Source organism: Microbacterium pseudoresistens (genome assembly GCF_013409745.1).
Classification (GTDB): domain Bacteria; phylum Actinomycetota; class Actinomycetes; order Actinomycetales; family Microbacteriaceae; genus Microbacterium; species Microbacterium pseudoresistens.
Window position 1 is genome coordinate 1 of the sequence record NZ_JACCBH010000001.1, and the last position, 56,702, is coordinate 56,702.

At 70.2% G+C, this 56,702-nt stretch carries 53 protein-coding genes and 2 tRNA genes (1 of these 55 running past the window's edge); 16 read left to right on the plus strand and 39 right to left on the minus strand.

Translation table 11 applies throughout. From position 1 onward, the window contains the following. Positions 1–20: 20 nt before the first annotated feature. From BKA02_RS00005 to BKA02_RS00030, 6 genes are all read right to left on the minus strand, one after another. The gene (locus BKA02_RS00005) at positions 21–830 is read right to left on the minus strand and encodes an SseB family protein (RefSeq protein ID WP_179430100.1); all 810 of its coding nucleotides are present in this window, start codon (positions 828–830) and stop codon (positions 21–23) included. Then, the gene (gene priA, locus BKA02_RS00010; RefSeq protein ID WP_179430102.1) at positions 814–1,560 is read right to left on the minus strand and encodes a bifunctional 1-(5-phosphoribosyl)-5-((5-phosphoribosylamino)methylideneamino)imidazole-4-carboxamide isomerase/phosphoribosylanthranilate isomerase PriA; all 747 of its coding nucleotides are present in this window, start codon (positions 1,558–1,560) and stop codon (positions 814–816) included. Before priA ends, BKA02_RS00005 begins: the two co-directional genes overlap by 17 nt. An 88-nt stretch (positions 1,561–1,648) precedes the next feature. Further along, positions 1,649–2,284 (minus strand): imidazole glycerol phosphate synthase subunit HisH, encoded by a 636-nt coding sequence (gene hisH, locus BKA02_RS00015; protein ID WP_179430104.1) that lies wholly within the window; start codon positions 2,282–2,284, stop codon positions 1,649–1,651. Continuing rightward, entirely contained in the window at positions 2,281–2,883 is a 603-nt protein-coding gene (gene hisB, locus BKA02_RS00020) for an imidazoleglycerol-phosphate dehydratase HisB (protein WP_218844374.1), read from the minus strand. The genes hisH and hisB overlap by 4 nt, the downstream gene beginning before the upstream one ends. After that, positions 2,880–3,983 carry a histidinol-phosphate transaminase gene (locus BKA02_RS00025; RefSeq protein ID WP_179430106.1) on the minus strand — a complete coding sequence of 368 codons (1,104 nt, stop codon included), beginning with the start codon at positions 3,981–3,983 and terminating at the stop codon, positions 2,880–2,882. The genes hisB and BKA02_RS00025 overlap by 4 nt, the downstream gene beginning before the upstream one ends. 22 nt (positions 3,984–4,005) lie before the next feature. Next, positions 4,006–4,410, minus strand: coding sequence for a LysM peptidoglycan-binding domain-containing protein (locus BKA02_RS00030; RefSeq protein ID WP_179430108.1), 405 nt, complete (start codon positions 4,408–4,410; stop codon positions 4,006–4,008). Between the two features lie 291 nt (positions 4,411–4,701). On the opposite strand from BKA02_RS00030, the gene lexA reads away from it, so the two are divergent. Beyond that, positions 4,702–5,388 (plus strand): transcriptional repressor LexA, encoded by a 687-nt coding sequence (lexA, locus tag BKA02_RS00035; protein ID WP_179430111.1) that lies wholly within the window; start codon positions 4,702–4,704, stop codon positions 5,386–5,388. Between the two features lie 84 nt (positions 5,389–5,472). Here the strand turns inward: lexA and metE are convergent, their stop codons facing one another. Continuing rightward, complete coding sequence (gene metE / locus BKA02_RS00040; RefSeq protein WP_179430113.1) at positions 5,473–7,794, minus strand: 5-methyltetrahydropteroyltriglutamate--homocysteine S-methyltransferase; 2,322 nt, start codon at positions 7,792–7,794, stop codon at positions 5,473–5,475. Positions 7,795–7,863: 69 nt separating this feature from the next. Then, complete coding sequence (locus tag BKA02_RS00045; protein WP_179430115.1) at positions 7,864–8,829, minus strand: methylenetetrahydrofolate reductase; 966 nt, start codon at positions 8,827–8,829, stop codon at positions 7,864–7,866. Between the two features lie 195 nt (positions 8,830–9,024). Here BKA02_RS00045 and BKA02_RS00050 point away from each other — a divergent pair, with 195 nt between their 5' ends. After that, positions 9,025–10,932: a S9 family peptidase gene (locus BKA02_RS00050; RefSeq protein ID WP_179430116.1), complete on the plus strand. Its 1,908-nt coding sequence runs from the start codon at positions 9,025–9,027 to the stop codon at positions 10,930–10,932. Positions 10,933–10,955: 23 nt separating this feature from the next. Here the strand turns inward: BKA02_RS00050 and smpB are convergent, their stop codons facing one another. From smpB to prfB, 5 genes are all read right to left on the minus strand, one after another. After that, positions 10,956–11,432: an SsrA-binding protein SmpB gene (smpB, locus tag BKA02_RS00055; RefSeq protein ID WP_179430119.1), complete on the minus strand. Its 477-nt coding sequence runs from the start codon at positions 11,430–11,432 to the stop codon at positions 10,956–10,958. A 96-nt stretch (positions 11,433–11,528) separates the two neighbouring features. Next, on the minus strand, positions 11,529–12,443 hold the full coding sequence (gene ftsX / locus BKA02_RS00060; RefSeq protein WP_179430121.1) for a permease-like cell division protein FtsX: 915 nt from the start codon (positions 12,441–12,443) through the stop codon (positions 11,529–11,531). Beyond that, positions 12,440–13,432, minus strand: coding sequence for a cell division ATP-binding protein FtsE (ftsE, locus tag BKA02_RS00065; protein WP_179430123.1), 993 nt, complete (start codon positions 13,430–13,432; stop codon positions 12,440–12,442). The genes ftsX and ftsE overlap by 4 nt, the downstream gene beginning before the upstream one ends. A gap of 117 nt (positions 13,433–13,549) precedes the next feature. Next, entirely contained in the window at positions 13,550–14,182 is a 633-nt protein-coding gene (locus tag BKA02_RS00070; RefSeq protein WP_179430125.1) for a C40 family peptidase, read from the minus strand. 65 nt (positions 14,183–14,247) lie between these two features. Further along, the gene (gene prfB, locus BKA02_RS00075; RefSeq protein WP_179430127.1) at positions 14,248–15,360 is read right to left on the minus strand and encodes a peptide chain release factor 2; all 1,113 of its coding nucleotides are present in this window, start codon (positions 15,358–15,360) and stop codon (positions 14,248–14,250) included. Between the two features lie 109 nt (positions 15,361–15,469). Here prfB and BKA02_RS00080 point away from each other — a divergent pair, with 109 nt between their 5' ends. Further along, entirely contained in the window at positions 15,470–16,717 is a 1,248-nt protein-coding gene (locus BKA02_RS00080) for an MFS transporter (RefSeq protein WP_179435059.1), read from the plus strand. Between the two features lie 36 nt (positions 16,718–16,753). Here BKA02_RS00080 and BKA02_RS00085 read toward each other — a convergent pair whose 3' ends face one another. Genes BKA02_RS00085 through BKA02_RS00120 form a run of 8 tightly spaced genes read right to left on the minus strand, consistent with a single transcriptional unit; the run spans position 16,754 to position 21,709 of the window. Next, positions 16,754–17,170: an SseB family protein gene (locus BKA02_RS00085; RefSeq protein WP_179430129.1), complete on the minus strand. Its 417-nt coding sequence runs from the start codon at positions 17,168–17,170 to the stop codon at positions 16,754–16,756. A 55-nt stretch (positions 17,171–17,225) separates the two neighbouring features. Beyond that, positions 17,226–17,630 carry a pilus assembly protein TadG-related protein gene (locus tag BKA02_RS00090; RefSeq protein WP_179430131.1) on the minus strand — a complete coding sequence of 135 codons (405 nt, stop codon included), beginning with the start codon at positions 17,628–17,630 and terminating at the stop codon, positions 17,226–17,228. Continuing rightward, the gene (locus tag BKA02_RS00095; RefSeq protein WP_179430133.1) at positions 17,627–18,115 is read right to left on the minus strand and encodes a TadE family protein; all 489 of its coding nucleotides are present in this window, start codon (positions 18,113–18,115) and stop codon (positions 17,627–17,629) included. The genes BKA02_RS00090 and BKA02_RS00095 overlap by 4 nt, the downstream gene beginning before the upstream one ends. Next, the gene (locus BKA02_RS00100; protein WP_246285940.1) at positions 18,105–18,518 is read right to left on the minus strand and encodes a TadE/TadG family type IV pilus assembly protein; all 414 of its coding nucleotides are present in this window, start codon (positions 18,516–18,518) and stop codon (positions 18,105–18,107) included. The genes BKA02_RS00095 and BKA02_RS00100 overlap by 11 nt, the downstream gene beginning before the upstream one ends. Next, a complete protein-coding gene (locus tag BKA02_RS00105; RefSeq protein ID WP_246285941.1) occupies positions 18,519–18,737 on the minus strand; it encodes a hypothetical protein in 219 nt (72 codons plus the stop codon). Positions 18,738–18,786: 49 nt separating this feature from the next. Beyond that, positions 18,787–19,713, minus strand: a complete 927-nt coding sequence (locus tag BKA02_RS00110; protein WP_179430135.1) for a type II secretion system F family protein — start codon at positions 19,711–19,713, stop codon at positions 18,787–18,789. Continuing rightward, positions 19,710–20,561 (minus strand): type II secretion system F family protein, encoded by an 852-nt coding sequence (locus BKA02_RS00115; RefSeq protein WP_179430137.1) that lies wholly within the window; start codon positions 20,559–20,561, stop codon positions 19,710–19,712. The genes BKA02_RS00110 and BKA02_RS00115 overlap by 4 nt, the downstream gene beginning before the upstream one ends. Continuing rightward, positions 20,558–21,709, minus strand: coding sequence for an ATPase, T2SS/T4P/T4SS family (locus tag BKA02_RS00120; RefSeq protein WP_179430139.1), 1,152 nt, complete (start codon positions 21,707–21,709; stop codon positions 20,558–20,560). Before BKA02_RS00120 ends, BKA02_RS00115 begins: the two co-directional genes overlap by 4 nt. A gap of 123 nt (positions 21,710–21,832) precedes the next feature. On the opposite strand from BKA02_RS00120, the gene BKA02_RS00125 reads away from it, so the two are divergent. Both BKA02_RS00125 and BKA02_RS00130 read left to right on the plus strand, forming a co-directional pair. Next, positions 21,833–21,914 (plus strand) — tRNA-Leu (locus BKA02_RS00125). A 111-nt stretch (positions 21,915–22,025) separates the two neighbouring features. After that, on the plus strand, positions 22,026–22,790 hold the full coding sequence (locus BKA02_RS00130; protein ID WP_179430141.1) for a VTT domain-containing protein: 765 nt from the start codon (positions 22,026–22,028) through the stop codon (positions 22,788–22,790). Between the two features lie 3 nt (positions 22,791–22,793). Here BKA02_RS00130 and ku read toward each other — a convergent pair whose 3' ends face one another. Continuing rightward, positions 22,794–23,654, minus strand: coding sequence for a non-homologous end joining protein Ku (gene ku, locus BKA02_RS00135; RefSeq protein WP_179430143.1), 861 nt, complete (start codon positions 23,652–23,654; stop codon positions 22,794–22,796). Positions 23,655–23,743: 89 nt separating this feature from the next. On the opposite strand from ku, the gene ligD reads away from it, so the two are divergent. Continuing rightward, entirely contained in the window at positions 23,744–25,720 is a 1,977-nt protein-coding gene (ligD, locus tag BKA02_RS00140) for a non-homologous end-joining DNA ligase (RefSeq protein ID WP_179430145.1), read from the plus strand. Positions 25,721–25,737: 17 nt separating this feature from the next. Here the strand turns inward: ligD and BKA02_RS00145 are convergent, their stop codons facing one another. The 4 genes from BKA02_RS00145 to murI form a co-directional block, all read right to left on the minus strand. After that, positions 25,738–26,661 (minus strand): cation diffusion facilitator family transporter, encoded by a 924-nt coding sequence (locus BKA02_RS00145; RefSeq protein WP_179430147.1) that lies wholly within the window; start codon positions 26,659–26,661, stop codon positions 25,738–25,740. 102 nt (positions 26,662–26,763) lie between these two features. Continuing rightward, on the minus strand, positions 26,764–27,378 hold the full coding sequence (rdgB, locus tag BKA02_RS00150; RefSeq protein WP_179430149.1) for an RdgB/HAM1 family non-canonical purine NTP pyrophosphatase: 615 nt from the start codon (positions 27,376–27,378) through the stop codon (positions 26,764–26,766). A 3-nt stretch (positions 27,379–27,381) separates the two neighbouring features. Further along, positions 27,382–28,122, minus strand: a complete 741-nt coding sequence (gene rph, locus BKA02_RS00155) for a ribonuclease PH (protein WP_179430151.1) — start codon at positions 28,120–28,122, stop codon at positions 27,382–27,384. Between the two features lie 47 nt (positions 28,123–28,169). Next, positions 28,170–29,009 (minus strand): glutamate racemase, encoded by an 840-nt coding sequence (gene murI, locus BKA02_RS00160; protein ID WP_179430153.1) that lies wholly within the window; start codon positions 29,007–29,009, stop codon positions 28,170–28,172. Between the two features lie 65 nt (positions 29,010–29,074). Here murI and BKA02_RS00165 point away from each other — a divergent pair, with 65 nt between their 5' ends. Beyond that, the gene (locus BKA02_RS00165; protein WP_179430155.1) at positions 29,075–30,400 is read left to right on the plus strand and encodes a nicotinate phosphoribosyltransferase; all 1,326 of its coding nucleotides are present in this window, start codon (positions 29,075–29,077) and stop codon (positions 30,398–30,400) included. A 31-nt stretch (positions 30,401–30,431) separates the two neighbouring features. On the opposite strand, the gene BKA02_RS00170 is transcribed toward BKA02_RS00165, so the two are convergent. From BKA02_RS00170 to BKA02_RS00180, 3 genes are read right to left on the minus strand one after another with little or no spacing between them, the layout of a single operon-like run. After that, a complete protein-coding gene (locus BKA02_RS00170; protein WP_179430157.1) occupies positions 30,432–30,698 on the minus strand; it encodes a DUF3039 domain-containing protein in 267 nt (88 codons plus the stop codon). A 42-nt stretch (positions 30,699–30,740) separates the two neighbouring features. Continuing rightward, positions 30,741–32,282: a hypothetical protein gene (locus BKA02_RS00175; protein WP_218844376.1), complete on the minus strand. Its 1,542-nt coding sequence runs from the start codon at positions 32,280–32,282 to the stop codon at positions 30,741–30,743. A 5-nt stretch (positions 32,283–32,287) separates the two neighbouring features. Then, positions 32,288–33,223, minus strand: coding sequence for an ABC transporter ATP-binding protein (locus BKA02_RS00180; RefSeq protein WP_343045303.1), 936 nt, complete (start codon positions 33,221–33,223; stop codon positions 32,288–32,290). Between the two features lie 25 nt (positions 33,224–33,248). Between BKA02_RS00180 and BKA02_RS00185 the strand changes: the two genes are divergently transcribed. The 4 genes from BKA02_RS00185 to BKA02_RS00200 all read left to right on the plus strand — a co-directional run bounded on the left by BKA02_RS00185 (position 33,249) and on the right by BKA02_RS00200 (position 36,386). Beyond that, positions 33,249–34,001 carry a hypothetical protein gene (locus tag BKA02_RS00185; RefSeq protein ID WP_179430161.1) on the plus strand — a complete coding sequence of 251 codons (753 nt, stop codon included), beginning with the start codon at positions 33,249–33,251 and terminating at the stop codon, positions 33,999–34,001. Between the two features lie 200 nt (positions 34,002–34,201). Continuing rightward, positions 34,202–34,894 (plus strand): NTP transferase domain-containing protein, encoded by a 693-nt coding sequence (locus tag BKA02_RS00190; protein WP_179430163.1) that lies wholly within the window; start codon positions 34,202–34,204, stop codon positions 34,892–34,894. A gap of 101 nt (positions 34,895–34,995) precedes the next feature. Further along, a complete protein-coding gene (locus tag BKA02_RS00195) occupies positions 34,996–35,985 on the plus strand; it encodes a hypothetical protein (RefSeq protein WP_246285942.1) in 990 nt (329 codons plus the stop codon). 104 nt (positions 35,986–36,089) lie between these two features. Then, positions 36,090–36,386, plus strand: coding sequence for a hypothetical protein (locus BKA02_RS00200; RefSeq protein WP_179430165.1), 297 nt, complete (start codon positions 36,090–36,092; stop codon positions 36,384–36,386). Between the two features lie 14 nt (positions 36,387–36,400). Here the strand turns inward: BKA02_RS00200 and BKA02_RS00205 are convergent, their stop codons facing one another. Next, a complete protein-coding gene (locus tag BKA02_RS00205) occupies positions 36,401–37,699 on the minus strand; it encodes a CDP-glycerol glycerophosphotransferase family protein (protein WP_179430167.1) in 1,299 nt (432 codons plus the stop codon). Positions 37,700–37,743: 44 nt separating this feature from the next. On the opposite strand from BKA02_RS00205, the gene BKA02_RS00210 reads away from it, so the two are divergent. Next, positions 37,744–38,826 (plus strand): glycosyltransferase family 2 protein, encoded by a 1,083-nt coding sequence (locus BKA02_RS00210; RefSeq protein WP_179430169.1) that lies wholly within the window; start codon positions 37,744–37,746, stop codon positions 38,824–38,826. A 38-nt stretch (positions 38,827–38,864) separates the two neighbouring features. Here BKA02_RS00210 and BKA02_RS00215 read toward each other — a convergent pair whose 3' ends face one another. The 3 genes from BKA02_RS00215 to BKA02_RS00225 form a co-directional block, all read right to left on the minus strand. After that, a complete protein-coding gene (locus BKA02_RS00215; protein ID WP_179430171.1) occupies positions 38,865–40,301 on the minus strand; it encodes a CDP-glycerol glycerophosphotransferase family protein in 1,437 nt (478 codons plus the stop codon). Next, entirely contained in the window at positions 40,298–41,548 is a 1,251-nt protein-coding gene (locus BKA02_RS00220; RefSeq protein WP_179430173.1) for a CDP-glycerol glycerophosphotransferase family protein, read from the minus strand. The genes BKA02_RS00215 and BKA02_RS00220 overlap by 4 nt, the downstream gene beginning before the upstream one ends. Positions 41,549–41,629: 81 nt before the next feature. Further along, entirely contained in the window at positions 41,630–43,132 is a 1,503-nt protein-coding gene (locus BKA02_RS00225; protein ID WP_179430175.1) for a S1C family serine protease, read from the minus strand. Between the two features lie 97 nt (positions 43,133–43,229). Here BKA02_RS00225 and BKA02_RS00230 point away from each other — a divergent pair, with 97 nt between their 5' ends. Both BKA02_RS00230 and BKA02_RS00235 read left to right on the plus strand, forming a co-directional pair. Beyond that, the gene (locus tag BKA02_RS00230; protein ID WP_179430177.1) at positions 43,230–44,432 is read left to right on the plus strand and encodes an aminotransferase class I/II-fold pyridoxal phosphate-dependent enzyme; all 1,203 of its coding nucleotides are present in this window, start codon (positions 43,230–43,232) and stop codon (positions 44,430–44,432) included. 46 nt (positions 44,433–44,478) lie between these two features. After that, positions 44,479–45,294: an aldo/keto reductase gene (locus BKA02_RS00235; protein ID WP_179430179.1), complete on the plus strand. Its 816-nt coding sequence runs from the start codon at positions 44,479–44,481 to the stop codon at positions 45,292–45,294. A gap of 25 nt (positions 45,295–45,319) precedes the next feature. Here the strand turns inward: BKA02_RS00235 and BKA02_RS00240 are convergent, their stop codons facing one another. From BKA02_RS00240 to BKA02_RS00255, 4 genes are all read right to left on the minus strand, one after another. Beyond that, the gene (locus BKA02_RS00240) at positions 45,320–46,117 is read right to left on the minus strand and encodes a carbon-nitrogen hydrolase family protein (RefSeq protein ID WP_179430181.1); all 798 of its coding nucleotides are present in this window, start codon (positions 46,115–46,117) and stop codon (positions 45,320–45,322) included. A gap of 92 nt (positions 46,118–46,209) precedes the next feature. Next, a tRNA-Met gene (locus BKA02_RS00245) sits at positions 46,210–46,286 on the minus strand. Positions 46,287–46,378: 92 nt separating this feature from the next. Then, positions 46,379–49,282: a UPF0182 family protein gene (locus BKA02_RS00250; protein WP_179430183.1), complete on the minus strand. Its 2,904-nt coding sequence runs from the start codon at positions 49,280–49,282 to the stop codon at positions 46,379–46,381. A gap of 65 nt (positions 49,283–49,347) precedes the next feature. Continuing rightward, entirely contained in the window at positions 49,348–50,433 is a 1,086-nt protein-coding gene (locus BKA02_RS00255; protein ID WP_179435067.1) for a YlbL family protein, read from the minus strand. A 162-nt stretch (positions 50,434–50,595) separates the two neighbouring features. On the opposite strand from BKA02_RS00255, the gene BKA02_RS00260 reads away from it, so the two are divergent. Then, positions 50,596–52,029 (plus strand): zinc-dependent metalloprotease, encoded by a 1,434-nt coding sequence (locus tag BKA02_RS00260; protein ID WP_179430185.1) that lies wholly within the window; start codon positions 50,596–50,598, stop codon positions 52,027–52,029. A gap of 808 nt (positions 52,030–52,837) precedes the next feature. Here the strand turns inward: BKA02_RS00260 and BKA02_RS00265 are convergent. Continuing rightward, positions 52,838–54,544, minus strand: a complete 1,707-nt coding sequence (locus BKA02_RS00265; protein ID WP_179430187.1) for a UvrD-helicase domain-containing protein — start codon at positions 54,542–54,544, stop codon at positions 52,838–52,840. Next, complete coding sequence (gene nudC, locus BKA02_RS00270) at positions 54,541–55,452, minus strand: NAD(+) diphosphatase (RefSeq protein WP_179430189.1); 912 nt, start codon at positions 55,450–55,452, stop codon at positions 54,541–54,543. The genes BKA02_RS00265 and nudC overlap by 4 nt, the downstream gene beginning before the upstream one ends. A gap of 79 nt (positions 55,453–55,531) precedes the next feature. Between nudC and BKA02_RS00275 the strand changes: the two genes are divergently transcribed. Further along, positions 55,532–56,702, plus strand: the 5' portion of a protein-coding gene (locus BKA02_RS00275; protein ID WP_179430191.1) for a phosphotransferase. It continues 212 nt past the right edge of the window; the window shows 1,171 of its 1,383 coding nt (coding positions 1–1,171); the start codon lies at positions 55,532–55,534; the stop codon falls past the right edge of the window.

Below are 56,702 nucleotides of genomic sequence, written 5' to 3' on the forward strand. Positions count from 1 at the left end.
AGCACACCTCTCCGCCCTTCTCAGCCCTCTTCGCTGCGGCGCAGCCGCACGGTGAGGGAGTCGGCGAGCACGGCGATGCGGTCATCCGCCGCCCACCGCTGCGCGAGGCGGTTCAGCACGGCATCGAGCGTCTCTCGTTCGAGTCCATCGACGAGCTCGAGGGTCACGATCAGCTCCGGTCCGCGCAGTCGCGCATCCGGATCGCCCGCCGCGACGGCCACGTCGATCACGGACAGTTCGTGTGCGACGCTCTCCTGAAGGGCCGTGAAGACCTCGGGGGAAACGGAGCTCGGCTCCCACGGCACCCCCTGCGCGATCGCCCACACAGCGGGACGACGGATCACGAACTCGGTGTCCGAGGTCGGATCCAGCACGATGAGGTCGATGTCGTCGGCCGAGGCCGACAAGGCGGTGCGCACCGCCTCGACGGGGATCGGCCGGGCCTGCGCATCCCATCGGCGCATGCTCTCGACCGAGGTGAACACCGGCTGCACACGACGCCCGTCGGGAGCGGCGACCGTCACGATCGACAGCTCCTGGGTCTTATCGACGGCGAGACCGCTCGGCGCCACGCCCTCCTCGCCCTTCTCGGCGACGAGCGGCACGAGCACGCGGGCGGCACGGAACGCGTCGATCACCTCGACCTGCGAGCCCGACCCGGCACGGAACCGGATCAGCGCATCCAGGAGGGCGGGATCGGCCGACCCGTCATCGGCGGCGTGCGCATTGGGCTCGAAGCTGCGCCCCTCCCATGGCAGACCGGCCGAGTCGGCGCGGTTACCGTTCGCGGGCGGGTGCTCGCAGGCGTGGGGGTCAGGCTCCGGCGACATCCAGCGCCTCGGCCAGCGTGAAGGCGCCGGAGTACAGCGCCTTGCCGACGATCGCACCCTCCACCCCGAGCGGCACGAGCTCGCGGAGCGCGGCGATGTCGTCCAGCGAGGCGATCCCGCCGGAGGCGATGACCGGCTTGGGTGTACGCCGCGCCATCTCGCGCAGCAGGTCGAGGTTCGGTCCGCGCAGAGTCCCGTCCTTGGTGACGTCGGTCACCACGTAGCGGCTGCAGCCGGCGTCTTCGAGGCGCTCCAGCACCTCCCAGAGGTCGCCGCCCTCCTCGGTCCAACCGCGGGCGGCCAGCGTCGTGCCGCGCACGTCGAGCCCCACCGCGACCGCCTCGCCGTATCGGGCGATGACGTTCGCCGCCCATTCGGGGTTCTCCAGCGCCGCGGTGCCGAGGTTGATGCGCACCGCGCCGCTCTCCAGCGCGGCCTCCAGCGACGCGTCGTCGCGGATGCCTCCCGACAGTTCGACGCTGACATCGCGGAACTCACGGATCACCTTGCGCAGGATCGCCGCGTTGCTGCCGCGTCCGAACGCCGCGTCGAGGTCGACGAGGTGAATCCACTCCGCGCCCTGCTCGACCCATTCGCGTGCGGCGCCCAGCGGGTCGCCGTAGCTCGTCTCCGAGCCCGCCTCGCCCTGAGTGAGACGGACCGCCTGCCCGCCCGCCACATCCACGGCCGGAAGCAGCGTGAGCGCGGGTTCCTGTGCGAAGTCGTTCATGTCGTCCTTTGTTCGGGAAGTGCGCGGTCCGGACCGCGGGCACGAGAACCGAGAGTAGTCCGCCGCGCGCACCCGGCCAAAACGTGTGTCAGCGCAGGCTGTCGACCCAGTTGCGCAGCAGCCGGATGCCGGCTTCGCCCGACTTCTCGGGATGGAACTGCGTCGCCGAGAGCGGGCCGTTCTCGACCGCGGCCAGGAACGGCGCGCCGTACGTAGTCCACGTCAGCCGCGGCGCGGGGAAGGGAGCCGTGGCCTCCAGCTCCCACGTCTGCGCGGCGAAGGAGTGCACGAAGTAGAAGCGCTCGTCCTCGATGCCGTCGAACAGCACGCTGCCTTCGTCGGGGGCGACGGTGTTCCAGCCCATGTGCGGCAGCACCGGCGCGTTCAGCTCGGTGACGGTGCCCGGCCACTCGCCGAGGCCCGGCGCATCCGCTCCGCGCTCGACGCCGTGTGCGAAGAGCACCTGCATTCCCACGCAGATGCCGAGCACGGACCGCCCACCGGCGAGCCGGCGCCCGATGATCTCGTCGCCGCCGTGGGCGAGCAGCGCCTGCTGCACTGCGGAGAACGACCCCACGCCGGGGACGAGCAGCCCGTCGGCCTCCAGCGCCGCGGTGCGGTCGGCCGTGAGCTCGACGTCGGCGCCGGCGACGGAAAGCGCCTTGACCGCCGAATGGACATTGCCCGAACCGTAGTCGAAGACGACGACGCGGGGGCGCGTCACAGCGCCCCCTTCGTGGAAGGGATCCCCTCCACGAGCGGATCGATGCTCTTGGCCTGGCGGAACGCGCGGGCGAACGCCTTGAACTCGGCCTCGGCAATGTGGTGCGGATCACGCCCGCCGAGCACCGTCACGTGCACGGTGAGTGCGGCGTGGAACGAGATCGCCTCGAAGACGTGCCGCACGAGCGAGCCGGTGAAGTGCCCGCCGATGAGGTGCAGCTCGAACCCGGCCGGTTCGCCGTCGTGCACGAGGTACGGACGCCCCGAGATGTCCACGACGGCCTGGGCGAGGGCCTCATCGAGAGGAACGAGCGCGTCGCCGTAGCGCGAGATGCCGGATTTGTCGCCCAATGCCTCACCGATCGCCTGACCCAGCACGATCGCGACGTCTTCCACCGTGTGGTGCGCGTCGATGTGCGTGTCTCCCGAGGCGCGCACGGTGAGGTCGGTGAGCGAGTGCTTCGCGAACGCCGTGAGCAGGTGGTCGAAGAAGGGCACCGAGGTGTCGATGCTGCTGCGCCCCGTGCCGTCGAGGTCGATCTCCAGCTCGACCGTCGACTCCGAGGTCGAACGGGTACGCGAGGCGGTGCGGGCGGTCATGATGCCGATCCTATCGAGGCCAGCGCATCCAGGAAGGCCGTGGTCTCGGCCTCGGTGCCCGCCGTCACGCGCAGGTGCCCGGGGATGCCCACGTCGCGGATCAGCACCCCGCGCTCGTACAGCGCGCGCCAGGTCGCTGCGGGGTCGGACACCCCGCCGAAGAGCACGAAGTTCGTCCACGACTCGTGCGGCGCGTAGCCGAGGGCCTCGAGCGTGGCCGAGATCCTCTCGCGCTGGCCGACGATCTCATCGACCATGGCGAGCATCGTGGGCGCATTGCGCAGCGCGGCGACCGCCGCCGCCTGCGTGAGCCCGCTGAGGTGATAGGGCAGGCGCACCAGCCGCAGCGCGTCGATGAAGACGGGATCGGCGGCGAGATAGCCCACCCTGGCCCCGGCGAAGGCGAACGCCTTGCTCATCGTGCGGGAGACCGCGAGTCGCGGGCGACCCTCCAGCAGCGACAACGCCGACGGCGCTTCGCGCGGGGCGAACTCCTGATAGGCCTCGTCGACGACCACGACGCCACGGGCGGCTTCGTAGACGGCCTCGACGACGTCGATCCCGAGAGGGGTGCCTGTCGGGTTGTTCGGCGTGCACAGCAGTACCACGTCGGGATCGGCGGCGGCGACCTGAGCTGCGGCGTCCTCGGCCGTGATGGTGTAGTCCGGCTGGCGCTCCCCCGCCGCCCAGCGCGCGCCCGTGCCCTGCGCGAGCAGGGGGTACATCGAGTAGGTCGGAGCGAATCCGAAGACCGTGCGCCCTGGTCCCGCGAATGCCTGGAGGATGTGCTGGAGGACCTCGTTGGAGCCGTTGCCGGCCCACATGTTCTGTGCGTCCAGCCCGTGGCCGAGATACTCGGCGAACGAGGCTCGCAGCGTCGTGAACTCACGATCGGGATACCGGTTGACCTGCTGAAGGGCGACGGCGATATCGTCGAGGATCTCGTCTGCCACCGCATCCGGCACCGGATGCGTGTTCTCGTTGACGTTGAGCGCCACCGGAAGCGGTGCCTGGGGTGCGCCGTAGGGCTGCAGACCGCGGAGATCGTCTCTGAGCGGGAGGTCGTCGAGAGAGACGGCCGCTCTGTCGGTGTCAGTCACGCTGCCAGTCTAAAGTGTGACGTCAGGACGCGTACTCGGCCGGGATGGCCAGCTCCTGACCCACTTCAAGGGCACCGGCGCGCAGCAGGTTGAGGCGCACCATCGCGTCGATGACGTCACGGGGATCGGCGGTTGGCGCGACCTCGGCCGCGATCGACCACAGCGAGTCGCCCGGCATCACCACGACCGTCTCGAAGGATGATCCGCCGACGGCGGAGTCCCCCGATGCCAGGGCCGACCCTCCGCTCAGCACGGCGAACGCCAGGCCTGCGGCGAGGGGCAGAGCGACGACGACGGCGAGCAGGCGGCGACCACGTGCTGTCAGCCGCAGACGCGTGTTCGACGTCGTCGAGGGACGGGAGAGAGCAGGACGCGAGGGCAGCGAACGAGCCGGCCGGAGTGCCGGGGCGAGGGTGACGGTGCTCATGTGTTCTGCTCCTTCTGACGGTTCCGATTCGATGATCGAAGCTGAAGACGATCGATATTTCTGAACGATTCGATGCTCGATCACTTCTGGATGTGAAGCTCTGTACCGAAACTAGCTTCGATTCGAACATCTGTCAAGATCTCTTCGATGAAGTCGCGGGGAAGAACACGACACGCTCGAACAGATCTTCCGAATCCGCCTGTTTCTCGGATACGGTTTCGATATCGATAGCCCACCACGGGCCACCGACATTCGAATCCCCAGGACGTCAGCCCACCCGGAGGAGCAGCCATGAGCGACGCCGCCACACCCGATATCGAGGCCCCGCGCACCCGTCGGCGCAAGAGCCTGAGCGCCAAGCAGATGGCCATCCTCGAGGTGATCCAGCGTTCGATCGCGCAACACGGCTATCCGCCGAGCATGCGCGAGATCGGCGATGCGGTGGGCCTCAAGTCGCTCTCGAGCGTCACCCACCAGCTGGGCCAGCTCGAGCTCAGCGGCTACCTGCGGCGCGATCCGGGCAAGACGCGTGCCATGGAGGTGCTCATCGACCTGCCGGGCACCTCCACCGAGAATCCGGCCGACACCGCGCCGTCGGTGGGCGACGCCGCTCTCGTCCCGCTCGTGGGGAGAATCGCGGCGGGCGTGCCGATCACGGCCGAGCAGCAGATCGAAGAGATCTTCCCGCTCCCCCGCCAGCTCGTCGGCAAGGGCGAGCTGTTCATGCTCAAGGTCACCGGCGAATCGATGATCGATGCGGCCATCTGCGACGGCGACTGGGTCGTCGTCCGCGCGCAGAGCACGGCGGAGAACGGCGAGATCGTGGCGGCCATGCTCGACGGCGAGGCCACGGTCAAGACCTTCCGTCAGCGCGACGGACACACGTGGCTGCTCCCCCGCAACTCCGCCTTCGAGCCCATCCCCGGCGACGACGCCGTGGTGCTCGGCCGTGTCGTGGCGGTGCTGCGCACCGTCTGACCTCCACGCCCCTTCGACACCGAATCCCCGCAGTCCGATCGACTGCGGGGATTCGTCTTTCCGCGGGTCAGGCCGTTCCGCGGGTCAGACCGTGGCGGAGACCTCGTCGCGCACGGTGCGGGCGGCCTCGACGATGTTCGCCAGTGAGGCGTTCGTCTCTTCGTATCCGCGGGTCTTCAGCCCGCAGTCGGGATTGACCCACAACTGACGCAGCGGGATCTCCTCGACGGCGCGGCGCAGAAGCGACTCCACCTCCGCGGCGCTCGGCACCCGCGGCGAGTGGATGTCGTACACGCCGGGCCCGATGCCGTGGTCGAAGCCGGAGGCCGCGACGTCGGTGACCACCTCCATCCGGCTGCGCGCCGCCTCGATCGAGGTGACGTCGGCGTCGAGCGCCCGGATGGCGTCGATGACGACGCCGAACTCGGAGTAGCAGAGGTGCGTGTGGATCTGCGTCGCCGTCTCGGCGGCCGCCGTGGCGAGACGGAACGAGTCGACCGACCACTGCAGGTACGCGGGCTGATCGGCCTTCTTCAGCGGCAGCAGCTCGCGCAGCGCCGGCTCGTCGACCTGGATCACGCCGATGCCGGCGGCCTCGAGGTCGGCGATCTCGTCGCGCAGCGCGAGGGCGACCTGATCGGCCGTCTCGCCCAGCGGCTGGTCATCGCGCACGAACGACCACGCGAGGATCGTGACGGGACCGGTGAGCATGCCCTTGACCGGCTTGGACGTCAGCGACTGCGCGAACGACGACCAAGCCACGGTGATCGGCGCCGGGCGCGACACATCGCCCCACAGGATCGACGGGCGCGTCGCGCGGGAGCCGTACGACTGCACCCAGCCGTTCTCGGTGACCTCGAACCCGTCGAGGTTCTCGGCGAAGTACTGCACCATGTCATTGCGCTCGGGCTCGCCGTGCACGAGCACATCCAGTCCCAGCTGCTCCTGGAGCGCGACGACGCGTGAGATCTCCTCGCGCAGAAAACCCTCGTACTCGTCGGAGGTGATCTCCCCGCGCGTGAAGCGGGCGCGCGCGCGCCTGATGTCGCCGGTCTGCGGGAAGGAGCCGATCGTCGTCAGCGGCAGGGCCGGAAGAGCGAGCGCCTCGTCCTGTGCGGCCACGCGCAGCGAGTAGTCCTCACGGGTGTAGTCGGCCTCCTGCAGCGCGGCCGTGCGCGCACGCACCGCGCCGTCGCGCACGCCGGGAGCATCCACGCGGTCGGCGAGCGCCGCCGACGCCGCGTCGAGCGCATCCTCGATCGCGTCACGCCCTTCTGCGAGACCCTTCGCGAGGGTGACCACCTGGGCGGTCTTCTGGTCGGCGAACGCGAGCCAGGACACGAGGCGAGCGTCGAGCTTCGACTCGTCGTCGACGTCGTGCGGTACGTGCAGCAGCGATGTCGAGGTCGAGGCCGCGACGCCCCCCGCCCCGACCTCGCGCAGCGACTGAAGCGCGTCGAAAGCACCCGAGAGGTCGCCCCGCCAGATGTTGTGACCGTCGACGACGCCGCCCACGATGGTCTTGTCGGCAAGACCCGCGACGGCGTCGGGGACCGTACCGCGCACGAGATCGATCCCGATCGCCTCGATCGGCGCGGCGGCGAGCACCTCGAGGTTCGCACCGAGTGCGGCGTAGGGAGCCGCGACGAAGATCGACGGTCGCGGCGTCGCCCCGCCCAGCACGGCGTAGGCGCGGGCGGCGGCCGCCCCGAGCTCGGCGGTCGAGGCGGGCAGCGACTCGCTGACCAGCGCCGGTTCGTCGAGCTGCACCCACTCCGCACCCGCCGCGGCGAGGCGCGACAGCAGTTCGACGTAGACGGGGAGCAGGTCGTCCAGCCGCGAGAGCGGATCGAAGCCCTCGGGCGCCTCGTCGGCGGCCTTGGACAGCGCGAGCAGAGTGACCGGGCCCACGACCACGGGACGCGTGACATAGCCGGCGGCCACGGCCTCCTCCACCTGGCGCACGATGCGGTCGCTCGAGAGCGAGAAGACGGTGTCCGGCCCGATCTCGGGCACGAGGTAGTGATAGTTCGAGTCGAACCACTTGGTCATCTCCAGCGGCGCGCGATCGCCCTCGCCGCGCGCGATGGTGAAGTAGGCCGGCAGGCCGATCCCGCCATCGGCGTCGCGGAGGCCCTCGAAGCGCGTCGGGATCGCCCCGACCGTCACCGCGGCGTCGAGCACCTGGTCGTAGAACGAGAAGGACTCCGGGATCGCCGAGTCGGCGCGGCCGAGGCCCAGGCCGGCCAGCCGCTCGCGGACGTCGGCGCGCAGCGCCGCGGCACCTGCCTCCAGCTCCCCCTCGTCGATACGCCCTGCCCAGAACGCCTCGACGGCCTTCTTCAGCTCGCGGCGTCGTCCGATGCGGGGGTAGCCGAGGATCGTCCCCTGGGGAAACGCGGTCATGTCGGTCCTCTTTCTGGTGCTTCTGGTGCGGTCTGTCGGATGCGGATGCTCTGGTGTCGGCGCCGGGCGTCAGTGGACGGCCGTTCGCTGAAGGATCCCCGCCTCCGCGAGCACGCGGAGGACGGTGGTGTGCTGGTTGAAGGCGTACAGGTGCACGCCGGGGGCGCCGCCCTCGACGACGCGCCGCACGAGCTCGGCCGCCCAGGCGATACCGATCTCGGCGCGCCCCTCTGCCGTGGGCTCCACCTCGAGCGCGACGGCGAGCTCGCCGGGCAGATCTTCGCCCGTGAGCTCGAGCACCCTGGCCAGGCGGGCCGGAGAGGTGATGGGCATGATGCCGGGAAGGATCGGGATGGTGACCCCGGCCACGCGGGCGCGCTCGACGAAGGCGAGGTAGTCGTCGGCGTGGAAGAACAGCTGGGTGATCGCCTGGGTGGCGCCTGCGGCCTGCTTGGCGAGCAGCGACTCGACGTCCTGCGTGCGATGCGTCGAACGCGGATGCCCCTTCGGGAAGGCGGCGACCGCGATGCTCACCCTGCGCCGCGGCGAGACGCGCACGGCACCCGGTGCCCCGGGCACGGCCTGCTCCTCGTACGGGGCGCGCTCGGCCTGCACCCGGTCGATGAGCTGCACGAGCTGCGCCGCACTCTCCAAGTCGCCGAGAAACGGCTCGTCCGAGCCGAATGGCGGGTCGCCGCGGAGGGCGAGGAAGCTGAGGATGCCGGCGTCGAGGAACTCGCGGATGAGGGTCGTCGCCCCGGCATAGGTGTTGCCCACGCAGGTGAGGTGGGCGAGCGGCTCGACGTCGGTATGCTCGCGGATGAACCGCAGCACCTCGAGGGAGCGGCCGCCCGTGGATCCGCCGGCGCCGTAGGTGACGGACAGGAAGCGGGGCCCCGCCGCAGCGAGAGTGCGCACCGTCTCGTGCAGCGCCTGCGTGGAGGACTCCGTGCGCGGCGGGTAGAGCTCGAAGGAGAACGGGACGGTCGAGTCCGCACGACCGGCATCGGCGATGCGGGGCGGATCGACGGGCATTTCTCTCCTCGATGGCAGTCGGACGGGCGGCCGCGCAGACCCGGACCTCGGTCGACCGGGTGCTCGCGGAGCGGATGCCGGGCTCGGCTGTCGCACCGCACCCGACACGGGCGGGCGCTCCCCCGACGGTACGCCAGTGCCCGCCGCGCACGCATCCTGTGTGACGTCGTGTGTCATGCGGCCTAGGCTCGCTCTATGCCCGTTTCGCCCTACGGATCCTGGCCCTCGCCGATCTCGGCCGCCGACCTCGCCGTCTCGGGCGCACGGCTGGACGGCGCCCGCTTCGCCGCGAACGGCATCCACTGGGGCGAATCGGTCGCGCAGGAGAAGGGGCGCATGAGCGTGCGCCGCATGGACGAGAACGGCGCGATCCACGAGGTGCTCCGCGCGCCGTGGAGCACCCGCTCCCGCGTGCACGAGTACGGCGGGGGGTCGTGGACCGTTGCCGACGACGGCACCCTGTTCTTCGTCGACGCCGAGGATCAGCGTGTCAGGCGTCTGGATCCGGGCGCCCGGGAGCCCATCGCCCTCACCGCCGTCGGCCCGCGCTACGGCGGGCTCGCTCTGCAGCATGGGCGCCTGCTCGCCGTGCGCGAAGACCTGCGCCCCGACCCGCATCGGCGAGCGATCGTCATCGTCCCGCAAGACGGCTCCGCGGCCGACGACGATGCCGCGTTGACCGTGATCGTGCAGGGCAGCGCGTTCTGGGCGCACCCCGCGCTCTCCCCCGACGGCACGCGCGTCGCGTGCGTGGAGTGGAGCGGACGGCGGATGCCGTGGGAGTCGGCGAGACTGCTGCTCGCTGCCGTCGGCGACGATGCGAGCGCGGTCCTGGAGACGCGCGCCGCGCTGCAGCCCGAGTGGGTCGATGACCGCACCCTGCTGTACGCCGACGACCCGACGGGGCGCTGGAACCTGCAGCGCGTCGCGGTGGACGGGCTCTCCCCGCGCGGAGACGCGCGTCCCGTAGCCCCCGCCGATGCCGACACGGGCGGCGGACTGTGGGTGCTGGGCCAGCGTTGGTACCGGCCGCTGGCCGACGGCCGTGTCGTCGCGGTGCGCACGAACGGCGCCGACGAGCTGGTCGTCCTCTCGCCGGACGGCGAGGAGCGGTCCCTGCCTGTGCCGTTCACCGCCGACCTCAGCATCGAGGATGCGCGCACGGATGCCGCCGGAACACGGGTGCTCGTGACCGGACAGGGCGATCAGGTCACGCCAGGACTGTGGATCGTCGACATCGACGACGACGTGGTCGTGGCCCTGCGCGGCGGCGACGCCGCTGATCCGGCATGGATCCCCCCGGCGCGGAGGATGACCTTCCCCGGTCCGCGGGGCCCGGTGCACGCGTTCGACCATCCGCCGGCCAACCCCGACGCCTCCGCACCGGAGGGCGAGCTGCCGCCCTACATCGTCTCGGTGCACGGCGGGCCGACCGCGCACGTCTCCGGCGCCGTGGCACTGTGGATCGCCCATCTCACCAGTCGCGGCATCGGCGTGCTCGAGGTGAACTACGGCGGCTCCAGCGGTTACGGGCGCGCGTACCGCGAACGCCTGGACAGGCAGTGGGGCATCGTCGACGTCGACGACGTCATCGCCGCCGCACGCGGCCTCGTCGACGAGGGCATCGCCGATCCGCGGCGGCTTGCGATTCGCGGCGGCTCGGCCGGCGGCTGGACCGTGCTGTCGGCCCTCGTGCGCGGCGGTGTGTTCGCCGCGGGGATCAGCCGCTACGGCGTGAGCGACCTGCGCACGCTCGCCGAAGACACCCACGACTTCGAGCGCTACTACCTCGACGGCCTCGTCGGCCCCCTCCCCGATGCCGAAGCGGTGTACATCGAGCGCTCACCGCTCACGCACGCCGAACGCATCGACGTGCCCGTGCTCATCCTGCAAGGCGAAGACGATCGTGTCGTGCCGCCCGCGCAGTCCGAGGCGATCCGCGACGCCCTCGCCGCCCGCGGCGTGCCGCACGAATACCTGCTCTTCCCCGGCGAGGGGCACGGCTTCCGACAGGCGGAGACGGTGATCGCCGCCGCCGAGGCGGAGCTTGCCTTCCTCGGCCGGGTCTTCCGCTTCACGCCCGCGCCTGACGCCGCGCCCTGAGTCGTGGCCCCGATCCGTATCGGCTATTCGCCCATCCGGTTGCGGGTGCGCATGGCGCGCTCCGCCTCGCGCGTGTCCTGGCGCTCGCGCAGGGTCTGGCGCTTGTCGTACTCGCGCTTGCCCTTCGCCAGGGCGATCTCGACCTTGGCACGACCGTCGGAGAAGTAGAGCTTCAGCGGGATGAGCGTGTAGCCGCCCGCCTGCACGGCGTGGGCGAGCTTGAGGATCTCGTCCTTGTGCAGCAGCAGCTTGCGCTCGCGCTTGGCGGCGTGGTTGGTCCAGTGGCCCTGCGAGTACTCCGGGATGTGCACGGCGTCGAGGAAGGCCTCATTGCCGCGCACGAACGCGTAGCCGTCGCTGAGGTTCGCCCTGCCCTGCCGCAGCGACTTCACCTCGGTGCCGGTGAGGACGAGCCCCGCCTCGTACGACTTCTCGATGGAGTAGTCGTGACGCGCGCGACGATTGGTCGCGACGACCTTCTCCCCGCGTTCCCTGGGCATGGCGCTCTCCTGACGGCGATCTGTGATGTTTCCCGGCGGATGCACCGGGCTCTGCCCGGCGGCATACGCCGGGGCAGCCCGTCAGTCTAGCAAGCGTCAGGCGCGCAGCCAGCGCCGGATGGCGAATCCGGCCGACAGCGCCGCGAGGATGATGCCGATGCCGATGAGCACCGGCACGACGAGCACCGCATCCTGCATCGTGATCCACGACGTGATGAACGACACCCGCCCGCGCAGGTACCCCTGCACGCCGAAGTGCACGCCCAGCAGCACGGCCGCGCTGGCGAGGATCGAGCCGATGACGGCCGCGAACACGCCCTCGAGCACGAACGGCGTCTGGATGAACCGGTTCGAGGCGCCCACAAGGCGCATGATGCCGATCTCCTTGCGCCGCGCATACGCCGAGAGCCGGATGGTCGTGGCGATGAGCAGCACGGCCGCGATGAGCATGAGCACCGCGATGCCGACGGCGATGTAGGTCGCCACCGTGAGCGCGGAGAACAGCGGATCGAGGTACTCGAGCTGGTCGGTCACCTCTTCGACGCCGGGAACGCCCTGGAACGCCTCGACGATGACGGAGGACTGCGTCTGGTCCTTGAGGTTGACCCAGTACACCTCGTTCATCTGCTCGGGGGTGATGACGCCGGCGTAGTCGTCGCCCACGAGGTCCAGCGTGCGCTGGTAGACCTCGTCGCGATCCTCGAAGCGCATGTCGGCGATGAGCGGGGCGAGCGTGTCGCTCTCGAGCTCTGCGCGTACGGAATCGAGCTGATCCTGGGTCGCCACGCCGTCGACGCAGGTGTCGGTCGTCGAGACCTCCGAGCACATGTACACCGCGACCTGCGCGCGATCCTGCCAGAAGGCGCGCATCGTGCCGATCTGGGACTGCATGAGAATCGCCGCACCCACGAAGGTGAGCGACACGAAGGTGACCAGCACCACCGAGATGACCATGGAGGCGTTGCGGCGAAGGCCGGTCAGCGCCTCGGAGAGGATGAGTCCGAGCCTCATGACGTCGGCCCCACTTCCTCATCGCCCGCATCCAGGCCCAGCCGGTCGGCCAGCCCCAGCTCTGCGACATCCACCTCCGGGGCGCTTGCCGGAGCATCCGGTTCCTGCGTCGTCGGCGTCGTCTCCGCGACGGGCGGGACCTCCTGCGCCTTCGCGTGAGACGCCGCCGCCTTCGCGGTCTCCTCCGCCGTGGCAGGGTCGGCGATCGCCTCGGCACTCTGGCGTTGCACCTCGAGCACCGCGGTGAGAGCGGCCGTCGCGGCGGCACCCTTGACCGCCGCGGGCTCCAGGGTCGGCACGTGCGAGGTGTCGCCGTAGCCGCCGTGCACCTCGTCGCGCACGAGCTCGCCGTCGCGCAGCTCGATCACGCGGCGCTGCATCTGGTTGACGAAAGCGGCCTCGTGCGTGGCCATGAGCACGGTCGTGCCGCCGGCGTTGATTCGTGCGAGCAGCTGCATGATGTCGACCGACGTGCCGGGGTCGAGGTTCCCCGTCGGCTCGTCGGCGAGCACGATGGCCGGGCGGTTGACGATGGCGCGGGCGATCGCCACGCGCTGCTGCTCGCCGCCGGACAGCTCGTGCGGCAGGCGCTTCTCCTTGCCCGCCAGTCCGACCAGCTCGAGCGCCTCGGGAACGGCCTGATGGATGAATCCGCGCGAGGATCCGATCACCTGCAGGGTGAACGCGACGTTCTGGAACACGGTCTTGGACGGCAGCAGCCGGAAGTCCTGGAAGACCGAGCCGACGTTACGCCGGAAGTAGGGCACCTTGCGGTTCGCGATGCTCTTCAGATCGCGCCCCAGCACGGTGACCCGCCCCGACGACGGCGTCTCCTCGCGGAGGATGAGCTGGAGACAGGAGGACTTTCCGGATCCGGAGGCTCCGACCAGGAAGACGAACTCGCCTCGCTGCACTTCGAAGTCGACTCCGGACAACGCGGGACGCTTGGTACCTCGGTAGCGCTTGGTGACGTTCTCGAATCGGATCATGGCGAGGTCAGCCTAAGACGAGCCCGGCTTTCCCGACCGCTGCGACACCCCGCCCCCGCGCACACTCAGCTGACGCACAAGGCCCGTGCACGGGGCTGGTGCCGTTGCGCGGCGCCGTCAGAGGCGGATGTAGACGGGCGAGCCCCAGATGCCGCGGTGCTCGACGTAGCGGCGCCAGTCCGGCGAGTCGATCATCCCGCCGGCGCCGTCGTAGATGCCGATGTGCTGACCGGGCCACCATAGCAGGTCGCCCGCCTGCGCCTCGCTGGGCGAGATGATGGTCGCCAGCGCCGCCTGGTTGTCGGCACCCCGCGGAAGGCCGATGCCGAACTGGCCGAACACGTACTGCACGAGGCCGTCGCACGAGAACGAGTCGGCGGGGTTGTTGCCCGTGCCGTAGGGCACGACGCCGACGAACTGCTCGGCGTATGCGACGATGTTCGCCCCGGAGTAGTCCTGGGACGGCGGAGCGAAGTCGGGCGAGTCGACCGAGGCTGGCGACGGATCGGAGCCGGTGTCGGGCTCGACGACGGGCGGCGGCGTGTACACGGATTCGTATCCATCGCGCACGGTCGGCTGCGTCTGCGCGGCCGAGGCCACGACGTACGTCTGCGGGGGGACGACCAGCGACACGGTCTCGGGGGACGCCCAGGCATCCGACGGCGCAGCGGCGTGCGCGGTCATCGCGGCGAAGGGAACGATAAGGGTTGCGATCGCGGTGGTCGCCGCGACTCTGCGTGTCAAAGCCATCGCGCCCACCCTAGGCGATGCGCGGCGCCGCTTTCTGGGAAACGCGTCAGTTTCCCCAGAAAGCATCAGTCCTCATCGTCGCTGCGCTTGCGCCAGCGGATGCCGGCCGAGATGAACCCGTCGAGGTCGCCGTCGAAGACCGTGGCGGGGTTTCCCGACTCGAAGCCCGTGCGCAGATCCTTCACGAGCTGCTGCCCGTAGAGGAAGTAGGAGCGCATCTGGTCGCCCCAGCTCGCCGTGATCGTGCCGGCGAGCTCCTTCTTCTTGGCCGCTTCCTCCTCCTTCTGCAGCAGCAGCAGGCGGGTCTGGAGCACGCGCATCGCGGCGGCGCGGTTCTGGATCTGCGACTTCTCGTTCTGCATTGACACGACGATCCCAGTCGGCAGGTGGGTGAGACGCACGGCCGAGTCGGTGGTGTTGACCGACTGGCCGCCGGGGCCCGACGAGCGGAACACATCGACCCGGATGTCGTTCTCCGGGATGTCGACCTCGGTGGCCTCCTCCATGAGCGGGATGACCTCGACGGCGGCGAACGAGGTCTGCCGCTTGTCGGCGGAGCCGAACGGGCTGATCCGCGCGAGCCGATGCGTGCCGGCCTCGACCGACAGCGTGCCGAAGGCGTACGGGGCGTCGATCTCGAACGTGGCCGACTTGATTCCCGCCCCCTCGGCGTAGGACGTGTCCATGACCTTGACGGGATACTTGTGCTGCTCCGCCCAGCGCAGATACATGCGCATGAGCATCTCGGCGAAGTCGGTGGCGTCGTCGCCGCCGGCACCGGAGCGGATCGTGATGATGGCGGCGCGGTCGTCGTACTCGCCGTCGAGGAGCGTCTGCACCTCGAGCTGGTTGATGACGTCGGTGAGCGCGGCGAGCTCGGCGCGCGCCTCGGCGGCCGACTCCTCGTCGTCCATCTCGTTGGCCAGCTCCACGAGCACCTCGAGGTCGTCGAGGCGCTGCTCCACCTCGCTCACGCGCTTGAGCTCGGCCTGCTTGTGGCTGAGCGCGCTGGTGACCTTCTGCGCCTTGTCGGGGTCGTCCCAGAGATCGGGGGCACCCGCCTCTTCGCTGAGCCGGGCGATGTCGGTGCGCAGACCGTCGGTGTTCACGACCTCGCGGATGTCGCCGAAGGTCTGACGGATGGCCGCGATGTCGGCGGAGAGATCGAGTTCGAGCATGGCACTCCAGACTACCGCGACTGGCCGGGCGGAACTGGCCGTGGATCGCGGGAGTAGCGTATGGCGGGTGAGCAGCAGCGCATCCTCGGTCCTTCTCCGCTTCGGGCCGATGGTGTACCTGCCCACGATCCTCTTCGCCCTGGGCGAAGGCGCCGTGCTGCCGCTGATTCCCGTGATCGCCGCCGCACGCGGGGCTGATCTCGCCTCGGCCGCCCTCGTCGCCTCCGCGCTCGTGGTCGGTCAGCTGTGCGGCAATCTGCCCGCCGGCTGGCTGGTGGCGCGCATCGGCGAACGGTTCACGATGACCATCGCCGCGGCCGTCTCGCTGCTGGGCGCGGTCGCCAGCGCGCTGGCGCCGAGCCTCGCGCTGTTCAGCGCCGCGGTGTTCGTGATCGGGATGTCCGCGGCCGCTTTCGCGCTGGCCAGACATGCCTTCATGACCACGCGAGTGCCCCTCGCCTTCCGCGCACGGGCCCTCGCCCTGCTGGGCGGATCCTTCCGGCTCGGCATGTTCATCGGCCCGTTCGTCGCCGCAGGACTGCTGGGGGTGTTCCACACCGAGATCTCGGCGCTGTGGTTCTTCGCCGTGTGCTTGATCGTTCTCATCGTGCTCGTCGTGTTCGGTCCCGACCCCGAGGCCCAGGCGTCCGCCGATGAGGCGGCGGCGCGCTCCCACCGCGACGAGGCCGGCCTCGCGGAGGATTCCGGTGAGGCGGTGAGCGGATCGATCCCCACGGCCGAGCGCATCGGCGTGTTCCAGACGATGCGGCGCTATCGCCGGGTGCTCTCGCGCGTGGGTGCCGCAGCGGCCTGCCTGTCGGCCGTGCGCTCGGCCCGGCAGGTCGTGCTGCCGCTGTGGGGCGTGTCGATCGGGCTCGATGCGCCGACGATCGCGCTCGTGGTGGGCGTCTCGGGAGCGATCGACTTCGCCCTCTTCTACGCCGGCGGGCAGGTGATGGACCGATTCGGACGGCTCTGGGCGGCGCTGCCGTCGATGATCCTCATGGGCGGCGGATTCATCGCGCTGTCGTTCACGCACGACCTCGACTCCCACCTGCTGTGGTTCGGCATGTTGGCCGCGGTGCTCGGCGTGGGCAACGGACTCTCCAGCGGCATCCTGATGACCCTCGGCGCCGATATCGCGCCGCAGCGCGACCCGGCGCCGTTCCTCGGATCGTGGCGCACGCTCACCGATGCCGGCGGTGCGACGGCACCGCTGCTGTACGCGGGGATCGCCGCCGTCGCCACGGTGTCGATCGCCACCGCGGCGATCGGCGTCATCGGCTTGCTGGGTGCGGCGGGCTTCCTGTACTGGATCCCCCGGCACGTCCCGGGCGCCGCTTCTGTCGAGGAATGATGAGGCGAGTGACGGATGCGGGTCCGGTTCGAGCGCTCAGCCGAGTGGGCGGGCCGCACGCAAGTCGTCGAGCATCGCCTTCGGGATTGCAAATGCACCCGCTGCGTGGTTCACGAGCAGTCCGATCTCGGGGTTCATGCCCTTCACGAGCACCCGCCCGTCCATGGGAACCGCGTACTGCGCGACCTCGATCGTCTGCTGGAGGGCGGCGACGCTCGAGGCGATCACGTGGTAGTCGACGTTCTCGATCCGCGAGGTCACGGGCTCGATGGGTCCCTGCTCGGGATCAGTCACCGAGGGCACGTAGATCGTCGACGCCATGAATGCGTCGACGAGATCGATGTGCGTGACCTCGCCGGCCTCGGCGCGCAGCGCGAGCGCAGCCAGCTCATCGGGTTCGGCCGCGGCGGAGCCGGGCTCGGGAGGATCGGGAAGCTGTGCATCGTCCGTCATGATGTTCCGATCCTCTCAGATGCCATCGGCGCGAACCTGACCTGCGCAGACGCGTTCAGCGCAGCGCGGTGCGGCTCGTCGCGGTTGACCGCAGCACCACGAGGTCGGGCACGACCTCGCTGAACAGCGGGGGCGACCACTGTGCCGAGACGGTCACGCGCGCGGACGCGCCGTCGGGACTGGCCGCGTCGACCAGCTGCGCGCGAGCGAGCACGTCGACCACGGCCTGCGCCTGTTCCCGCACGGCCCCGTCGGTGAGGTGCGCACGCACGCCATCGGCATCGACCTCGATCGTGAATCCATCGGCTCCGGCGAGCGCGGCAGCATCCGCCACGGAGTCCAGCCGGCGCTGGGCAACGTAGAGGTCTGTCGCGCACACGCACACGTAGACGACCGCGAGCGCGAGAACGACGTAGCCGAGCAGCAGCGGGAGCGTGCTTCCACGGTCGTCGCGGATCAACGCTCCCTCCAGGTACGCGAGACCTTGTACGCCGACGACGCCTCGATCGGTACCCGCGTGAAGCGCTCCAGACCGAACACGGGCGGCACGAACGGCAGCGCCACGTCGGTCGAGACCGTGACGATCACGGTCGTCCCCGCCGAGGGGCAGCTCGCCCCCGCGGGCACGCACTGCAGAGCGACGGCCGCGGCCGAAGCGTCCAGGCCGTACTCGTCCACCGCCGCATCCATCGCACGGTCGGCCCGGAACCGGGCATCATCCACCCCGGTCGCCGTGCTCACGACGCGCGCGGTGTGGCGCGCGGCGGACTCGACGCCGAGCATCTGATCCTGGATGGTTCCGAGTGCGAGCACGAGGTACGCGAGCGGAACAAGCAGGATCACTCCGACCGCGATGAACTCGAGAGCCGCGGATCCGCGCTCATCCCACCGGCTCGTCTGCCCATCAGGCGGCAGGAGACTCGACGCGTACGGATCAGAAGTCATCGAAGCTCTCGATCGGGGCACGTCCGCTCACCTCCAGCGCACCGGGCACGCCCACGAGTCCGATGACCGGCAGGGTCGTTCGCACCGTGATGCGGATGGTGGGCGCGCCGAGCTCGGTCGTCCGCTCCAGCACGATGTCATCGGCGTAGGCCGGGCCGACCGCGGCGATGACCGCGTCGCGCGTGGTCGCGATGCCCTCGCCCGGCGCGGCGCCGACAAGGGCCGCACGATGGGCGCCCTCGGCAGCGGCGTCATGGACGACGTTGCGCACGTAGATCGCGAGGCCGAGCTGGATCACCGCCAGCGTCAGCGCGGTGAGCAGAACGCCGACGAACAAGAACTCGACGGGGCTCGAGCCCCGCTCGCCCAGCGGCATCGACCGCCGCGTGTTCGCCGCGCGCATTCAGATGCCGCTGACGCGGGTCAGCGCCTGCTCGAACAGGGCCGTCAGCGCGGGGCCGGCCACCGCCCACAGAAGCACGACCAGACCGGCGGTCATCAGTGTGATGAGCACCCAGCCGGGTACGTCGCCGCGCTCGGGGTCATCGAGAGCGACGTCGAAGGGGGGCGTCTCGGCGCCCAGGCGGGCAAGCAGACGGAACGCGGTCATCGCAGTGGTCATTTCGATCCTTTCGGGGAGGTGGTCATGTCGCAGATGGTCGAGCGAGGGATCATCCGATGCCCAGGCGCAGCACGAAGACGCCGGGGAACACCGCGAAGATCACCGAGAGCGGGAGGAGCATGAAGACAAGAGGCAGCATCATGAAGATCTCCTTGCGGCCGGCGCGCTCGATGAGGTCGCGCTTGGTGTCCTCCCGCGCGTCCGAGGCCTGCGCCTGCAGCACGGACGACAGCGGCGCGCCGCGCTCCAACGCCGCGACGATCTGGTCGACGGCACGGGAATACGCGGGGATCTGCAGGCGCCGGCCGCTCTCCGCAAGAGCGTCGCCCAGGCCCGAACCGGTGGCGACGGCGAGCGCCACCGTGCGCAGTTCGCCGCTGAGTTCTCCCGAGCCGACGTCGGCGACGCGGCGCAGCGCATCCCGCAGCCCTTCTCCGGCCGACAAGCACAGAGAGAAGAACTCCAGCACGGTCGGAAGCTCTTCGGCCAAGCGCGCCGCCCGCGCACGGGCTCGCATGGTGAGCAGCGCGTCCGCGCCGAGTCCCGCGGCAAGCGCTGCGAGCAGAGGCAGGACGGCAGCGGGAGCGCTCATGCGCCCGGCGACAGCGAGCGCGACGGTGGCGACGGCGCCGATCAGGGCTCCGATGAGCATGGCGGCCAGCTGCACGCTGCGGAACCAGGCGACCGGCCGGGTGCTTCCTGCCTGCGCCAGACGCACCCGGACCGCGGCCTCGCCGGAGCCGAGGAGCCGGGTGACCGCCGCGACGAGCGCTGTCCACGCCTCGCCGAGCGGCAATCCCGGGCGCAGCGCCGAACTCGCCTCGGGCAGATCGATGACGTCGCGCACGTGCGGTGCGATCCTCGGGATGAGTGCGGCCTGCCGCCAGCGCGGCAGGGCGGCGAGCACGAGAAGCACCCCGCCGGCCACTCCCCCGCCGAGCAGGATGGCGACGGCGATCGCGGTGGCGGCGTTCATCGGAACCACCGCCGGGGCTCGGGCAGGCGTCCGATCTGCAGCATGGCGCGGAAGGCGATGACGGAGACGACGGCGCCCCCGATGATGACGGCCGCGCCCTCCGCGGTCGCGTACGCCTGCGCGCCCTCGGGCCGCAGGACCAGCATGCACAGGATGACCCACGGCGCCACGGCGCCGAGCACGGCAGCCCCTCGGATCCACGACTGGCGCGCCTCGACCTCAGCGCGCAGCGCCGCCTCGGCGCGCACCGAGCTCGACAGCGTCCGCAGCACGACGGCGAGCTCGGTGCCGCCGACCTCGCGCGCCATCCGGAGCGTCTCCATGATCCGGTCGGCGACTGGATCGGCCAGAGCGTTTTTGAGCCCCTGAGCCGCGGGGTCGAAGCGCCCGGTCGCATGCACATCGCGACCGAAGGCGGCGAACGCCGGCCGCAGCGGGGCGGGCGCCGACTCCGCGAGCGCGGCGACGGCATCCGGCAGCGCCATGCCCACGCGGATCGAGGCGACCAGCAGATCGCACACATCCGGCCACATCGCCCTGCGCGCCTTCAGCAGGCGCCGCCGTCGAGCGCGAAGCACCACGACCGGCGTCGTGAGTCCGGCGGCCCCGGCGACGAGGGCGAATGCCGCTGATCCCGACACGAGCCAGGCGACCGATGCGGCGACGAGGCCCGCGGCTACACTCGCAAGCACCACGACGCGCGTCGGCGCCTCCACCCCGAGCGACTGCAGCGGGCTTGCCGGCAGACTCGGACGTGGTGCGCTGAGGGGCGCGTGCGCGGGCCACAACCAGGGCGAGAGCGCCAGCAGCAGACCTGCGGCGAGGACCACGCCGAGCACGATCGTCATGCCGCGGCCTCCGCGGCGTCGCCCGCCCGGTACAGCACGCGATGCGCGATCCGCCCATCGACGAGTCCGCGGGGTTCGACGACCTCCGCGACGCGACGCGCACCCGAGGAGTCGCGGCTGCAGTGCACGACGAGGTCGACCGATGCGGCGAGCGCGGGGGCGATGAAGTCGCGGTCGATGTTGCGCCCCGCCAGCAGCGGCAGCATCGAGAGCTTCTCGAGCGCCTCTCCCGCCGAGTTGGCATGCACGGTGGCGGCACCGGGAACACCGGTGTTGAGGGCGAGCACGAGATCGAGCGCCTCGGCATCGCGCACTTCGCCGATCACGAGGCGGTCGGGCCGCATGCGCAGCGCCTCTTTCACGAGCCGGCGCAGGGCGATCTCGCCCGTGCCCTCCAGGCTCGCCTGGCGCCCCTGCAGGGCGACGAGGTCGGGGGCGTCGACGCCGAGCTCGAAGGTCTCCTCGACGGTGATGATCCGCTGGTCTCCGCAGGCGGCGATGAGGGCGGCCAGAAGCGTGGTCTTCCCGGCGTGGGTGGGGCCGGAGACGATCACGCTGCCCCCGTCGCGCATCGCGCCGGCCAGTAACGCGGCGATGCGCTCGGGCATCGCGTCCTGCGCGACCAGCGACTGCAGGCTGCGGAGTCTCGGCAAGAACTTTCGGATGTTCACCGACCAGCCGCCGCGGACGACATCGGCGATGGCGACGTGCAGGCGCGAACCATCGGGCAGCGAAGCGTCGACGAACGGCTGGCTGATGTCCACGCGACGACCGGTGCTGTGCAGCATCCGCTCGACGAGATCGCGCAGCTCGGCCTCCGTGAGGCGGATTCCGACGCGCTCGGCGCTGCCGCCGCGGGCGACGAAGACGCGCTCGGGGCCGTTCAGCCAGATCTCCTCGATCTCGGGGTCGTCCAGCAGCGGCTGCAGGGGGCCGAACCCGCTCACCCCGGCGAGGATGTCGCGCACGCAGCCGGCCTCGTCGTCGATGAGCACCGAGCCCCGCGAGAGCGCCAGGTCGTTGTGGCGACGCACCTCGGCCTGGGCGATGCGGCGCGCCTGGTCGGGGTGACGCGACGGATCGGTGCGCTCGGCGCGCAACCGGGCACGGACGCGTTCGGCGACGGAGGTCGTGGTGGTCGGGGTCACCGGAGCATCCTGACAAGGATCGCGGATGACGCCCCGGAGTTATCCACAGGTTCGGGATAACCCGAGCCGGTGCGAGGGGATCCCAGGATGTCCTTCAGGTCACGGTCGGTAGACTTGTGCTGCGCGGGAGTGGTGAAACTGGCAGACACGCAGGATTTAGGTTCCTGTGCCTTCGGGCGTAGGGGTTCAAGTCCCCTCTTCCGCACGGCGATGGCGGTGCGATCCGGAGGATCGCGACGGCGTCGTCCGACCCGATCGATGACTCTGAGTCGATCGTCACTCCAGCACCGCCGCCACACGAACGACGGGAATCCCTGTGCACCACGCCGCCCTCATCCCCTGGCTCGACCCTGAGACGATCATCGGAGCCGCCGGCCCCTGGGCACTGCTCGTCGTCTGCTTCATCGTGTTCGCCGAGACGGGTCTGCTCGTGGGCTTCCTGCTCCCCGGCGACACCCTGCTGGTGATCTCGGGCCTGCTGTCGCACCCGATCGGCGGGCAGGAACATGGCGTGTTCGGCATGAGCGTGTGGCTGGTCGCACTGCTGATCGGCATCGCCGCCTTCGTCGGCGGCGAAGTCGGGTACTTCATCGGGCACAAGGGCGGCCCGGCCGTGTTCGAACGCAAGGAATCCGGCCTGTTCAGCCGCAAGAACGTCGAACGCACCAACGCGTTCTTCGAGCGCTTCGGCGGGATCACCGTGATCCTTGCCCGCTTCGTGCCGATCGTGCGCACCTTCGCGCCGGTGGCCGCGGGCGTGGGGCACATGCCGTGGCGCAGGTACACGCTGTACAACCTCATCGGCGCCGTGCTGTGGGGCTTCGGCCTGACGATGTTCGGCTACCTCGTCGGATTCATTCCTCCGGTGGCATGGTTCGTCAAGGAGTACATCGACCTGATTCTGCTCGCCGCCGTGGGCGGCACGGCGCTCATCACGCTGTGGCACTACTTCTCCGAGCGCTACAAGGCGAAGAAGGCCCGGGCCACCGACGCCTCCGCCGCCGAAGATCTCGCCCTCGAGCCCGAGGTGTTCGAGCAGCACGCCGACGGCGACGGCCCGCTCGGCGGAACGGGTCGCTGAGGCTCAGCCCGCCTTCTTGCGTCCCTTGCCCTTGGGTGCGGCGGGCTGATCGGCGGCATCCGACGCGTTCTCGTCCGATCGCGCCGCACGTGAGCGCTCGACGCTGGCGCGCAGCGCCTCCATGAGATCGATGACCTCGCCGCCCCCCGGTTCGGCGTCGCCGAAGGTCTCGGCGGCCTCGAACGCTTCGCCCTTGACGATCTTGGCGTCGATGAGCGTGCGGAGCTCCTGTTGGTACTCGTCGACGAACGCCGACGGGTCGAAGTCTCCCGAGAAGCTCTCGACGAGGCTCGCCGACAGCTCCAGCTCCTTCCTCGAGATCGTCACCGATTCGTCGAGCGCGGGGAACGATGCCTCGCGCACCTCGTCGGCCCACAGCAGGGTCTGCAGCACGAGCACCTCGCCGCGCACGCGCAGCGCGGCCAGTCGCGTCTTCTCGCGGAGGGTGAAGCGCACGATCGCCGTGCGATCGGTCTGCTCGAGGGTCTTGCGCAGCAGCACGTATGCCTTGGGCGAGCTCGAGTCGGGCTCGAGGTAGTACGGCTTGTCGAGGGTGAGCAGATCGACCTGATCCGATGGCACGAACTCGACGACGTCGATCTCTTTGCTTCGCTGCGCGGGAAGGGCGGCGAGATCGTCTTTGGTGAGCACCACGGTCTGGCCCTCGTCGACGAAGGCGCGGTCGATGTCGGCGTAGGCGACGGTCTTGCCGCACACCTCGCACACGCGCTGGTAGCGGATCCGCCCGCCGTCCTCATCGTGCACCTGATGCAGGGGGACATCGTGGTCCTCGACGGCCGAGTAGACCTTGACGGGCACGTTGACGAGCCCGAACGTCAGGGCGCCCTTCCATATGGTCCTCATGCGCCCAGTACACACCAGTCACACCCGCCACACCAGAGGGAATGCCCCGAACCCGTCGAACTCGACGTGCGACGCCCTACCCTGGAGCCATGCCGGGCGAGCAGGGCGAGAAGGGCGCACAGATGGTGCGCATCGACGGCCGCCGCCTGCGCCTGACCAACCTCGACAAGGTCGTCTACCCCGACACCGGCACCACCAAGGGCGAGGTGATCGACTACTACGTGCGCATCGCCCCTGCCCTTCTGCCCGTGCTCGCCGAACGACCCGTCACACGCAAGCGGTGGGTCGAGGGCGTGGGGAGCGCGTCGCACCCCGGCGAGGCGTTCTTCGCCAAGCAGCTCGAGCGCGGTGCACCCGGCTGGATGCCGCGGATGCCGATCGCGCACTCCTCGGGGGCGAAGGAGTACCCCCTCGTCGACGAGGTGGCCGCTCTCGTATGGCTCGCGCAGGTGGCCGCCATCGAGCTGCACGTGCCGCAGTGGCGCTTCGCTTCCGACGGCGCACCCGCCGCCCCCGACCGCCTCGTGCTCGATCTCGACCCCGGCGACGGCGTCGACCTCGCCCAGTGCGCCGAGGTCGCCCGGATCGCTCGCGGCATCCTCACCGCGATGGGGATGGATCCTGTGCCGGTCACCAGCGGCAGCAAGGGCATCCACCTGTACTGCGCCCTGGACGGGCGGCACACGAGCGCACAGGCCTCGTCCGTCGCGCACGAGCTGGCAAGGGTGATCGAGGCGGATCACCCCGACCTCGTCACGAGCACGATGGCGCGCGCGCAGCGCACGGGCAAGGTGTTCCTCGACTGGAGCCAGAACAACGGCGCCAAGACGACGGTGGCGCCGTACTCGCTGCGGGGCCGACCGCAGCCATGGGTGGCAGCGCCACGCACCTGGGCCGAGCTCGACGACCCGGGGCTGCGTCAGCTGGCCTTCGATGAGGTGCTTCCCCGCGTCGAGGCCGGCATCGCGCCCTTCTCACTCGACGTGTCCGACGAAACGCGCGGGGCCGTGGCACCCGCTCCGAGGCCCTCGCGCGCCCGGGAGCGCATCCGGGCATCCGCACCCGCCGATGCCCCCTCCCCCGCAGACGAACACGCATACTCACCGATGCTCGCCGAGTCCGGCACGGCCGCGACCGCCAGGACGCGGGGCGGTTGGGCGGAGATCAAGTGGGACGGCATCCGCGCGATCGGCACCTGGCGGCGCGATCCCGAGACAGAAGGATCCTTCCGACTCCGCGCGCGCAGCGGCACCGACATCACGCTCCGCTATCCCGAGCTCACCGCCGACGGGGCCCCGCGGTTCACCGTGTCGGAGGCGATCGTCGACGGCGAGATCGTGGCGATGGATGCCACGGGCCGGCCGAGCTTCTCGCTCCTGCAGGCTCGCATGCACCTCACCCGCGCCCGCGAGATCGAGCGCGAGGTGGTCCGGGTGCCGGTGCGGTACCACCTGTTCGACCTGCTGCGTCTCGATGGCCACGACCTCACCGGGTTGCCGCTGCGCGACCGGCGCGAACTGCTCGAGCGCATCGCCGAGGGCGCCGTCGACGCCGTGGTCGTGCCGCCGCGCTTCGACGACGTCGACGCGGCGATCGAGACGACGAAACGGCTCGGCCTGGAGGGGATCGTCGCCAAGAACCCCGACTCGCCGTACCGGGCGGGTCGGCGCTCACCCGACTGGATCAAGGTCAAGCACACGCTGATGCAGGAGGTCGTGATCGTCGGCCTCCGACCCGGCAAGGGCGACCGCGCAGGCACGATCGGCTCCCTGCTGCTCGCCGTGCCCGATACCGAGGCGCCGAGCGGACTGCGCTACGTCGGACGCGTCGGCACGGGGTTCGGCGACCGCGCGCTGCGCGACCTGTCGGCCCTGCTCGAGCCGCTGCGCATCGCCTCTCCCACCGTCGACGGTGTGCCGGATGCGGATGCGCGGGATGCGCTGTGGGTGCGCCCGGAGCATGTCGGCGAGGTCGAGTTCGCCGAGTGGACGCCGGGGCGCATCCTCCGGCACGCCCGCTGGCGTGGACGACGCCCCGACAAGAGCCCGGGCGAGGTCACCGTGTGACGCTCGTCACGACTGCGTCACGCGTGCGTGTTCTCCTCGCACTCCGCGATCCCGCCGTCCTGTTCGATCTGGAACGTGGAGTGCGCGACGTCGAAGTGCTCGGCCAGGCACGCCTGAAGCTCGGTGAGCAGCTGCCCTGAACGCCCGGGCGCTATGGTCTCTGGCGCCACGGTGACGTGTGCCGTGAAGACCGGGGCGCCGCGGGTGAGCTGCCACACGTGCACGTCGTGCACGCCGGTCACGCCCGGATAATCGAGCAGGTGCGCTCGGATGTCGGACACGGCGGTGCCCTTCGGTGCCGACTCGGCGAGCACGGAGAGCACCTCGCGCAGCAGCACGACGGCACGGGGCACGATCATCGCCGCGATCGCCAGGGAGGCGAAGGCGTCGGCGGGCATCCATCCCGTCGTCACGATGACGATCGCGGCGACGATGACCATGGCCGAGCCGATGAGATCTCCCATCACCTCGAGGTACGCGCCGCGCACATTGATGTTCGTCTTCTGCGCGGCGCTGAGCAGCCACATCGACACGCCGTTGGCGAGCAGACCGATGACGGCCACGACGAGCATGAGGGGGCCCGCGACCTCCGCGTCGGCGGGATGCAGCAGGCGGCCGACGCCCTCGATCGCCACGACGACGGCGAGCACGATGAGCAGGATCGCGTTGATGAGCGCACCGAACACCTCGGCCCGCTGATACCCGAACGTGCGGCGGTCATCGGCCGGGCGGGCGGCGACCGAGCTCGCGATGAGCGCGATGACGAGGGCAGCGGCATCGGCGAACATGTGGCCCGCATCGGCGAGCAGGGCGAGGGATCCGGACAGGATCGCCCCCACGATCTGCACGATCATGACGGTGGCCGTCAGCGTCAGAGAGATCGCGAGCAGCCGACGATGCCCCGCGGAGCGGAGATCGGGGGTGTGCGCGTGATCGTGCATGTACCCAGGCTAGGCCGGAGCGCGGTCCCGCAGGGGCCAGTGCGCCCAGTCGGGAACAGTAACGATTCTCAGCGTCAGCAACGAGTCGATGCGACCCGAGCGTCAGAGCCCCGCCAGCAGCGGAGCGAGGGCCGCGAACGCCCTCGTACGGTGCGAGAGGGCGTTCTTCTCGTCGGCGGAGAACTCGCCCGCGGTCCTTGTGGCGGCCTCGGGCTGATCATCGGGAATGAAGACGGGGTCGTAGCCGAAACCGCCCTCGCCCGCCGGAGCGTGGGCGAGGCGGCCGGGCCAGACGCCCTCGACGACGTGCTCGATGGGCGAGGAGCCGTCAACAGCGGGAACGACGAGGGCGATCGTGGAGACGAACTGCGCCGTACGACGCGGATCCGGGATGTCGCGGAGCTGATCCAGCAGCAGCTCGCGATTGGCCACAGCATCCTTGCGCTGACCGGCCCAGTACGCCGAGAACGCACCCGGTACTCCGCCGAGCGCGTCGACGCAGATGCCGGAGTCGTCGGCGAGCGCCGGAAGACCGGTGTGCGCGACGGCGGCGCGCGCCTTGATGAGCGCGTTCTCCCGGAAGGTGATGCCGTCTTCCACCGGCTCGGGGCCGTCGTAGCCGATCACCTCGACGTCTGGTCGGGTCGCGGCGACGATCGCGGCGAACTCCTCGATCTTGTGCGCGTTGTGCGTGGCGAGCACGACCCGGATGCCCACGGCTCAGGCCTCGAGCGCGGCGATCTGGTGCTCTCGGAGCTCGGCGCATCCCTTCACACCGAGCTCGAGGAGGGCATCCAGCTCGCGCTTGTCGAAGGGTGCACCCTCGGCGGTGCCCTGCACCTCGACGAAGAGCCCGCGCCCGGTGACGACGATGTTCATGTCGGTCTCGGCGCGCACATCCTCGACGTACGGCAGGTCCAGCATCGGCACGCCGTCGATGATCCCCACCGAGATCGCCGAGACGGAATCGATGAGCGGGGTGGAGTTCTTGCCGATGAACTTCTTCTCACGGCCCCATTCGATGGCGTCGGCGAGCGCCACGTAGGCGCCGGTGATGGCGGCCGTACGGGTGCCGCCGTCGGCCTGCAGCACGTCGCAGTCGATGACGATCGTGTTCTCGCCCAGCGCCTTCGTGTCGACGACGGCGCGCAGCGCGCGGCCGATGAGGCGGGAGATCTCGTGCGTGCGCCCGCCGATCCTGCCCTTGACGCTCTCGCGGTCGTTGCGGCTGTTGGTCGCGCGCGGCAGCATCGCGTACTCGGCCGTCACCCAGCCCTTGCCTTTGCCTGTGAGCCAGCGCGGCACCCCGTTGGTGAACGATGCGGTGCAGAGCACCTTGGTGCCGCCGAAGCTGATCAGCGCGGAACCCTCGGCCTGTGCACTCCAGCCGCGCTCGATCGTGACGGGGCGCAGCTGGTCGAAGGATCGGCCGTCGGCACGGACGATGGCGTTCTCTGCCATGAAGGTGACTCCTGTTCGGATCAGGTCTCGGGAAAGCGGTCGGATGCTCAGCGCAGGTCGGCGGGAAGGTCGACCGGCAGGTCGATGACGCCGGTCTGCACGAGTTGCACCTCGCGCACCTCGCTGCCCATGAGCCGGTTGGCCAGGGCCGTGAAGTCGTCGGCGGAGACGCCGGTGGCCTCGTACACGTAGCGCGGGACGGCGTCGGCGGAAGCGAGCAGATCACCGCGCACGAGGTGGCGGTACACGTCGCTGGCCGTCTCATCGTCGCTGGAGACCAGGCTGACACCCTCGCCCATGACGTAGCCGATCGCGCCGCGCAGAAACGGGTAGTGCGTGCAGCCGAGCACGAGCGTGTCGACGCCCGCGTCGCGCATCGGGGCGAGATAGCCCTCGGCGACGGCGAGCACCTCGGGGCTGTCGGTGATACCCGCCTCGACGAACTCCACGAAGCGCGGGCAGGCAGCGGCCGCGACGACGAGGTTCTCGTTGACCTCGAGCATGTCCTGGTAGGCGCGGGAGGCGATCGTGCCGGCCGTGCCGATCACGCCGATGCGGCCGTTGCGCGTGGTGGACATCGCCCGGCGCACGGCGGGGCCGATCACCTCGACGACGGGCACATCGTAACGCTCGCGCGCATCGCGGAGCATGGCGGCGGAGGCGGTGTTGCAGGCGATCACGAGCATCTTCACGCCTTGGTCGACGAGCGCGTCGAGCACCTCGAGCGCGTAGCGGCGCACATCGGCGATGGGCTTCGGCCCGTACGGGGAGTGCGCGGTGTCGCCGATGTACACGAGCGACTCGCGAGGCAGCTGCGCGCGGATGGCCCTGGCCACCGTGAGACCGCCGACACCGGAGTCGAAGATCCCGATCGGCGCGTCGTTCATGATCCCCCAGCCTAGCGCCGCCGGTCTGCCGGAACGACCGGAATGCGGGCCATACACTGTCGGGCATGACGGGTTCGACCGGGCTGATGACCGACCGCTACGAGCTGACGATGCTGGAGGCGGCGCTGCGAGACGGCACGGCCGCACGACCATCGGTATTCGAGCTGTTCTCACGGCGGCTGTCGGGTGGGAGGCGCTTCGGCGTCGTGGCGGGCACGGGACGCCTGCTCTCGCTGCTGCGCGACTTCCGCTTCGGAGACGACGAGCTGCGCTTCCTCCGCGATGAGAAGGTCGTCGACGCACAGACTCTGCGGTACCTGGCGGACTACCGGTTCACGGGCACCATCCGCGGGTACCGCGAGGGCGAGCTGTACTTCCCCGGTTCACCCGTGCTCACCGTCGAGGGCACGTTCGGCGACGCCGTGATCCTGGAGACCCTCGCCCTGAGCGTGCTCAACCACGACTCGGCAGTGGCGACGGCCGCGGCGCGCATGTCGATCGCCGCCGGAGACCGGCCCCTGGCCGAGATGGGCTCGCGGCGCGCCGGCGAGGATTCGGCCGTCGCGGCGGCGCGGGCGGCGTACCTGGCCGGCTTCGATGCGACGAGCAACCTGGAGGCGGGCCGGCGCTGGGGCATCCCGACGATGGGGACGGCCGCGCACTCGTGGACGCTGCTGCACGACAGCGAAGAAGATGCCTTCCGCGCGCAGGTCGATGCGCTCGGCGCGGAGACTACCCTCCTCATCGACACCTACGACATCCGTCGCGGAGTGGAGACGGCGATCCGCGTCGCCGGCACCGAGCTGGGCGGGGTGCGCATCGACTCCGGAGACCTGCCGATCGTCGCCGGCGAGGTGCGGGCGCAGCTGGACGAGCTCGGTGCCACCGGCACGAAGATCACCGTGACCAGCGACCTCGACGAGTACGCCATCGCGGCGCTGGCTGCCTCTCCCGTCGACTCGTACGGCGTGGGCACCTCCGTGGTCACCGGCTCGGGATATCCGACCGCCGGAATGGTCTACAAACTCGTCGCCCGCCGGAGTCCCGACGACGGTTGGGTCGCCGTGGCGAAGGTCTCCGAGAACAAGGCCTCCCGCGGCGGGCGCAAAGCCGCCTTCCGCACGGTGCACGACGGGACGGCGCAGGACGAGACCGTCGTCGTGTCCGACGGGTTCGAAGACGTCGCCGAACCCGTCGCGCATCCGGATGGTCGCCCGCTGCAGGTCGTGCTCGTCGATCGGGGCGAGATCGACACCGCTCATGAAGGCGCCGCCGGCACCGAGGCGGCGCGAGCGCATCACCTCCGCGTGCGCGAGGAGCTGCCGGTGCGCGCCCTGGCGCTCAGCAAGTCGGATCCGGCGATCCCGACGCTGTTCGTCGACGCAGGCTGAGGGACGAAGCGGACGGACGGCTCTTGGACCGTCAGCCCATCATGGACTCGTAGATCTCCTTGCACGTGGGGCAGACGGGGAACTTCTCGGGATCGCGCCCGGGCGTCCACTTCTTGCCGCACAGCGCCCGCACCGGCTTTCCGGTGAGCGCCGATTCGAGGATCTTCTCCTTCTTGACATAGTGCGAGAACCGCTCGTGGTCTCCCGGCTCCTGCAGCTCTTCTTCGAGAAGCTGCTCGAGCTCGCGGTCGAGGGTGGCCACGCCGCCCTGATCGGGGGCATCCGACGGAGTGCTCATAGCCGCGAGTCTAGCCGCGACCGACGGGCGTCGGGTCGTGGATCAGACAGTCTCGACGAACTCCATGAGGCGTTCGCCGCTGCGCTCGTACACCCGCGCGCCCACGAACGCCCCGACGGCGAGCACGACGACTCCGGTCACGATCCCTGTCCACAGCGGTGCCAGCACGGATCGATCCGGGTCTGCCAGCGCGCCCCAGGCGAGCACGATCGTCGGCACGCTCAGCACGATGGCCCCCACGAGCGTCCCCGCCTGGCCGAGGGCACCGCGCGAGACTCCGCGCTGCGGCTGCTGGAAGGGACTGTCGCCCGGGCGGGAGACGGCATAGGGCGAGATGACCGAGGCGATGCTCGACAGGCCCATACCGCACAGCAGCAGGCTCACCGAGAGCCCCACGAACACGGGCAGCAGACTCCAGCGCCCGATCACCGCCAGCGTGATCGGGATCGCGATCGCGAGCACGGGGATGGCGAACAGCAGCACGGGCACGAGGCGCCCCAGACGATCCGCCGCACCGCGCACGCCGCTGGCGACGTGCACCCACAGTGCGGTCGAGTCGTAGGCGACGTCGTTATGCGCCAGCCAGCCGAAGAACAGCGCCATCACCGGCACGGGAAGGGCTGCGGCGAGCGGAAGCGGGACTCCGGCGACGAGCAGCGGGATGACCGTGAGCACACCCGCGACCGGCACGATCGCGACGTTGACGAGGTAGCGACGGTCGCGCAGCCAGTACACCAGGCTGCGCGCGGCGACCGCACCGAACTCGTTGGCCGGCAGCAGCGCGAACCAGCCGAGGCCAGGGCGCTCGCGCACCGTCGTCGGGCGATCCGTGCTGTGCAGCGCACGCCGCACGAGCAGCACCCACCCGGCCAGCACGATGGCTGCGGTGACCACCGCGACCAGTCCGCTCACCCAGGCGCCGGCGGTGTCGCCGGCCGCAGCCAGCAGCGGAAACGCCGTGGCGGCGCCGAGCGGAGTGAACCCGAGCACGGTCGCGGCCAGGCGCAGCGGGCCGGGCACGTCGCCGTCCCAGCGCAACGATGCCGTGAAGACGCCGACGGGGACGGCGACGACGATGACGGCGAGGGCGAACAACGACGTGAGCTCGCGCGAGCGCCGTTCGGGCAGCAGCAGAGCGCTGAGCATCATGCCGACGCGCGCGGCGAACACGGCGATGAGCAGCGAGAGCACCGCGCCGAGCACCGCGAGCGGCCACGGCGCTCCGAGGGATATGGCCGTGGCGGCCGTGGCGACGTCGAGCACGATGAGGGCGAGCGAGGGCACGCTGACGAAGGCGGCGAGCCCCAGGGTGAGCGGCATCGTGCGCTCGTCGACGCCGAAGACGCCGAAGCGGCGAGGGTCGAGCTGATCGGTCGTGCCGGAGAGCACCGGGGCGAGGAAGAAGCCGAGCACCACGGCGGATCCGCCGAGCACGATCACCGTCGTCGCCGCAGCGTGCGTCGCATCGGCGAGGCTGCGTACGGCGAGCACCGCGATGATCGTCGCCACGACGGTGGCGGCCAGGGCGAGCGCGACCCGCACGACGCGCTCGCGATCGCCGCGCAGCGCCCCGAGCAGGAGCATCGACCTCAGTCGGAGAACGCGTGCAACCACTCGAGCCCCTCCACCTCGGCGATGCCGCCGGACAGCTCCACGAAGCGCTGCTCGAGCGTCTGTCCCGCGCGCACCTGATCGATGGTCCCCTCGGCGAGAACCTCTCCCCCGACGATGATCGCGATGCGGGCGCACACGCGCTCCACCAGATCCATCCCGTGACTGGAGAGGATGACTGTGCCGCCGTGATCCACATAGGCGTGCAGGATGTCGAGGATCACACCCGACGAGACGGGGTCGACGGCCTCGAACGGCTCGTCGAGCACGAGCACCCGCGGCGAATGGATCATGGCACCCGCGAGCATGATCTTCTTCGTCATTCCTGCGGAATAGTCGGAGACCACCCGGCCCAGCGCGGACGTGAGGTCGAAGGCGCGGGCGAGGTCGACGGTCCGCGTCTCGACGACCTCGGCCGGCAGTCCGCGCAGCAGACCGTAGTAGTGCAGCAGCTGGCGGCCGGTGAGTCGATCGAACGTACGCAGCCGGTCGGGCAGTACTCCCATGAGCTTCTTGGCACCGCGGGGGTCGGCGGACTGATCCACGCCGCAGATGCTGACCGAGCCCGAGTCGCTGCGCAGGAGCCCTGCGACGATGGAGAGGGTGGTCGTCTTGCCCGCCCCGTTCGGCCCGACGATGCCGTAGAACGAGCCGGCGGGCACGGTGAGGTCGATGCCGTCGACGGCACGCGTGTCGCCGAAGACCTTCACGAGGTCGCGGATGACGAGCGCGTGCTCGGTGCCCTCCTCGGCCTCGGGCGGAGGCGCGATGAGATCGCCTCGGCGCACCACCGCCGTGGCCGGCTCCCGCAGCGCTTCTTCGGTCACAGCATCATCTTGATCCACCACGGCGGGTTCGGCCACGGCTTCTTCGGTTGCGGGTGCTTCGGCCCTGGCCGCGGCGAGCGTTGCCACGGGTTCCGCCTTCGTCGACTTCGCGGTGCTCGTCGTACGCTTCGTCGTCGTCGTCTTCGTCGTCGTGGACTTCGCTGCCGCCTTCTTCGCCGTCGTGGACGCCGCCGGCTTCGAGGCTGCCGTCTTCGACGCGGACGTCTTCGCGGTCGGCTTGTCCGCCGCGGGTTTGGCGGGCGTGGTCTTCGCCGCCGACGTCTTCACTGCCGATGCGGAGGTCTTCTTGGCGCCGGTCGCCGTGGACATCGCCGGCTTCGTCGTCGTCGCCTCCTTCGCAGAGGTCGTCTTCGCGGGAGTCGACTTGGCAGGGGTCTTCCTCGCGGGCGCCTTCTTCGCGGTCGTCGCACTCGACGACGCCTTCACCGCAGCGACCTTGGCCGCCGTGACCTTGGCAGCCTCGGCCCGCTCCGCCGCCTTCGCCTTCTCCGCCTTCTCCGCGGCGGCCTTGACGGCGGCGGTGCGCGCCGTACCCGCCTTCACCGTGGTCTTCTTCGCCGCCATCGTCCGCGACGCCGATTCCTCGGTCGCTGACTTGACCTTGGCGGTCTTTGCCGCCCTCGCCTTGGCGACAGCCGCGCGCTCGGCCGCCGTCGCCGTAGGCTTCTTCGCCGTGGACGAACGAGAGGCTCCGGCGCGGGAACCCGCGGCGCGGGATGCCGACGCGCGCTTCGTGGGAGCGCTCTTCTCCGACGTGTCGGGTGAGGGCTGGTCGGCGGATGTGGGATCAGGCGGCACGGCGGTCACCCCGCAACGGTATCAACCGTTGCCCGGCATCGGATGATCGACGGTGGATAATCACGCTGTGCGACGGTTGTTCGCATGCTCCTGTTCCTGAGAACGCCCCGTGCAGTCGATCACGAAACAGCAACGGGCATCATATTCTCCCGAGGTTCCCAGGAGTCATCGCTAGCATGATCGACGGCACGAAGGAGTGTCCTCCCGGTTAACCAACCGTGAAACACACGTGACAGGAGTAGTTCTGTGACTCTTCAGACCATCATTCTCGCTGCGGGCATGGGCTCGCGGCTCGGCCGCGCCCTGCCGAAGCCGCTGACCGAGTTGAGCGACGGCCGCTCGATCATGCAGCAGCAGCACGACAACATCCGCGCGGCGTTCGGCAGCGACGTCCGCATCACGAGCGTCGTCGGCTACCGCGCCGAGAGCATCGTCGAAGCCTTCCCTCGCGTCAACTACGTGCACAACGAGCGCTACGACGAGACCAACACGTCCAAGAGCCTGCTGCGTGGCCTCGCCGCGACGGGCAAGAGCGGCGTGCTCTGGATGAACGGCGATGTCGTGTTCGACCCGCGCGTGCTCGGCCGTGCGATCGAGTTCATCGATCGCGATCAGTCCTTCGTCACCGTCAACACCTCCAAGGTGAGCGACGAAGAGGTGAAGTACACCATCAGCGCCGAGGGCTTCATCAAGGAGCTGTCCAAGACCGTCGTCGGCGGCATCGGCGAGGCCGTGGGCATCAACTACATCTCGTCGAAGGACAAGGCCGCCTTCATGCGCCAGCTGCAGCGAGTCGACGACCAGGACTACTTCGAGCGCGGTCTCGAACTGGCGATCGCCGAGAACGGTCTGCTGCTCGAGCCGATGGACATCTCCGACCTGTACGCGGTCGAGGTGGACTTCGCCGAAGACCTGGAGCGTGCGAACCTCTTCGTCTGACCTGCACGCACAGCAGTCGTCAGGGCCGTCCCGTTCGGGGCGGCCCTGACGCGTTCGCGGTCTCCCGGCGTTCTCGCCACGGCGATGTCTAGGATCGTGACATGGCTCGGAAGGTGCACAAGATCCACTCCCTCCCGGACGACTCCCCGTGGGACACGGGGCTGCCTCCGGTGGGCGATCCGGAGCATCCGGTGATCGTGCGCGGAATCGACCGGGTGCTCGCCGTGCAGCGCCCGCTGGTGCTCGCGCACATTCGCAGCATCCGCCTGCGCCACCCCGACGCCACGCCCAGCGAGATCGTGCGCTACCTCGAACGCCGCTACCTCGCCGCAGTGACGACCGGCGGTGCGGCCGTCGGCGCGACCGCGGTGATCCCCGGGATCACGACCCCCGTCACCCTCGCGCTCTCGGGCGTCGAGACGGTCGGATTCGTCGAGTCGACGGCACTGTTCGCGCAGTCGGTCGCCGAGGTGCACGGCATCTCCGTGACGGATCCGGATCGCGCACGCGCCCTGGTGATGACGCTCATGCTCGGCAAGGAAGGCGTCGATCTCGTCTCCCAGCTCGCGGGCCAGGCGCGCGGCAAGAATGCCGGACGCCCCGCCTACTGGGGCGAGCTCGTCACCAAGACACTCCCCCGCGCATCGGTCGGGCCGCTGGTCGATCGTCTCAAGACGATGTTCACCCGGCACCTCGCCGCAGCGGGCGGAGCGTCTTTCCTCGGCAAGGCCCTGCCGTTCGGGATCGGCGCCGCGATCGGGGGCGCAGGAAACCACATCCTCGGTCGACGCGTGCTGACCAGCTCGCGCCGGGCGTTCGGCATCGCGCCCACGACGCTGCCCGCCGAACTCGAGCCGCGCGAGAATGCCGAGCGGCTCGAATCGAAGCTCGCGCGCGGTGCGCAGTACGCCGGATCGGCCGTGGCCGGAGCCGGCGGCAGCGCCGTACGCGGTGTCACGTGGGTCGGGCGCAAAGCGGTGGATGCCGTACGGCGCGATCGCAAGGTCGCTCCGGAGACGCTCGACGGCCGCGCCGATGCGAGCAAGGGCGAGACCGAGGTGCTCGAGGATCGCGACTTCGAGGACCGCTGACGCTTCTCCTCCCCCGACGGGTCAGCAGCGAGGTTCTCCACAGCTCCGGCGTCGGAGACGCGAAGAGGCATGGTCGCGTCTGTCGTCGGCTCTAGCGTGCCTGCATGCTCGATGGATCAGACGCTCCCCCCACCGCCTCGCCGTATCCGCTCCCCTGGCTCGTCGACCGGAGAGATCGCTCGCACCCCGTGTTGACGAACGGCGCACGGCCGCTCGACTTCGTGCGGGTCTTCACGGGCGAAGGCGTCGGCCCCGCCCGCACGCGCCTGTGGGGTCGCGTGCGGGCGGGGGAACAGCTGGAGATCTGCCTGTGCGACGTCGATCGCGACGACGTCGTGCTCACCATCGCCTGGTTCCGCCCCGGCGACGGCCTCGAGTACGTCTGGCGCTTCGTCGTCTGAGTCGGTCGGACCGCTCAGCTCATGCCGGGATCGGCGTCGTCCTCGTTCTCGCGCTCGTCGTCGTCTTCGTCGTCTGCGTCGGCCTCGGCGGTATCGCGGAGGTGCCAGCGCTGCCACTCGGCCATGAGGCGTTCGATCGCGCCGTGGAATTTCGCCGTGGCCGCTCCCGGAGTGGTATCGCCGAAATAGTGCTGCACCCAGGTCTGCAGCCGCTGCACGGTCTGCTCGTCACTGCGCACCCGCTCGACCTCGGCGACGATATCGCCCGCATCCGCCGCATAGAGCCATTCGCAGGCAGACAGGTATCCGCCCGTGTCGATGGATGCCCGTTCGTCGGCCGGCCTGGTGATGAACAGCGGCTTGCCCACGGCGAGCCGGTCGTAGACCATCGCCGAGATGTCGACCACCGCCACGTCGGCGATGGCGAGCTGCCAGCCGAGTTCGGGCCCGTCGTCGAAGACGTGGTGCGCCGACGCATCCGCGGCGTTCGCCGCCGCGAGCGCGGCGATGATGCGCCGGTTCGCCTCGCCGTACTCCGGATCGACCGCGCCGCTGCGGGGATGTGGTCGGTAGATGATCCGGTGTTCTCCGGTCGCCAGCAGCGCCTGGACGAGCGTCTCTCCGTGTGTGCGCACGGATCCGTAGTGCGCCGCGGGCCGGTCGCCCTCCCACGTGGGCGCGTAGAGCACGACGGTGCGATCATCGGCCTCGAACGGCGCTGCCCCCGAGTAATGATCGGCCTGGGGTCTGCCGATCTCGATCGTGCGCGCCTCGAGGTCGTAGTCCCACAGCACGCGCGACAGGCGGTCGAGCGCGGCCCGACCCGCGATCAGGGCGTAGTCGTACGCCTTGTACTGGTTCGTGGTCATGTACATCTTGTCGGACTCGCCGTGGTTGATGAACACGTGCCAGCGCCGGCCGTACCGGAACATCTGGAAGTTGCGGGTGTTCTGGTTGACGTACAGCACGATGCGGATGTCCTGCGTGGCGATGTAGCGCTCGAGGTCGCGCACGGTCGGCACGAAGGCGACCGGCGGCGCGTCTTCGGCGATGAGCGCCTCCGCCCCCGTCGCCGACCGCGAGAGCACGACGACGGGCCACCGCTTGGCCAGCTCCGCCAACGGCTTGTACCACTGCCGGATCTGATACATGTTCACCGCGCCGTCGGCGAAGTACACGGCGATCTGGAAATGATCGCTCGGATGCGGCGGAAGGGCAGCGAGCGTGCGACGCACGCGCTGCACCGCCGAGCGCGAGCGCAGCGCCCGACGAAGCAGCCGATAGGCCTTGCGCGCATCCGAGACGACACCCATGGCTCCAGGGTAGCGAGACGCCACCGGCATGAAATGATCGTCGGATGGATGAGAACGGCACCGCCGAGCCCCCCGGAGTGTCGTTCGTGATGCCGGTGCTCAACGAGCGCGCATACCTCGAACACGCGGTCGCCTCGGTGCTGGAACAGGACGTCTCGGGCCCCATGGAGCTTGTTCTCGCGCTCGGACCGTCCACCGACGGCACGACGGAGCTCGCCGAGTCGCTCGCCGCCGCGGAACCGCGCGTGCGCATCGTGCACAATCCGGCGGCCCATATCCCCGTCGGACTGAACGCCGCCATCCGTGCAAGTCGATATCCGATCGTGATCCGCGTCGATGCGCATTCGGAACTCTCGTCCGGATACGCGCATCGCGCGATCGACACGCTCGCCCGCACGGGCTCGGCGAACGTCGGCGGCGTGATGCGCGCCGACGGGCGCACCCCGTTCCAGAGCGCGGTCGCCCGCGCCTACAACTCCCCCGTCGGCCTGGGCGGCGGCGCGTACCACAGCGGTACGCACGAGGGCCCCGCGGAGTCCGCCTACCTCGGCGTGATGCGCCGGGCGGTGCTCGACGAGGTCGGCCTGTTCGACGAGAGCGTCCGCCGCGGCGAAGACTGGGAGCTGAACCTGCGCATCCGCCGCGCGGGGCACACCGTGTGGTTCGATCCGGCGCTTGCCGTGACCTACTGGCCGCGCGAGAGCTGGATCCGGCTGGCGCGGCAGTTCCGCGCCACCGGCGCCTGGCGCGGAGAACTGGTGCGCCGCTACCCGCGCGGCAACGGCATCCGCTACTTCGCCCCGCCCGCCCTCGTGCTCGTCGTCGCCCTCGCCATCGTGATCGCCGTGCTGCAGCTCACGGGGGTGCTGCACGGCATCGCCGGGCTCATCGCCTCGCTGATCTATCTGCCCCTGCTCGTCTACATCGTGCTCGTCGTGGCGATGGCAGCGGCGCCGGGACGCCGCGGCGATCCGCCGCGAAGCCTGCGCGAACGCATCTGGACGCTGGCCGTGCTGCCCACGATGCACTTGTCGTGGGGCGTCGGCTTCGTCGCCGGCGTGCTGCGCGGTGCGCGCGACACCGTGGATGCGTCGCGCCTGGGCACACGAAACACCCCGCTGCCGTAGCCGGCCGCCACCGCGGCGCGCGCCGACTCAGGCATCGTTCAGGCGTCGACGAATCCCTGGTCGAGGATGCGCGAGACGACCCGTTCGGCCGCGTGCCCGTCGTCTCTGCCGTTGAACTGCTCGCGCCACTCGACGTAGCGCTGCGCGTACCGGCCCACGGCATCCGTGTCGGAGAGGGCTGCGAGCAGTTCGTCCTGCGTCCGTACGAGCGGGCCGGGGGCGCGCTCGGCGAGGTCGAAGTAGAAGCCGCGCAGCTCGCCGCGGTAGTGCTCGAGGTCGGGCACGAGGAAGTACATCGGCTTGCCGGTGACGCTGAAGTCGAACATCACCGAGGAGTAATCGGTGATGAGCGCGTCGGCCGCCAGCAGCAGCTCCCCGGTATCGGGGTAGCCGGTGACGTCGATCACCCGCGCGCCGGACTGGTCCTGGCCGGGCCTGAGCGTGCGCGAGTGCCCGCGTACGAGCACGACGGCGTCGGCACGGCGCGCCAGCTCTTCCGGATCGACGAAGTCGACGATCTCGGCGCGGTCGTCACGCCAGGTCGGCGCGTACAGAAGCACCGTTTCGTCGGCGCCGATCCCCAGCGCGCGGCGCACAGCCTCCGCATCCCCCGCGACCAGCACGTCGTTGCGCGGATAGCCGTCGACCCAGATCGGTCGCTGCAGGAACGCGTACGCCTTGCGCAGCACACGCGCGGCGTACGGGTTCTGCGCGAGCAGCGCATCCCATCGCCGCGCTTCGCGGAACACCGCCAGCGCGCGGCGCGGATTGAAGCCGGGCCGGTGCAGCGCGAGGCGCTTGAGCGGCGTGCCGTGCCAGGTCTGCAGCACCTGCTGGCCGTCTTTGCGCACGAACCGGCGGCGCAGCCAGTCGTTGACGACGAGCAGACGGGCTGCTCCCCGCGCCCGCCACCATTCGGGTGAATCCTCCACCACGGCGATCGCACCGTCGGGAACCGGCACCGACAGGTCGACGACGCTCCAATACCGGGTGATCCCGGGCGCGCGCGCCGCGAGCTCGCGATCGATCGCACCGGGGTTGCAGCCGGTGCTCTGCCCGTAGAAGCTCTCGAAGAACACGGCGTTCTCCGTGGCACCCGGCTGCGCCGCGTAGCGACCCTCGAGGGCCAGCCGTCCCTCGGGCGTCTCGTGCACGGGGTCGATGGGCGGCGAGATCCGCACGGCACCGCCCGACACCTCGGCTCTGAGCGTGGGCAGCAAGGTCGGTGCGAGCGCGAGCGACGACAGGTCCTCGCCGGCAACGCTCAGGGCGTACTCGCCCGAGGGCAGCGGAAGCTCCGCCCCGCCCCAGCGCGCCACCCGAAGAGGGAAGGTCGCCTTCCAGGTGCGTCCTCCGCCGGTGATCCGCGCGGAGACACCGGCACGCGGACCCAGGAGCGCACCGCCGGTCGGCCGCGCGCCGGTGCCGGAGACGACGAACGTCTCCTTCTCCTCGTCGATGAGGATGCTCGTCATGCTCTTCCCTTCGGTGCGGGTGCTCCCCGCCTGAGGATGGCGTCGTAGACACGGCGAGTGTTGCGCCCGTCCCGATGCGCATGCATCTGGGCGCTCAGGTTACCCGATCGGCGCGACCGCGCCGCGAACACCGCCGGATCGGCCAGCACGTCGCGCAGGTGCGCTGCGGCCGTCGTCCAGTCGCGGGCGAAGTCCGTACCCGCGACGTCTTCGTAGCGCCCGTAGAATCCACGCGTACGGGCGTACTCCTCGACGTCGGGGGCGAGCGGCACGACGGGCATCTCGAGCAGCCCCACGTCGTACAGCAGCGAGGAGTAGTCGGTGATGAGCACGTCGACCGCGGGCAGTACCGGTGTGATGTCCGTGAAGACGGATGCTCCGATCAGACGCACCCGCTCCGAGCCGCTCGGCGGACGGTACTCGCCCTCGCCGAGCGGGTGCGAGCGCACGAGGAGCACAGCGTTCTGCTCGTCGAGCACCGCCTCGATCCGCTCCCATTCCGCAGCCGACGGGATCGCCGGATCGGGGGCGCCGTCGCGCCAGGTGGGCGCGTAGAGCACAGCGCGGGCGCCCTCGGGCAACGGGCCGACCGCGACATCCCTGCGCTCGACCGCTTGGGCGCGACGCGTCGCGGGGTCACCCTGCGAGAGCACGTCGACGCGGGGCTCGCCCGTGACCAGAACCTGCTCGACGCCCAGCCCGAACGCCGATTCGAGCCGCCCTCGGGAACGGTCGGATGCGGCGGGAAGGAGGCGGATGGCGCTCTGCGCGCGCCGGTACAGAAAGCCCAGCAGTCGTTGCATCGGCGCGAAGCCGGCGAGGATCGGCGCCTGCACCGTCGCCGGAGAGTCCAGCCCGATGCGCTTGAGCGGGATGCCGTGCCACAGCTGCACGAGCAGCGCCCCCGATGAGGCGTAGCGGTTCACATCGCCCAGGCCGTGCGTGACGACGACGACGCCCGCGCGGGCCGTCGCCCACCAGCCGCGGATGCTGTCCTTCGGCACCGTGCGGATGTCGCCGAACGAGGCGCGCGCCTCGTCTGCCGATGCGGTGAGCCACAGCACGTCGTGGCCCTCGTCGCGAGCGAGCGCGTACAGGGCGAGCGCGCCGTCGCCGATCCCTGCGCCACATCCGAACACCCACCGCTCGCCGCGCGGGATGACGGCGTTCGCGACGCGGCCCGCGGCGTACAGCGGGGCCCGCAGCAGCTTGCCGGCGTTGCCCGCGCGGAAAGAGAAGGACGCCACCTCGCGAGCCTATCGCGGGGCGGCGTCCTTCTGGCTGACCGCGAGGTCAGTCCGCGACGATCCCTCGGGGACCGTCGGGCGTCACAGGACGAGCGACCCGAGCGTCGCCGTGACCGTCTGCGTCTTGCCGTTGCGCACGATCGTGATCTCCACGTCGCTGCCCGCCGCGGCGGCGCGCACCTGGGCGGTCAGGTCGATCGAGTCGGTGATCGGGGCGCCGTTGAACTCGGTGACGATGTCACCCGCCTGCAGGCCCGCCTTCTGCGCGGCTCCGCCGTCGCTGATCTCCTTGATCGCCGCGCCGACGACCGAGGCGTTCTCCAGCGCGCTCGCCGGCTGCACGGTCGCGCCGAGCAGGCCGTGCGTGGCCTCGCCGTTCTCGATGATCTCGCTCGAGACGCGCTTGGCGACATCGGACGGGATCGCGAAGCCGACGCCGATGCTGCCGGACTGCTCGGACGAGGAACTGCCCGCGCTGGCGATCGCGACATTGATGCCGATCAGCTCGCCCTTGCTGTTCACGAGGGCGCCACCGGAGTTGCCGGGGTTGATCGCCGCATCGGTCTGGATCACCGAGATCGAGATGCTCTCCTGCGACTGTGAGCCCTGCGAACGGCCGGGAAGGTCGAACTGGAACGGCTGCTGGTTCTCGTCCTGCGGCGGCTGCTCGCCGTCGCCCTGCGCGTTGCTCTCGTCCGGCAGCGCCGACGACTGGATCTGGATGCTGCGGTTCAGCGCACTGACGATGCCCGTGGTGACCGAATTGGACAGCCCCAGCGGGGCGCCCACGGCGACAGTGAGCGAGCCGACGTTGAGGTCGGACGAGTCGGCGAACTCGATCGGGGTGAGGTCGGAACCGTCTTCGACCTGGATGACGGCGAGGTCGTACACGGGGTCGATGCCGACGACGGTGGCGTTCATGAGCCGCCCGTCGGAGGTCGTGACGCGGATGGCGGGGTCGGCGACCTGTCCGTCGAGCGTGACGACGTGGGCGTTGGTGAGGATGTGACCCTTGTCGTCGAGCACGACGCCCGATCCGCTCCCCCCGGCGGATCCGCCGGAGACCTCGATCGTGACGACGGAGGGCACGGTCTTGGTGGCGATGGCGGTGGCCTCGGAGACCGACTCGGGGTTGTTCACGGTGACCGTCGAGGGGCCCGCCGCCGGGGTCGATGTGCTCTGCTGCGTCCACGACGAGCCGAGCACGGTACCGCCGACGCCGGCCGCACCTCCGACGAGGGCCGCGGCGACCATGATCGCGGTGACCTTGCCCGCACCCACGCGGGCCTTCTTCTCAGTGGGAGCCGCGGCGACGGTGTCGTGCGCGCCGGGCTGGGCGGCGGGGCCGAAGGCGGACGCTCCGGCGTACGCGTCGGTGCTCGGCGCTGCGTACGGCGCGGCCGGCGGCGTGAAAGCTGGGTCGGGCAGCGGCGTCGTCTCCGCCGTTGCCGAGGCATCCGGGGTCTCGCTGGTCGGGATCCGGGGGGTCGAGGCCTGGGGGGTCGAGGCCGGGGCGCTCGAGGAGAATGCCTCGGGGACGTCGTGACCGGCACCGGAATCGGGGCGGGGGGTCTGTTCGTTCATGTCTGCTCCTTCGAACCTTCCCCTACACACTCTCGCCCGTGTCTGTGCGTTCGCTATGGCGACGTTGGGATTCCACTATGCCGTTACCCTGGGCCGCATGGGATTCGTCAGCGGAGCGTGGCGCCGCACGGCCGCCGGCGCGGGTCTTCTCGGCGCCGACGGGGTCGTCATGCCGACGATCTTCGCGGAGATGTCGGCGCTGGCGGCGCGCACCGGAGCGATCAACCTCGGCCAGGGCTTTCCCGACGACGACCCGCCCCGCGTGATGGTCGACGCCGCCCGGGCCGCGATCGCGGACGGGCTCAACCAGTATCCGCCCGGACGCGGCGTGCCCGATCTCCTCGCGGCCATCGCCGAGCATCAGCGCCGCTTCCACGGGCTGGAGATCGATCCGGAGCGCGAGGTGATCGTCACCGCCGGGGCCACCGAGGCGATCGCCGCGACGTTGCTGGCGCTCGTGGACTCCCCCGACGACGAGGTCGTCGTCTTCGAGCCGTTCTACGACTCCTATGCGGCTGTGGTCGCCCTCGCCGGTGCCCAACTGCGCACGGTGCCGCTGCGGCGGCCTGATTTCCAACCCGATCCGGAGGAGCTCGCGGCGGCGGTCACCGACCGCACGCGGGTGATCCTCGTGAACGATCCGCACAACCCCACAGGCACCGTGTTCTCCGCCGAGGTGCGCGCCGAGATCGTGCGCCTCGCCGAGCGCCATGACGCCGTGATCCTCACCGATGAGGTGTACGAGCACCTGGTGTTCGACGGCGCGCACGTGCCGATCGCCACGATGCCCGGCGCCGCCGAGCGCACTCTCACGATCTCGTCAGCGGGCAAGACGTTCTCGGTGACCGGATGGAAGGTCGGCTGGATCCACGGTCCGGCCGAGCTCATCACCGCGGTGCTCACGGTCAAGCAGTTCCTCACCTACGTCAACGCCGGGCCGCTCCAGCCCGCGGTCGCCGCCGGGCTCCGGATCGAGGATGCGTTCTTCACCGATGCCTGCGAGCGCCTCGCCGCCAAGCACACGCAGCTGCGCGAGGGGCTGGAGGCGGCCGGATTCGCGGTGACGCCGCCACAGGGCGGCTACTTCACCGTCGCCGATGCGGCATCTCTCGGCGGTTCCGACGCCGACGCGTTCTGCCGCGCTCTTCCGGAACAGTGCGGGGTCGCGGCGATTCCGATCTCTGCGTTCGTCACCGCACCTCATCGCGCCGACTATGCGGGACTCGTGCGCTTCGCGGCATGCAAGAAGCCGGAGGTGATCGCCGAGGCGGCGATTCGACTGGCCGCTCTCCACAGCTGAGGGCACCCGGGACGCCCGCCGCTCGTCGTGGTCATACCGTGGAGGCGTGAGCATCCGTTTTCCCCATGGCCCCGTCGTGCCCGAGATCGGCATCGGCACCTGGTTCGTCGGTGATGACCCGCGCCGCCGCGACGACGAGATCGCCGCGATCCGGGCGGGACTCGACGCGGGTCTGCGCGTGGTCGACACGGCGGAGATGTACGGTTCGGGCCGCTCGGAGGAGCTCGTCGGCGAGGCGATCGCGGGGCGCCGAGATGACGTGTTCCTGGTGAGCAAGGTGCTGCCGTCGAACGCCGATGCCGCCGGTGTGCGCAGGGCCGTCGAGGCGAGCCTGGGACGACTCGGCACAGACCGGCTCGATCTGTACCTGCTGCACTGGCGCGGCGGCGTGCCGTTCGAGGAGACGGTCGCCGCGTTCGAGCGGCTCGTCGACGACGGATCGATCCTCGCGTGGGGCGTGAGCAATCTCGACCCCGACGAGATGGCCGAGCTTCCCGACGGCGCCGTCACCGATCAGGTGCTCTACAACCCGACGCGTCGCGGGCCGGAGGTCGATCTGCTCCCCTGGCTGCGTGAGCACGGCATTCCGACGATGGCGTACTCACCGCTGGAGCAGTCACGCGTGCTCGATGATGTCGTGCTGGCGGGTCTCGCATCGGATCTCGGGATCACGGTGGCTCAGCTCGTGCTCGCCTGGGTCGTCCGCGAGGGCGATGTGCTCGCGATCCCCAAGGCCGCATCGGTGGAGCATGCGCAGCAGAACGCCGCAGCGCGCGAGCTCCGCCTTCCCGACGACGTTCTTGCCGCGATCGATGCGCGCTTCCCCGCACCGACACGACCGGTGCCGCTGGAGATGCTCTAGAGTCGTCGTTTCGCGGAATGAGGGGTCAGCGAGGAGTCACCCGGTAGCGGCGCAGCCGCACCGCGGGGTTGACCTCGCGCGTGCGCGCGATCGCCGCGCGGTCCAACTCTGCGATCGCGATCCCCTCCGCCGTCCCGACCGCGGCGAGCGTCACCCCTTGCGGGTCGAGCACGGCGGAGTGCCCCACTCCGATGGGTGTCGGGTGATCGGCCGCGAGCACGTAGGCCGTGTTCTCGATCGCGCGCGCGGCGAGCAGGGTCTGCCAGTGGTGCTCCTTGAGCGGCCCGCGCACCCATTCGGACGGCACGACGATCACGTCGGCCCCCGCGTCGACGAGGGTGCGAGCGACCTCGGGAAAGCGCAGGTCGTAGCAGGTCAACATCCCGATCGTGAAGCCGTCGAGTTCGACCACCTGCGGCGCATCGAGGTCGCCGGCCTCGATCCAGGTCGATTCCGTCTGCCCGAACGCGTCGTACAGGTGCTGTTTGCGGTACACGGCGCGAACCCCGGAGGCGTCCACGGCGACGAGCGTGTTGCGCACACGGCGGCCGTCATCCGTGCCCTCCACGAACCCGGCGATGACGAGTACCTCGTGGGCGCCGGCCGAGCGTGTCAGCGCCTCCACGAACTCGCCGTCGAGACGCTCGGCGTTCTCCGCCAGCGACGCATCCATCGGGTCGACGAAGTAGCTGGAATACTCCGGGAGGACGACGAGCTTCGCTCCTCGCGCCGCGCCGGCGGCGATCAAGTCGGCCATGCGCGCGCGATTCGCCTCGCGGTCCGCGCTCGGAGCGAACTGACAGACGGAGACAGTGAGAGCCATGCCACCATCTTGGCGCATCGTCCGTCGCACCCGACGCCATGGCCGGGACAGAAGAGGGACCCGGATCCTTGCGGATCCGGGTCCCTCTGACTTGGTTGCGGGGGCAGGATTTGAACCTACGACCTCCGGGTTATGAGCCCGGCGAGCTACCGAACTGCTCCACCCCGCGTCACGAGTACAAGCCTAACACGGCGTGAAGAGGGCGGACGAATCGGGCGGCCATCCGGAGAATTCCAGGTGTGTCGATCGCGCCCCTTCTCGCTATCCTGCCGCGGAGTCGGTCTGGCCCTCGAGCTCGAGCAAGCGGTTCACCGCATCCGTCAGCGCCTTGTCGGCGTCGGCGAACGCTGCCAGATCCCCGGCCTTCAGCGCCTCGTCGCGTGCCAGCATGGCGGCCTTGGCGTCGTTCAGCGCCGTCTGCCGCTGCTCGGAGGCACTGGGCGGCTGGGTCTCCTCGCCCGTGTCGCCGGCATCACCGGAGTCAGGGACGTCGTCATCGCCCGCCGTCGCCCCGGCGTCGCCGCCGAACAGGTCGTCGAGCGCAGCCGTGAGCGTGTCGGCGAAGGCGATCCGGTCGCCGAAGGCGACGAGGATCTTCTGCAGACGCGGCAGCTTGGTGCCCTCGGAGGACTGCACGTACACCGGTTGCACGTAGAGCAGCCCGCCGCCGACCGGCAGGGTCAGGAGGTTGCCGTGCAGCACCTGCGACTGGCCGATCTTCAGCACGTTCAGCTGCTGCGACACCCCGGTGTCGGAGTTGAACGTGTTCTGCACCTGACCGGGGCCGGGCACCGTCGTGTCGGCATCGATCTCGAGCATCCTCAATTGACCATACGTGGACGACTTCTTACCCGCCGTGGACCCGGCATCCGACTCGACGGCGAGATAGCCCATCAGCACGTTGCGGCTGTTGGCACCCTGCGACGAGGGGATGAAGGTCGTGAACATCGAGTACTTCGCCTCGTCCTGCCCCGGCATCTTCATGCTCATGTAGTACGGCGCCTGCAGCTGCTGCTCGTCCTGCGGGTCGTTCGGGGTCTCCCACCTGTTGTCCTGCTGGGCGAACGAGCGCGCGTCGTCGACGTGGTAAATGCCGAGCATGGCGCGCTGCACCTTGAACAGGTCGGTCGGGTAGCGCACGTGACTCATCAGGTCGCCCGACATCTCGCTGATCGGCTTGAGCATCGACGGGTAGATGTTCTGCCACGTCTTCAGCACCGGGTCCTCGTCATCCCACGCGTAGAGGGTGACCGAGCCGTCGTACGCGTCGACGGTGGCCTTCACCGAGTTGCGGATGTAGTTGATGTCGTCGGTGACGAAGGTCGGCGCCGCGGTGTTGGCGTCGTTGATCGCCCGAGGCAGGTTGACGCTCGTCGAGTACGGATACGTGGAGCTCGTCGTGTATCCGTCGATGATCCAGACGATGCGCCCGTCGACCACGCTCGGGTACGGGTCGTTGTCGAGGGTGAGGTACGGCGCCACTTTCTGCACGCGCAGCTTCGGATTGCGGTCGTAGAGGATCTGCGAGTCCTCATTGACGTAATCGGAGAACAGGATCTGCTCGGACTGGAACTTCAGCGCGTAGAGCATCTTGGTGAAGAAGTCGCCGATCCGGGGACCGCCGTCGCCCGAGAAGGTCGTCTTCGTCTCTGTCGCGCCGTCCTGCCCGCGCGGATAGTCGATCTCGACATCCTCCGTGCCTTCGGGCGCGCCCACGATCGAGTACTCGGGCGACTGCTCCCCGAAGTACACGCGGGGCTCGAACTTCTCGCCGTCGGTGAGGAAGCCCGCCGAGGGGATGCCGCGCTCGAGGAACACGGGCTCGCCGTCGGACGTGCGCTGGTTGCCCGCCGCCGCCACGAGACCGTATCCGTGCGTGTACACGACGGTGTTGTTGTTCCAGCTCTGCGCGTCGCCGAGCCGGTCGGTGTTGAGTTCGCGCACGGCCACGACGGTGTCCTGCGTGACTCCGTCGATGTCGTAGCGGTCGACGTCGAGCACATCGGGGAACTGGTAGTACCCGCGGTACTGCTCCAGCTGCTGCACGGCCGGCCCGACGATCGCCGGGTCGAGGATGCGGATGGATCCGGTCGTCGCGGCATCCTCCCGCAGCTGCCCCGGCTCGGCGTCGGTCGCGGCCTTGAACTGCGTGGTCTCCAGATCGGAGATCCCGTACGCGCCCTTGGTGGCTTCGATGTTGCGCTGGTAGTACTCCGCCTGGAGCGTGTTCTGGTTCGGACGCACCTGGAAGGTGGTGACCGCCCACGGGTAGCCCACCCCGAGCACGAGCGCGGCGACGATGAGCAGCGCGGTTCCTGCCAGCGGGAAGCGCCAGCGGCCGATGACGGCGGTGACGAAGAAGAGGATCGCGACGACCACGGCCAGGATCGCGAGGATGCCCAGACCAGGGATCGTGGCGTTCGCCCCGGTGTAGGCGGCACCGGTGATGCGATCGTCGGTGGTGACCAGCGACACGTAGCGGTCCAGCCACAGGCTCACACCCTGAACGAGCAGGTAGAGCCCGGCGAGTACGGCGAGCTGGATGCGCGCCGACTTCGAGATGCGCAGCTCACCCTGACCGACGCGCACCGCACCGTACAGGTACGACACGAGCGCGGTGATGAGCAGGCACAGGATCAGCACGGCCGAGGCGAAGCCCAGAAGCGCCTGGTAGAAGGGCATCGCGAACATGTAGAACCCGGTGTCCATGCCGAACTGCGCGTCGGTCTCGCCCGTGGCCACGCCGTTGAACCACAGCCACACGGTCTGCCACTGCCCGCCCGCGGCGAAGCCGGCGAAGAGCCCGAAGAAGATCGGCATGCCCCACATCGCGAGGCGCCGCAGCGGCTCGATGACCTCCTGGTAGCGATCGAGCTGCGAACTGAGCCGCACGTAGACGGGGCGCAGGCGGTAGGCGAGCTGGATCGTGACGAACAGCGGCACCGCCATGCCGAGGAACCCGATGACGAACATCACCGAGGTGGCGATCCAGCGGGTGGTGAGCACCTGCGCCGAATCGAGCTGGTCGAACCACAGGTAGTCGGTGTACAACGACGCGAAGGCGAAGAAGGCGACGATCAGCGCGACGATGATCACCACCGAGATCGTGAGGATGCGTCGGGATGTTCGCGGTGTGGCCGGTGTCGGCGCCGAGGTCGTGGTCACCCGTCCATCCTAGGTCGGCGATCCTCGGTGGGGCCTGTGACTGCGAACCTGTGACGTGAGCCCCGTCATCCCCCGGTGTTCGCCGCGGCGGTCGTGCACGTCGGGAGCGCATCGAGGTCGCCGCCGTCGGCGATCGCCTCGAGCGCGCCGAGCGACTCCTCGAGGGTGGAGGTGCTGAACACCCGGAGCCCGTCGGGCACGTGCCCGACGACCTCGCCGCAGTTGGCGGCTGGGGCGAGGAAATACTCGGCGCCGGCCGAACGCGCGCCGTACAGCTTCTGCCGGATTCCGCCGATCGCGCCGACCGTGCCGTCGGCCGTGATCGTGCCTGTGCCGGCGACGTTCTTGCCCCCGTTGAGCTCGCCGGGGGTGAGCACGTCGATGATCCCGAGGGCGAACATCATGCCCGCACTCGGCCCTCCGACGTTCTCGATCTGCAAGGCGACGTCGATGGGGAACTCGTACTCGTGGTACAGCATCACGCCGATGTACCACCCCGCCTGCCCGTCGGCGTCCTTCTGCTCTCGAGGCGTGATCGTGACGTCCTGCTCGGCGCCGGCGCGCTCGATCGTCAGCGTGAGCGGCGCACCCTGACCCGCCTTGATCGCGGCGCGCAGGGCATCCGCATCCTTCAGCGGCGCACCGTCGACGGCGACGATGCGGTCGTCCTGCTCGAGAACACCGACGGACGCGCCGTCGCCGATCACGCTGGCGACCTCGACGCTGGTAGGAACGTCGTAGCCCAGCTCGGCGAGTGCGGCCGCCGTCGCCTCGTGCTGCGAGTCGGTCATCATGAGCTGGTTCTGCTCGTCGCGCTGTTCGGTGGTGACGCCCTCGGGGAAGATCGCGTCGATCGGCACGACGGCGCGCGACGGATCCAGCCACGCCCCCAGCAGCTCGACCCAGGTCGGCCGGTGCTCGCGATTGCCGAGCACCTCGACCGTGGTGAGATCGAGCGCCCCGCCGGTCGTGTAGGTCTCCGCGCCCTCGACGCTGATGAGGGGCACCTTTCCGTCGTCTTCGGTCTGCACCTCGCCGAGCGTGTTGAAAACGGGCCCCGGTCGCTGGATGACGTACGGCAACGGCAGGAAGGTGACCACGAGCAGGGCGACGAGCGCGGTGAGCAGGGCGATGACGCCGACGAGCGGCATCGCGGTCCGCGGGCGCGAACGGGTCACTGGTCCTCCTGAGATCGGGGTGCACGTGGCCCGTTCGCGAGCGGCGTACAGCGATGCAGGCGGCTCCGTGCCGAGATCCACATCGTGTGACTAGCGTAGATCCCACGGCTATAGACGTGCTGAGAGGGCCTTGCCATGGCGGAGAACGACCCGAACCCCGAAGACTTCCAAGAGTTCCTGCGCCGCATGCTGGGTGCCGTGGGCGACGATCTCGATCTCAGCGCACTCGAGGGCATGGAAGGGATGGAGGCCCTGAAGGGCTTCCGTCTTGATCCTGCGATGATGGCCGCCTTCACGCAGCAGATGCAGTCGGCGATGAACTCCGATCCGTGGGAGACCACCCTGCGCCAGGCCCTGCACATCGCCAACCGCGACGGTCAGGGGATCGACGCGGGCGGGCGGGCATCGCTCGTCGACGCGTTCGCCCTGGCCGATCTGTGGGTGGGCGAGGCCACGGTGATCTCGGAACTCGCCTCGCCGCCGCTGCCCCTCACCCGCGGCGAGTGGGTCGAGCAGACCCTTCCGGTGTGGAAGGAGGTCGCCGCTCCCGTGTCCACGAGCATTGCGGATGCCCTGACCGACGCGCTCGCCAGCCGCACGCCCGAAGACATGAAGGGCGTGGTGGATGGCGCGTCCCGACTCCTGCGGGGGCTGGGATCGTCGGTGTTCGCCATGCAGTTCGGCCAGGTGCTGGGCAATCTCTCGCTCGAGGTCGTCTCGGGCGGCGACGTCGGGATCCCCGTGCTGCCTGCGGGCACGGCCGCGGTGATCCCGCAGAACCTCGCCGCCTTCGGCGAGGGACTCGAGATCCCCGAGGACCAGATCGCCCTGTACCTGGCGGCGCGGGAGCTCGCCTACGCGCGCCTGTACCGGCACGCTCGCTGGCTGCACCTGCACGTGATGAGCCAGATCACCGACTTCGCGCGCGGAGTGACGGTCGACGTGGAAGCACTCGAAGACCTCGCAGGTCGACTGGATCCGAGCGATCCCGAGGAGCTTCGCGCCGCGATCGAGGGCGGCGCCCTGCTGCCCACCCAGTCCGAGGCGCAGCGTGAAGCTCTGGAGCGGCTCGAGAACCTCATCGCGACCATCGACGGATGGGTCGATGTGGTGACCACGGCCGCCACCGCGCGCCTGCCTGACAGCGCCCGCATCGCGGAGGCGGCCCGTCGCCGCCGTGCCGCCGGCGGACCTGCGGAAGACGCCCTGGGCGCCCTCGTGGGGCTGCAGTTGCGGCCGCGACGCCTGCGCGAGGCCGCAGCGATGTGGCAGGCAGTGACGGATGCCGTGGGCATCGAGGGGCGCGACGCCCTGTGGGACTATCCCGACCTCATGCCCGACGCCGCCGACATCGACGACCCGTCTGCACTCGTGGAGCGGCTGAAGGCCCGCGCACGCGGCGAGCAGCCCCAGCCGGACGAGATGGACGAGGCGCTGGCCCGACTGCTCGGCGGCGACGACTTCTCCGGGGGCGGCGACAGCACTGCCGGAGAAGACGACGATGGGACCGGCGACGACGGTGACGACGCCCAGGGCGACGACAGCGCGAGCGGCGAGCGGCCCGTCTGATTCCTCTCGGCCTGCGGCGGGGGTTCTCCTCCCCATGGTCGGATTCATCGCGAGTTGTCCACGGACCGGCGGACGGCAGGTCTCGACGCCGGTGCGGTGATGCAGAATCGGGCGATGGAGATCCTCCGACTCGATCCCGACCGGTTGCCGCTGTGGCGCGACGCCGACACCGTGCAGTTCGGCGTGGAGGCCGAGGTGACGGTGCGGCTCGACGGCGACTGGGGCGACCGACTCATCCATGAGCTGAGCCTCGGAATCCCGGAGAATGCGTTCGACGTCGTCGCCCATCGATGCGGCGCGAGCCTGGATGAGGCCCGTCGATTCCGCGCGTTGCTGTCTCCGGTGCTCGAGCGCGAGCCGGCCCGTCTCGCCGCCAGGCTCGTGCTGCCCTCGGACTTCGACATCGGTGTGGAGCTGCGTCTGCGCGATGCCCTCACGGAGGCAGGCGTGGATCCGACATCGGGTGACGACAACGCGCCGCTCATCGTCGTGCACCACGGCGTAGCCCTCGCCTCGGCCTCCGTGCCGCTCGTGCGCACCGACACCGCGCACCTCCCCGTCGCCTTCCACCCCGGCGGCGCCGCTGTCGGCCCGCTCATCGTGCCCGGCCGCACGCCGTGCCTCGCCTGCCGGGATGCGCACGACCGCTCCCGCGACCCCGCGTGGGCGGCCGTGCACAGCCAGCTCGTCGAGCGCCATCCCGGCCCCGTCCCCATGAGGAGGATCGCGGCGACCGCCGATGCGATCGCCGACCTTCTGGATCAGCGCTGCGCCGCTGAACGCGAAGGCTCGTCGCGTATCGTGCGGGTCAGCGCCGACGCGACCCGCTCGTCGCGCGAGGTGCGCTTTCACGCAGAGTGCCACTGCCGATCTCCTCGAGAAAGCGAGAGGGCCGACGCTGCGCCCGTGCCGATTCCCGTGACCAGCTCACGCAGAGCGTACGCGCGGCCCGCGTGATCCCCACGTACGCCAGACGCCGCTCCTCGTCGATCGCATCGAACCCGGTCGCGTACGAGATCGGCAGCAGCCCCTCCGACCACCCGGCCAGATGCACGTGCGACCACTCCAGACCTTTGGCGGCGTGCAGCGTCGAGAGGGTGACGGTCTGCAGGGTCGGCTCGTGCTGATCCTTCGCTCTGGCCAGCAACTCGTCGCCGAACGAGCGCAGAGTCGTGCCGGCCGGGGCGTCTTCGGCCAGCTGATACAGGGCGCGCCGCGCCTCCCACGCGTCGCGCAGCGCCCCGCCGGCGGCGGGCGGCTCGTCGCTGAATCCCAGTCCGCGCAGCACATCGCGCACTGCGGCGAGGAAACCGTTCTCGATGGGCGCCACCGCCGCGCCGCGCAGGGCGAGCACGGCCTGTCGCACCTCCGGCATGTCGAAGAAGCGCTTGCCGCCGAGCACCGTGACCGCCACGTGCTGCGCAGCGAACGCCGAGAGCAGGGCCGCCGACTGGGAGTGCACGCGGTAGAGCACCGCGATCTCCTGCGCGGGGGTTCCTGCCGCGATGCGGCCGGCCACGTCGCGCGCGATGGCCGCCGCTTCCTCGGCATCGCTGTCGTGCGCGGTGACCACCGGCGGTTCGGCTGCCGGATACGCGCGGGCCGGGACGAGTTCGAGCGCGCCAGGGCGGCCGTGCATCAGTGCGTTGGCCGCCGCGAGCACCGGCGCTGCGGAACGGTAGTTCGTCTCCAGGCGCACGACGGTCGCATCCTGGAAACGGCGTTCGAACTCGAGCAGAAAGCGCTGATCGGCGCCGGCGAACGAGTAGATGGTCTGCGAGGCGTCGCCGACCACGCAGAGATCGCGCCGATCGCCCAGCCAGAGCTCCAGCAACCGGTTCTGCAGCGGCGACACGTCTTGGAACTCATCGACCGTGAAGTGCCGGTATTGCTCGTGCACGGCCGCGGCCACGCGCGCCTCGGCCTCGAGCATCCCGGCGCAGGCCAGCAGCACGTCCTCGAAGTCCAGCCGATGCCGCTCGTCCTTCAGCGCCTCATACGCCCTCGAGAGGTCTGCGAGTGCGGCGGCGTCGAGGCGGCCGACGGATCGACCGCGCGCCGCCGCCTCATCGATCGAGATCATCGAGACCTTGCGCCACTCGATCGCCGAGGCGGCATCGCGCAGGGTCGCCGTATCGAGCCGCATCCGCAGGCCCTCGGCGGCCTGGCCGAGCAGGCGCACCTTGTTGTCGACGATGCCGGGAGCCGGAGCCCCGGCCAGCTGCGGCCAGAAGAAGTTCAGCTGCGCCAATGCGGCGGCGTGGAAGGTGCGTGCGGCAACGCCCGAGACCCCGAGTGCTCTGAGCCGTCCGCGCAGTTCGCCGGCGGCCTTGGCGGTGAAGGTCACCGCCATCACCCGTCCCGGCGAGTACGCGCCGGTCTCGACGCCGTGCGCGATCCGATGCGTGATCACACGGGTCTTGCCCGTTCCGGCACCGGCCAGCACCGCGACGGGCCCGCGCAGCACGGCGGCCGCCTCGCGCTGGCGATCATCGAGCGCGTCGAGTGCGCTCACTCCCGCGCTCCGCCGTCCTCGGAGCCGCTTTCGGCATCGCCGAGCCAGTCGATGATGAGCGCCCGCGCGATGGATGCCGATCCCGGCAGGCCCACGGGACCGTCGCCCCGCAGCGACGACGCGATCTCGGCGCGGGTGAGCCAGCGCACGTCGACGATCTCCTCGCCGTCGCCGTGCGCCGCGGTCTCGTCGACGGCCGTCGCCCGGAAGCCGACCATGAGCGAGTGCGGGAACGGCCAGGGCTGCGACGAGCGATAGCGCACATCGCGCAGACGCACCCCCGACTCCTCGGCGATCTCGCGGTGCACGGTGGTCTCCAGCGACTCCCCCGCCTCGACGAACCCGGCGAAGCACGAATACATCGCGCCCTTCCAGGTCGCGTTCGCGCCGAGGAGCAGGCGTTCGCCGTCTGCGCTCTCCACGGCGACGATGACGGCGGGGTCAGTCCGCGGGAACAGGTCGGTGCCGCAACCGTCGCAGCGCCGCGACCAGCCGGCCTGGCGGAGGGTCGTGGTCGATCCGCACGCCGAGCAGAACGATGCACCCTCGAGCCAGTCGGCCAACGCGATGCCGGTGAGCAGGATCTCGACCTCGTCGGCAGCCAGGGCGCTCGCGCGCTCGCGCACTCCCCCCCATTCCGGATGCCACGAGGTGTCGGATTCGGCAGGGAGCACCGCGAGAACAAGAGCGGATCCGTCGACGCGGCGTCCGAGCAGCGCCCACTGCGCGGATTCCAGCGCCGGCACTTCCGTCGGGGCCAGCAGCGCCAGGCCGTCGTGACGCACCGCGGCACGCCTGGCGTGGACAACGAGGACGCGCGTGGTGTCGTCTGCGAGCAGCCGTTCGAGGATCCCTGGCGCGTCGCGGTCGGCTCCGGCCCTGTCGAGAAGACCCTCCATCGTGATCATCGGCTTCCCTCCTCCGCGGGCACGGCGCTCACAGCGTGGCGCGGCACGGCCTGACCGGAGGCCGACCTACCCTGGTCACATGGCTCGCTCACCCTTCACTCTAGCCGCGGCGGTGACGGCGGCCGTGCCCGGAGCCGAGGTCGTCGGCGCTCGCGCACTCACCTCCTCCGGAGACGGCCGTTTCGACTCCGCCGTGGCCACCCTGGCCGACGGGCGCGAGCTCGTGATCCGCGTGGCCGGCGACGATGAGACGGCTTCGGAGCTGTCCGCCGAGTCGCTCGCGCTGCGGGCTCTCACCGCCGGAGCCCGCGAGATGCTGCCGTTCGAGGTGCCTGAGGCCCTGGGCGCCGCCGTCCTCGGCCTCCGCGGCGGAGAGCCATCGGGCCAGAGCGAGCCGCGTGCGCTCGTGACCACGCTCGTACCCGGATTCCTCGTCGAGGCCGCCGACATCCCCGCGGGGCGCGGAGTCGCCACGGCCGCCGGGGCCGCGATCGCCGCGATCCATGCGCTGCCCGCATCCGTGGTGCGCGCCGCAGGGCTTCCGGAGCGCTCCCCCGCGCAGGTGCGGGAAGAGATCCGCGCACTCGTCGACCGCGCGGCGACGACGGGGCGCGTGTCGGCGCGGCTCACCGTGCGCTGGCGCGAAGCGGTCGCGTCCGACGACCTGTGGCGGTTCGAGTCGACGGTGACGCTCGGGGGCGCCCAGGCATCGTCGTTCCTCTACGTCGACGATCCGCAGCGCGGCCCCGAGGTGAGCGGACTGATCGGCTGGTACGGCCTGTGCATCGGCGATCCTGCCGTCGACCTCGCCTGGCTGGCCTCGGCCCCCGACGCCGCAGACGACGTGCACGCCGCGTACTCGGCAGCCGCGCTGCGCTCGCCCGATACCGCCCTGCCCACCCGGTCCCGGCTGCTCGCCGAGCTCGAGTTCGCGCGCTGGCTGCTGCATGGCGCCGACACCCGGCAGAGCGACGTGGTCGACGACGCCGCCCAGCTGCTGGATGCGCTCGCCGACAGCCTCGACGACGACCTCGTCTCGCGCCGCCCGCGCAGCACGGGCGTCGACGAGGCGATGACCGCGCTGCAGAGCGTGCCCGCCGCGGCGACCGGCGAGATCGACACGTCGATGCAGACGGATGCATACGACCCGCGCTCGTTCGCCGGGCTCGGGGTCGGCGACGCCGGCGACGCCGAGTCCGAGGACACCGCGGTGTTCGGGCCGCGCAGCACCGTCGACGACGGCGCCGAGA

Coding starts and splice junctions, on each gene's coding strand:
- BKA02_RS00050 (WP_179430116.1), top strand. CDS start 9,025: ATGCCCGTTTCGCCCTACGGATCCTGGCCCTCGCCGATCTCGGCCGCC.
- BKA02_RS00115 (WP_179430137.1), bottom strand. CDS start 20,561: ATGACGATCGTGCTCGGCGTGGTCCTCGCCGCAGGTCTGCTGCTGGCG.
- priA (WP_179430102.1), bottom strand. CDS start 1,560: ATGAACGACTTCGCACAGGAACCCGCGCTCACGCTGCTTCCGGCCGTG.
- ligD (WP_179430145.1), top strand. CDS start 23,744: ATGCCGGGCGAGCAGGGCGAGAAGGGCGCACAGATGGTGCGCATCGAC.
- murI (WP_179430153.1), bottom strand. CDS start 29,009: ATGAACGACGCGCCGATCGGGATCTTCGACTCCGGTGTCGGCGGTCTC.
- BKA02_RS00195 (WP_246285942.1), top strand. CDS start 34,996: ATGGCTCGGAAGGTGCACAAGATCCACTCCCTCCCGGACGACTCCCCG.
- BKA02_RS00215 (WP_179430171.1), bottom strand. CDS start 40,301: ATGACGAGCATCCTCATCGACGAGGAGAAGGAGACGTTCGTCGTCTCC.
- BKA02_RS00045 (WP_179430115.1), bottom strand. CDS start 8,829: ATGCCCGTCGATCCGCCCCGCATCGCCGATGCCGGTCGTGCGGACTCG.
- BKA02_RS00225 (WP_179430175.1), bottom strand. CDS start 43,132: ATGAACGAACAGACCCCCCGCCCCGATTCCGGTGCCGGTCACGACGTC.
- BKA02_RS00085 (WP_179430129.1), bottom strand. CDS start 17,170: ATGACGGACGATGCACAGCTTCCCGATCCTCCCGAGCCCGGCTCCGCC.
- BKA02_RS00100 (WP_246285940.1), bottom strand. CDS start 18,518: ATGCGCGCGGCGAACACGCGGCGGTCGATGCCGCTGGGCGAGCGGGGC.
- ftsX (WP_179430121.1), bottom strand. CDS start 12,443: ATGAGGCTCGGACTCATCCTCTCCGAGGCGCTGACCGGCCTTCGCCGC.
- BKA02_RS00105 (WP_246285941.1), bottom strand. CDS start 18,737: ATGACCACTGCGATGACCGCGTTCCGTCTGCTTGCCCGCCTGGGCGCC.
- hisB (WP_218844374.1), bottom strand. CDS start 2,883: ATGACCGCCCGCACCGCCTCGCGTACCCGTTCGACCTCGGAGTCGACG.
- BKA02_RS00080 (WP_179435059.1), top strand. CDS start 15,470: ATGGTGTACCTGCCCACGATCCTCTTCGCCCTGGGCGAAGGCGCCGTG.
- BKA02_RS00110 (WP_179430135.1), bottom strand. CDS start 19,713: ATGAACGCCGCCACCGCGATCGCCGTCGCCATCCTGCTCGGCGGGGGA.
- BKA02_RS00165 (WP_179430155.1), top strand. CDS start 29,075: ATGACGGGTTCGACCGGGCTGATGACCGACCGCTACGAGCTGACGATG.
- rph (WP_179430151.1), bottom strand. CDS start 28,122: ATGGCAGAGAACGCCATCGTCCGTGCCGACGGCCGATCCTTCGACCAG.
- ftsE (WP_179430123.1), bottom strand. CDS start 13,432: ATGATCCGATTCGAGAACGTCACCAAGCGCTACCGAGGTACCAAGCGT.
- BKA02_RS00240 (WP_179430181.1), bottom strand. CDS start 46,117: ATGGCTCTCACTGTCTCCGTCTGTCAGTTCGCTCCGAGCGCGGACCGC.
- BKA02_RS00200 (WP_179430165.1), top strand. CDS start 36,090: ATGCTCGATGGATCAGACGCTCCCCCCACCGCCTCGCCGTATCCGCTC.
- ku (WP_179430143.1), bottom strand. CDS start 23,654: ATGAGGACCATATGGAAGGGCGCCCTGACGTTCGGGCTCGTCAACGTG.
- BKA02_RS00170 (WP_179430157.1), bottom strand. CDS start 30,698: ATGAGCACTCCGTCGGATGCCCCCGATCAGGGCGGCGTGGCCACCCTC.
- BKA02_RS00175 (WP_218844376.1), bottom strand. CDS start 32,282: ATGCTCCTGCTCGGGGCGCTGCGCGGCGATCGCGAGCGCGTCGTGCGG.
- metE (WP_179430113.1), bottom strand. CDS start 7,794: ATGACCGCGTTTCCCCAGGGGACGATCCTCGGCTACCCCCGCATCGGA.
- nudC (WP_179430189.1), bottom strand. CDS start 55,452: ATGATCACGATGGAGGGTCTTCTCGACAGGGCCGGAGCCGACCGCGAC.
- BKA02_RS00070 (WP_179430125.1), bottom strand. CDS start 14,182: ATGGCTTTGACACGCAGAGTCGCGGCGACCACCGCGATCGCAACCCTT.
- BKA02_RS00260 (WP_179430185.1), top strand. CDS start 50,596: ATGGCGGAGAACGACCCGAACCCCGAAGACTTCCAAGAGTTCCTGCGC.
- BKA02_RS00205 (WP_179430167.1), bottom strand. CDS start 37,699: ATGGGTGTCGTCTCGGATGCGCGCAAGGCCTATCGGCTGCTTCGTCGG.
- BKA02_RS00230 (WP_179430177.1), top strand. CDS start 43,230: ATGGGATTCGTCAGCGGAGCGTGGCGCCGCACGGCCGCCGGCGCGGGT.
- prfB (WP_179430127.1), bottom strand. CDS start 15,360: ATGCTCGAACTCGATCTCTCCGCCGACATCGCGGCCATCCGTCAGACC.
- BKA02_RS00005 (WP_179430100.1), bottom strand. CDS start 830: ATGTCGCCGGAGCCTGACCCCCACGCCTGCGAGCACCCGCCCGCGAAC.
- BKA02_RS00210 (WP_179430169.1), top strand. CDS start 37,744: ATGGATGAGAACGGCACCGCCGAGCCCCCCGGAGTGTCGTTCGTGATG.
- lexA (WP_179430111.1), top strand. CDS start 4,702: ATGAGCGACGCCGCCACACCCGATATCGAGGCCCCGCGCACCCGTCGG.
- smpB (WP_179430119.1), bottom strand. CDS start 11,432: ATGCCCAGGGAACGCGGGGAGAAGGTCGTCGCGACCAATCGTCGCGCG.
- BKA02_RS00095 (WP_179430133.1), bottom strand. CDS start 18,115: ATGACTTCTGATCCGTACGCGTCGAGTCTCCTGCCGCCTGATGGGCAG.
- BKA02_RS00255 (WP_179435067.1), bottom strand. CDS start 50,433: ATGCCGCTCGTCGGCGTCATCGCCCTGCTCACCGCGCTCGTCGCCCTG.
- BKA02_RS00145 (WP_179430147.1), bottom strand. CDS start 26,661: ATGCACGATCACGCGCACACCCCCGATCTCCGCTCCGCGGGGCATCGT.
- BKA02_RS00030 (WP_179430108.1), bottom strand. CDS start 4,410: ATGAGCACCGTCACCCTCGCCCCGGCACTCCGGCCGGCTCGTTCGCTG.